The sequence below is a fragment of the Bacillus cereus group sp. Bce019 genome, assembly GCF_051781745.1.
GTDB lineage: Bacteria > Bacillota > Bacilli > Bacillales > Bacillaceae_G > Bacillus_A > Bacillus_A cereus.
In genome coordinates this window covers 57,672-115,342 of the sequence record NZ_JBPWJX010000018.1, presented here as the reverse complement: position 1 = coordinate 115,342, position 57,671 = coordinate 57,672, and the positions used below count along the sequence as shown (strand labels likewise).

The following is a 57,671-nucleotide window of genomic DNA, read 5'->3' as shown; positions in this document are numbered from 1 at the left end:
GCTAATTGACATAAAATAAACGGCTCCTTCTCACTTTGTGCCGCTCTTCGAAAATATTTAATTGCATCTTGCAATTTTTGTCCTTTGTAAGCTCTCATCCCTTTTTTATAAAAGAAGTCCGCTAATTGATTAAAAGAGATAACTTGTCCGTTCTCCTTATATATCCTTTGATTTTTCCCCATATATCCTCCAGTTTTTTGTTTTCTTCGTTCACACATTCTTCTATCTATAAGTATAAACGATTCCGTAAAAAACAAAACAGTATATTATACTCAATTATTTCCTTTTTATTCATAAAAAAAGAGGAGAAATGTTACATTTTCACCATGAACCTTCTCTGGCGGTCATTTGCTCTTTCGTATAAATAATACGCATTGGATTTCCACCTACGAAAGCACCGCTCGGTACATCTCTATGAACAAGTGTGCCAGCTGAGACAGTCGCACCGTCTCCAATTTTCACACCTGGTAATATTGTTACATTCGCTCCAATCATCACTTCATTTCCAATGACGATTTCCCCAAGTCGATATTCACGAATTAAATATTCATGTGCTAAAAGCGTTGTGTTATAGCCAATAATCGAATTCTCTCCCACAGTTATCTTTTCTGGGAACATAATATCCGGCATTACCATAAGCGCAAATGATGTTTTCTTTCCTACTTTCATCCGTAAAAAAGTGCGGTACAACCAATTCTTCACAGATAAAAATGGCGTGTAACGTGCAATTTGGATAATAATAAAGTTTTTCATTACCTTCCAAAAAGACACTGTTTTATACACATTCCATAATGAATTTTCTCCTGAAACAGGATAGCGCGTTGTCCGTCGCACTTAGCTCGCTCCTCTACTAACTTACTTGGACCTTTATGAACGGTTCATATTAGACAAAATCGGTAGCAAATCACTCATTTTATCTAGCATAAAGTCCGGCTTGTAAGCCTCTAAATACGCTCTACCTTTCAACGTCCATGAAACCGCAGCTGTTTTCGTCCCCGCATTTTGACCACCGACAATATCATGATGATTATCCCCAACCATCAATGCTTCTTCTGGTTTTGCATCTAATAATTCAAGCGCTTTTTGAAGTGGCTCTGGATGTGGTTTCACATGCTCTACATCATCAATTGTTACGACAACATCAAAAAATTCATCAAGCTTTGACAACTGTAATCCCATCTCAACGGTTTGTCTCGCTTTCGTTGTAACAATACCCACTTTATAACCTTGCTTCTTCAACTCTCGAACTGTTTCATATACAGTTTCATATTCTTCTACTAATTCATCATGATGATCATGGTTAAATTTGCGATAGCTTGTAATCATCTCTTCAACCTTATTTTCATCAATCTTACTGAAAGTATCATGCAAAGATGGACCGATAAATGGCAACACATCTTCACGCTTATATTGATTTGGATAATATGTATTTAAAGTATGTAAAAAAGAAGAAATAATAAGTTCGTTTGTATTAATTAAAGTTCCATCTAAATCAAATAAAACTGTATTTATTCTCATCGCCTTAGTCCTTTCGCCTTCCTGAATATGAAAGAAGCAGCATCTTATAATAAGATGCTACTTGTCTCTAATTTTCTAAATATCTTTTATCAGCTTGCCCCATTTTTCGTCTCACAATAATGAAAATAATAGAAATAACAACAAGTCCAATTGACATTACTTGTGCGATACGAAGTGGTCCTAGCATTAAACTATCTGTACGTAAGCCTTCTACGAAGAAGCGTCCTACTGAATACCAAATTAAATATGTGAAGAATAACTCCCCGCGACGTAAATTCACTTTTCTTAATGCAAGTAGTAAAATTACGCCTGCAAAATTCCATAATGATTCATATAAAAACGTCGGATGATAGTACACACCCTCAATATACATTTGATTAATAATGAAATCTGGTAAATGAAGACCTTCTAAAAACTGTCTCGTTACTTCATCACCATGCGCCTCTTGGTTCATAAAGTTTCCCCATCGGCCAATTGCTTGTCCTAGTAAAATACTTGGTGCAGCAATATCCGCCAACTTCCAGAATGAAACCCCGCGTCGCTTTGCAAAAAGAATCCCTGTAATAACCGCTCCGATTAAACCACCATGAATCGCCAAGCCACCTTGACGAATATTAATAATTTGACTCGGGTTTTGCGCGTAATATTCCCATTCAAAAATAACATAGTACATTCTCGCAAATAGAATAGCGATCGGTACTGCAATTAATACAAGGTCAACAAATGTATCTTTTGGAATACCTAGCCTTTCTCCCTCGCGAGTTGCTAGCCAAAGACCTAATAACACACCTGTACCGATAATAATCCCGTACCAATAAACAGGAAACGGCCCAAGTTGGACAGCTACGCGGTCAAGCTGCGGTACAGAACCTAACAGCATATGTATGACCTCCCTCTCCAAAGTTTACTCCTGATTTCCTAACTCAATTGCACTCATTAATCGTTCAGAGAACTGCTGTGCTGCATTGACTCCCATACGTTTTAAACGGAAGTTCATCGCTGCTACTTCAATAATAACAGCCAAGTTTCGACCAGGACGAACTGGAAGTGTAATCTTCGTAAGCTCTGTATCAATAATTTTCATCTTCTCTTCATCAAGACCTAAGCGATCGTAATTTTTCTTTTGATCCCAAATTTCAAGATTAATAACAAGTGTAATACGCTTATAATTTCGTACTGCCCCTGCACCGAATAACGTCATAACGTTAATAATACCTAGACCACGAATTTCTAATAAATGCTCGATTAAATCTGGTGAACTTCCGACTAACATGTCTTCATCTTCTTGACGAATTTCTACACTATCATCCGCAACAAGACGGTGACCACGCTTTACAAGCTCAAGAGCTGTCTCACTTTTACCAACACCACTTTGCCCTGTAATTAAAACACCAACACCGTAAATATCTACTAACACACCATGAACAGCAGTTGTTGGTGCTAACTTACCTTCTAAATAGTTTGTTAAACGACTTGATAATCTAGTTGTCGTTTGAGAAGAACGTAATAAAGGCATACCTGATTCACGTGATGCTTGTAATAACTCATCTGGTACATCTTGATTACGAGTTACAATAATACATGGCGTCTCCTCAGTACAAAGCGCTTTCATTCTCTCTTGTTTTTGCTCTGACGTTAACGTGTCAAAGAACGTAAGCTCCGTCTTTCCAAGAAGCTGCACACGATCTGCTGGATAATATGTAAAAAATCCTGCCATTTCAATTCCAGGTCGTGATAAATCACTTGTATCAATCGGACGATGAATGCCTTCTTCACCACTGATTAACTCCAATTGAAATTGTTCAATTAAATCTTTTGTCCTTACTTTCGGCATATGTATAAACCTCCACTCCGCTGCGGGTTCAGTCTCGTTTGATGTAAAATTCCATTCTATCGGATATTGTACCATTTTTTTCTGGAAACAAGAAATACGGTTTCTAATAAATAGAAAAAAACATTTCATACGAATAATGAAATGTTTTTCTTTTTGTCACTTTCTCTTTTTTTCATATAGAGGTTCAACAATTGCCTTTTCAATTATCATATTAAAAATTGAAATACAAATTGCCGCAACAATCGCTACACCAAATCCTGATATATTAAAAGCATCTCCTAATAATGAATCTGCCATTTTTAACGTAATCGCATTAATAACAATTAAGAAGAAGCCGAAAGTTACAACAGTAATTGGTAGCGTAATTAAAATTAAAAACGGCTTTACGAACACATTTAAAACCGCCAATATAATACTAGCAATAATTGCAGTTTGTATATTTGCTACGTAAAATGCATCTGGTGCAATCCCTTTTAAAAGTCCCGATACAGCGATTAACACAACGCTATTTACAAGAAGTGATACAATCCATCTCATTTCGTCACACATCCTTTTAAACATATATATTTCATCATACGCTAATAGATAATAAACGCAAGTATGATACGAACACTTATATCAACTTATTCTATCTTTCATGCTTGTATACCTACTAACATGCTTACCAGTTTTTCCTCGTAAAATAAAAACCGAGCGTCATTTCCACTCGGTTTTCATCAATAAACTTATTGCGATAACTCTACTTCTTTTATTTTCTCTTTCATTCTTGCTTTATCACGATTTAAAATCTCTTTTAAATACTTACCTGTGTATGAGCGTTCTTCTTTCACTACTTGCTCTGGCGTTCCGGAAGCAACGATTTGTCCACCTTTATCTCCGCCCTCTGGTCCAAGGTCAACGATATAATCAGCTGTTTTAATTACATCTAAATTATGTTCAATTACAAGTACCGTCTCACCGCTCTCAACAAGACGTTGCAACACTTCTAGAAGACGTGCAATATCATGCGCATGCAAACCAGTCGTTGGCTCATCTAAAATATATAGTGTACGTCCTGTAGAACGACGGTGTAATTCAGAAGCTAGCTTCACGCGCTGTGCTTCACCACCAGATAACGTTGTTGCTGGTTGACCTAATTTCATATAACCAAGCCCAACATCTACAAGCGTTTGAAGTTTACGCTTAATTTTAGGAATATTGGCGAAGAATTCTACTCCATCTTCAATTGTCATCCCTAACACTTCAGAAATATTCTTATCTTTATATTTCACTTCTAACGTTTCACGATTATATCGTTTACCGTGACAAACTTCACACGGAACATACACATCTGGTAGGAAATGCATTTCAATTTTAATAATTCCATCACCACGGCACGCTTCACAACGGCCACCTTTTACATTAAAGCTGAAACGTCCTTTTTGATATCCGCGCACTTTCGCTTCATTCGTTTGTGCAAACACATCACGAATATCATCGAATACACCTGTGTACGTCGCTGGATTAGAACGTGGTGTACGACCAATTGGTGATTGATCAATATCAATTACTTTATCTAAATGTTCAAGACCTTTAATCTCTTTATGAGTACCTGGCTTCGCTTTCGCTTTATATAACTTTTGAGCTAGCGATTTATATAGTACTTCATTAATCATCGTACTTTTACCAGAGCCAGATACCCCTGTTACCGCTACAAACGTACCGAGTGGGAATGACATTTTCGCATTCTTTAAGTTATTCTCTTTTGCGCCGACAATCTCTACTTTACGTCCATCACCTTTACGTCTTTCAAGTGGAACTGGAATAAACTCTTTACCACTTAAATACTTCCCTGTTAATGAATTCTCATCTTGCATAACTTCAGCCGGCGTCCCCGCTGAAACGACCTGTCCACCGTGAATACCTGCACCAGGCCCTATATCAAGTAAATAGTCAGCAGCCATCATCGTATCTTCATCATGTTCAACAACGATTAACGTATTACCTAAATCGCGCATTTCTTGCAATGTACGAATAAGACGATCGTTATCACGCTGGTGTAAACCAATTGAAGGCTCATCAAGAATATAAAGTACGCCAGTTAGACGAGAACCAATTTGCGTCGCTAAACGAATACGCTGCGCCTCACCACCTGATAAAGTTCCTGCGGCACGACTTAACGTTAAATAATCTAAACCAACGTTCACTAAGAACCCAACGCGCTCCTGAATTTCTCTTAAAATTAAATGAGCTATTTTTTGTTGCTTCTCCGTTAGCTCTACATTCGAGAAGAATTCTTGTACTTCTTGAACTGAATACTTCGTTACGTCAGCAATCGTTTTATTGCCAACAAATACAGCTAAACTCTCAGGCTTTAAGCGTCCACCTTTACACTTTGGACAAGCTTGTTCTGCCATATACTTTTCCATTTGCTCACGAATGTAATCGGAACTCGTTTCGCGATAACGACGTTCAATGTTTGGAATAACACCTTCAAATAAAATCTCATTTTCCTTTACTTGACCAAATTCATTTACATAGCGGAAATAAACTTTCTCTTCCCCGCTTCCGTACAACACTTTATCAAATAAATCTTTCGGTATATCTTTCACAGGCATATCCATATCAACGCCGTAGTGATTACATACAGATTGTAAAAGTTGTGGATAGTATTGTGAACTTGTCGGTTCCCAAGGTGCAATCGCATGTTCATTTAATGATAAATCCCAGTTCGGGATAACAAGCTCTAAATCTACCTCTAGCTTTGAACCAAGTCCATCACAAGAAGGACATGCTCCGAACGGACTATTGAATGAGAACATACGCGGCTCTAATTCTCCAATTGAAAAACCACAATGCGGACAAGCGTGATGTTCACTAAACAGAAGTTCCTCTTCTCCCATAACATCAATTAACACTCGGCCTCCGCCAAGCTTTAATGCACTTTCAAGTGAATCAGCAAGGCGGCTTGCGATTCCTTCTTTTACAACAATACGGTCAATTACAACTTCAATGGAATGCTTCTTATTTTTATCTAACGTAATATCTTCAGATACATCAAGCATTTCACCGTCAACGCGAACACGAACATATCCTTGCTTCTTAATATCTTCAAGTACTTTTACATGCGCACCTTTACGCCCAGAAACGATAGGCGCTAACACTTGTAATTTCGTACGTTCAGGATATTCAAGAACACGGTCTACCATCTGCTCTACTGTTTGTGACGTAATTTCAATGCCATGATTCGGACAAATTGGCGTACCAATTCGTGCAAATAATAAACGTAAGTAATCATAAATCTCCGTTACCGTTCCGACAGTTGAACGTGGATTACGACTCGTCGTTTTTTGATCGATTGAAATGGCTGGTGACAATCCTTCAATCGTGTCCACATCTGGCTTATCCATTTGTCCTAAAAACTGGCGCGCATACGCAGATAATGATTCTACGTATCTGCGCTGCCCTTCTGCATAAATCGTATCAAATGCTAATGATGATTTCCCCGAACCAGACAATCCCGTTACAACGACAAGCTGATTTCTCGGAATGGTTACATCAATATTTTTTAAGTTATGTGCTCTAGCACCTTTTACAACGATAAAATCCTTGCTCTTACTCACTTTTTTCACCCTTCCGCTTTTAATTCTAATAGTAAATCTCTTAGTTCAGCTGCACGCTCGAAGTCTAACGCTTTTGCTGCTTCTTTCATTTCTGCTTCCATCTTCGCAATTGTCTTTTCACGCTCTTTTTTCGTCATCTTCTTAGCTGGCGTTGCTTCATACGTTTCCGTTTCTTCAGCAGCTGTCGTTGCACGAATTACATCACGCACACCTTTTTGAATCGTTTTCGGCGTAATACCATGCTCTTCATTGTAAGCTTCTTGTATACTACGACGACGCTTCGTTTCTTCAATCGCAATTCCCATAGATTTCGTTATACGATCTGCATACATAATAACGCGGCCGTTTTCATTACGCGCGGCACGACCGATTGTTTGAATTAATGAACGTTCTGAACGCAAGAACCCTTCCTTATCAGCATCTAAAATAGCTACAAGTGATACTTCCGGAATATCTAATCCTTCTCGCAATAAGTTAATGCCGACAAGTACATCAAATTTACCGAGGCGAAGATCGCGGATAATTTCAATACGTTCTAACGTTTTAATTTCAGAGTGAAGATAGTTAACTTTAATTCCTACATCTTTTAAGTAATCCGTTAAATCCTCTGACATTTTCTTCGTTAAAGTCGTAATTAATACACGTTCATTTTTTGCAATACGATCTTGAATCTCTCCTAATAAATCGTCAATTTGCCCTTCAATTGGTCGTATATCAATTGGTGGATCTAAAAGCCCTGTTGGACGAATAATTTGTTCTATTACTTCTGGCGACTGCTCTAACTCATACGGTCCTGGCGTTGCTGAAACATAAATAACTTGATTCGTTTTCTCTTCAAACTCATCGAATGTGAGCGGTCTATTATCTAAAGCTGACGGCAGACGGAATCCATGATCCACAAGCACTTGCTTACGCGCTTGGTCCCCGTTATACATCGCTCTTACTTGCGGTACTGATACGTGCGATTCATCCATAACGATTAAGAAATCTTTCGGGAAATAGTCTAATAGCGTATACGGCGTTGCCCCCGCTGGACGAAGTGTTAAATGACGGGAGTAGTTTTCAATACCTGAACAAAATCCCATCTCGCGCATCATTTCTAAATCATAACGTGTACGCTGTTCTATACGCTGCGCTTCTAACAACTTGCCGTTATCATTTAATTCCTTTAAACGCTCTTCTAATTCTTTTTCGATATTTTCAATAGCGACCTTCATCTTTTCTTCACGTGTAACGAAGTGAGATGCTGGGAAGATTGCTACATGATCACGTTCTGCTAATACTTCACCTGTTAACGCATTTACTTCACGAATACGATCGATTTCATCACCGAAAAATTCGATTCGAATACAATGCTCATCAAGTGATGCCGGGAAGATTTCAACTACATCTCCTCGCACACGGAATGTACCACGCTTGAAATCAATATCATTACGTCCATACTGTACATCAACAAGTTCACGAAGCAATTGATTACGGTCTTTTTCCATACCAACTCGAAGCGAAACAACTAGCTCGCGGTATTCTTCTGGAGAACCTAAGCCATATATACACGAAACACTCGCAACAATAATTACATCGTCCCGTTCAAATAATGCAGACGTTGCCGAGTGACGCAATTTATCAATTTCATCATTAATCTGCGCATCTTTTTCAATAAACGTATCTGTTTGTGGTACATACGCTTCTGGCTGATAATAATCGTAGTAACTAACAAAATATTCAACTGCATTATTCGGGAAAAAGTCTTTCAACTCACTATATAACTGCCCTGCTAACGTTTTATTATGAGCCATAACAAGTGTTGGCTTTTGCACTTCTTTAATAACATTTGAAATCGTAAATGTCTTACCCGTTCCTGTTGCTCCAAGCAACACTTGCTTTTTCTTTCCACTATTAATTCCCTCTACAAGCTTCTCTATAGCTACCGGCTGATCACCTTGCGGGGAATACGCTGAGACAATTTCAAATTGACGTTCCAAAAAAATCCGACCTCCTCATAAAAAATCTGTATTATTATTTTACCACGAATGCCCATAAAAAACCTAAAAAAACGAACAGATATTCGGTAAAGTTTTCGACAATATATACATAGAAAAAGGAAGGAGTATATACTTCCTTCCTCTACTAGCTCTATTTTTTAGGTACATATAATACGTCATATCCATTGCGCCCATCTTCATTCGTACAATCTATTAGCCTATAAATGGTTCCTGATTCGCGCTCGTCTTTCACAATACTTTTACAACTATCTTTATATAACCCTTTATTATCACCGGCAAATTGGTCTTTTCTATTATCTGACACATAAAGTATATCGTGCTTACTACGCTCTAACATTTGAAAAATCGGGTCACCTTCATGGGTATATTGTACAATTCTTATTTTATCAACTTTCCCTTGATCAATATTTAAAACGAACTGTTCAAATTTATTTAGATTGGAAATTCCTGTTCCCTTTACAACGACATCAGTCTTCTTATCAATTGCAGTGTTAGATTGTGAGCATGCTACTAAACTAAAGAGAAATATCCATATAAAACTAGTTCTTTTTCCTATTGTCATCCTCTCCTATAAAAATTATTTGTATACCGCAAAAGCTACTTTCCCCTAAGAAAGTAGCTTCTTGTTACCTTTCTCCTTCTTCGGAAAAATCACATATGAAAATGAAATTGCTGTATCAACTAAAAATACAATCGCCCACACTTGGCTCACGCGACTTGCAGCTTTATTTAAAACGATTCCCGATTCTAACCAATTACCCCATTGTTCAAATGGAATAAATCCATACGCGAAGAAAAAGAATATGTGCACACCAACGAATAAAACAAGATGTAATACCCAATTTTTTATTTCCTGCTTTGCATAGGCCATGCCTGTTAATTCTACCTGTTCTTCAATAATAGGCGCCGGTTCATTACGCCATTTCGCAACTGATTTTTGTGCAAGTATATCAAGCTTCTTCAAATCCTTTTTCCCGTAGAAAACTGCATACAATAAAATAATTACAGTAATAATTTGAAAGTTAGAGAACTTTCCTGTTTGATAATAGTCCACTACTCCTAAAGTTAAAATAAACACTTCATTTACGAGGAGTACAATTCCCATAATAAAACTCGCCTTTTTCAAACGGAATCCGTAGCGAAGTAAAAAGAAACCGATAGCTGATAACCAAAATACAATTTCTGCCCCAATTAAAAAATACCAACGATATTCTGCGAGTATGCTCATTTATCCTTCTCCCTTTCATCATAAATACGAAAAGCCTCATCCATATACACTAAAAGTTCTTCTTCAATTGGATACATGCTCATTTTCTGTGAATCTTCCTTCGATTTTCTAACTTCCCATAACTTATCTAAAAACGCTTCATCACCATTGGCCATTTCTAAACACTTCTGCATTAATCTCTTCATTGCCCGTTGTACCTCATCACTAGCAGCTTCTTTACCGTCTTTCATAAAAGTGCGTAATTGCTTTAATAAATCTACCATTCTAAAACATTCGGATCTTCCTTACTCATGTTTGGTAAATTATGAAGCAATTTTTGTTCTTCCTTTGAAAATACTTCATTTTGAAATATTTCACGTATACGAGAAGACCGCTTCGAAAGCTGAATCAGTTCAAACATAACTTTCCAATCGAGTTCTCCCTCCACATCTACCGAATAAACAACTGCTTGTAAAACACTCTCCATTCGATTAAATTTCTTTTGTTCTTCCTGTACAAACCGAAGTTGTTTTTCAAGCGAATTTTTTAAATCCAGCTCACCTTTTACTAACATATTCGCAGTTTCTTTTAATGAAAATCCCATTTCTTTTAAAAATAAAATTTGTTGCAAACGAATAACGTCATTTTCACTATATAACCGATGTCCACCCTCTGTTTTTCCGCTCGGCTTTAATAAATCTATTTGATCATAATAACGTAGTGTACGTACTGTAACCCCTGTTTCTCTCGTCAATTCTTGTATTGAAATCACTACCATCACCTCTTCCCTTTCATTATAAAAGATGACGTTACGTAACTTTCAAGCTTTTTGTAAAAAAAATACAAAAAGCTGTTTATACAAAATGTATAAACAGCTTTTATGGAAATAACCCCTTTTGTATGGCGCGCCCACAAAATAAAATAAGTGCTCCAACAACAACACTCGTTGCCGTTTTATGATAATGGGCTAATAATAATAAATAATACGATAAACCTACAGTACCAATCATAATACAAATACTCGGCACTGGATTACGAGAAAAGTTTTGCATTCCCCAAAGAAGCGAAAATATAGCTGTAGCGACACATAACACCGGTAATCCCATCCCAGTTCCCCTTTTTCTATCTATTATTCCTTGTTGCTAACACACTCGTTGATGCGATACTAATTAATACACCAAAAATAGCAATATATAATAGCTCAGTTACATGTACTGCTTGCCTATCTAAATACTTATTTACACAAAGATACATAATAAACAAGAAAACGAAGCTTGTAATACAAATCATAAAATATGACTTCATCTTGTTCACAACTCGCTCATCAATTGATGGTACTCCCTCTTCTTTCAAACGCTTCTGCTCTTTATATTCCGAAATTCCATATAAAATGACTAGCGCTACATTCGATATAAAAATAGTTCCCCACGAAATACTTAAAATCATTAAACTCGTATTTAAAAGAATTCCTGCTACAAGCAAACTCCCTACGAATCTCATGACCTCTCTCTTACTCATACATGATCAGCCTCTTTTCGATTTCTATATTTCCACTTCGGCCAATAGTTCACAAGAAAATACACCCACTGCCCTAGTACAAATAAAACAAACGGCATACCAGCATTTCCATCAACAATTAAATTATATAAACTCCATATCGCTAAACTAATCGTAAAAAATAACCCTACATATTTAAACGCTTTATCTGACTGAAATCTCTCAAACTCATCCTGCATTTTTTATTCCCCCTATCGCTATGCTCGTTTTCCTACCATTTCTCTCCCCTTACTCCAGCGTAAAGATTTCCTCCACCTTCACCCCAAAATATTTGGCAATTTTTAAAGATAACTCTAGACTCGGATTGTAATGATGATTTTCAATCGCCACTATCGTCTGCCGCGTCACCTGCATCGCCTTTGCCATTTCAACTTGTGTTATATGATTTTGCTTTCTTAACTCTTTTATTTTATTTTTCACACCCATAGGATCCACCTTCAAAAGTAAAGATATCTTTACTTAAATTATAAATATTTTCCAGTTATAAGTAAAGATATCTTTACAAATTTTAGAAAAATGTTTCATTGAACATCTACTCTAACAAAGTACAAGAGTAATTCAATTTATATCAGCGATTTTCTAAATATATCAGCGCAACTTGAAATATATCGGCGATTCCCCAAATATATCAGCGCAACTCCATTTATATCGGCGATTTTCCAAATATATCGACATCCGTAGCGCTACTATAATCATAAGAAAAAGCTGTCCCCAAACACCTTCGGGAACAGCTTTCTCCTCTACTACATAAATCCTAACGCATATACAAGAACGTATCCAAGAACCGATAAGCAAACCGAGCCAATCAGCCCCGCCACGAATGCTTTACTTCCTAATTTACGGAACGTTTTAAACTCTACATTTAAACCGAGCCCTGCCATCGCCATTGCGATAAGCATGTAAGCAAGAACAACAATGTATCCCGCAACAACTTCTGGAATAATCCCGAGGGAATGCACTGCACTCATCGCTAAGAACCCGAAAATGAACCATGGTATTGGAAGTTCGCGCCACGATTTCTTTTCTTTGCTACCTTCACTCTTACCAAACCATAGACCAATTAAAATCGCTACTGGCACAAGCATTGCTACGCGCGTTAACTTCACAATAACTGCGATGTCTACAGCAGTACTTCCTCCTGGCGCCGCAGCTGCGATGACATGAGCGATTTCATGAAGCGTCGCACCTGAGAATACACCATAACCGTACGGAGATAAACCAAGCACTGGATATAATAACGTATAAATAAGCGTAAATATGGTACCTAAAATCGCGATGATTGCTGCCCCAACTGCTGTTTCATCGTCCTTCGCTTTGACTTGCGGTGCAATTGCCACGACCGCGGCTGCGCCGCAAATTGCCGTACCGCATGCTGTTAAAATCCCAAGTTTCTTTTCTACTTTAAATACTTTCGTTAGTCCGTATACAACAAAAATAGTAAATGTAATAACAACCGCCGCGATGACCAATACTTTCGGTCCCGCCTTCGCAATATCAACAAGATTTAATCGCATTCCAAGTAAGATGATCCCAAAGCGCAGCAACTTCTTACTCGCAAAGTTCGTTCCTGCTATCGCATCGTGAGGAACTCCAATTGCAGCGCGCCAAACCATCCCAATTAGAATAGCAATTACTAATTGTCCCATAATATTTAAAAATGGAAGCTCTGCTAAATATTTCGCGGCAATTGCGATTAATAATGTAATCCCAATTCCTTGCGAAAATCCAAAACGCTTCTTCTTTTGTATAACAAGTGTTTGTTCCATTTTGAACCACTCCAATAATCGTATTGGAACATGCATGTTCTTTCTACTTACATTATAAGAGAGTTTCTATAATAAGTTTAATACCAATACCAAATCTCTATCATCAGAAATACTTATGATAAGATGATAGAAAAAGAAAGGAGCCCATTATATGAACGTAGACATTTTAAAAATTTTTGTTACTGTCGTTGAACAGAAACACTTCTCCCGTGCAGCAGAATTATTAAACCTTTCACAGCCTGGAGTAAGTATGCATATACGCAACTTAGAAAACGAATTTGGCACTACACTTATTCAACGCTCCCCGAAGCACGTCCAAGTTACAGAAGCTGGAAACATATTATATATACATGCAAAGCAAATGCTCTCTCTTTACGAAGATGCTAAACAAGAAATTAATGAACTACATAACGTTGTAACAGGAACACTTCGCATTGGTGCTAGTTTTACAATTGGCGAATACTTACTTCCAAAAATACTGGCTAACTATGCGAATGAAAATCCACACGTCGAAGTTCATACTTTCATCTCAAATACAGAAGACGTTTTGCAAAGCCTTCGCTCTAATCAAATTGATATCGGCCTAGTGGAAGGACAAGTCGTATACGCCGACGTAGATGTTGAAACATTCATGCAAGATGAAATGAAGCTCGTCGTCCCGCCAAATCATCCATTACTCCGCACAAATGAAATAAATGAAAGTACACTCCAAGATCAAGTATGGGTATTAAGAGAAAGTGGTTCTGGTACACGCGCTTATAGTGACCGCTTTATTCATCAACACCATTTAAAAATGAAACGATTCTTTACATTCAGTAGTATCCAAAGCGTAAAGGAAGCTGTTAGTGCCGGGCTTGGCATCGCTATCCTTTCTGATTGGACTGTACGGAAAGAGCTATTAGCAAAAGAACTATTCCACGTCGAAGTTCCAAATGAACAACTAATCCGTCCGTTTTCCATCGTACGCGGTAAATATTTCATTCCATCTAAAGCCATTCAAGTGTTCTTAAATCATGTAGATTCTTTTGCGAAAAAACAGAGTTGACCCTCACATTAGTGTGAAGGTTTACAATACATGTAGAAGGAGTGAAACGCATTGCGAATTGGAGAATTATCAAAAGAAACTGGCGTTAGTGAAAGATCACTAAGACATTACGAAGAAAAGGGCTTACTCCCTACTAAGCGCCTTGCAAATGGTTACCGTGATTTTGATGAAAGTGCCATCGAAAAAGTGGAGCTTATTCAAATGTACTTACAAATTGGCTTAAATTTAGAAGAGACGGCAAGGATGCTGTGCTGCCTTGAAATTGAACCGCACCTGTACGACAATCCGTGTAGCAGTATCCTTACGCTTTACGAAGATAAACTCAATGAAGTAACAAAGCAAATCACATTACTTTCCAACATCCAAGCGAATTTGCAAAAACACGTTTCACTCCTAAAACAAGCAAAAGAAAAGGAATGATTACATGTTTGTTATACATGGCAGTTCAAGACAAAACGGAAATACAGAAGCTTTAACACATATGATGATAGAGGACATTGAAACAGAACAAATTTATTTGCGTGATCATACCGTCTATCCTATTACAGACCAACGTCATGATGCAGAAAGATTCCAATCCGTAAATGATGACTATGAGCAGTTAACCAAACGCATGCTAGAGCACGACACGATTATCTTTGCTACACCATTATATTGGTACGGAATGAGTGGACATATGAAAAACTTTGTTGATCGCTGGTCACAAAGCTTGCGCGATACATCTCTTCATTTCAAAGAAAAAATGAAAGGCAAAAAAATGTATGTTGTCATCGTTGGCGGGGATAATCCAAAGCTAAAAGCATTACCGCTTATTGCTCAATTCCAATATATCTTTGATTTTGTTGGTTCTTCATTTGAAGGTTATGTTATTGGAGATGCGAATGGACTGGATGAAATTAAAAACGATGCTGAGGCGCTGGCAAAAGCACAATTGTATAATAATAAATTCAAAAATAGCGAACAGAAATAAGTTTGACAAACCCTTTTGTATGCGCATACAATAAAAGTAATATTATGAAAGGAAGGTACTTTGACCAATGAAGTTCTAATTCTCTTATTTATTTCATCCATCACAAATAGTGAACAAAAATGATGAAAACTAGCAGGGGATTAGTCTGTCCATTTGTCGATACTTTCTTTCGAAACGATCATGTAAAAAATCGTTTATTTATGTACGATTTTTTACATACAAGGGCGACGTTTATCCTCTCTAGTGAAACTAGGGAGGTTTTTTTATGACTATTTTATTCGCACGTAATATTGAAAAGAGCTTTGGTGATCGCACACTATTTACATTACCATCACTGGAAATTCAAGCACAGGATCGCATAGGAATTGTCGGAGTCAACGGAGCTGGTAAATCTACGTTATTGCAAATATTAAGTAAAGAAATAGAAGCTGACAGAGGCATAGTAACTCATCATAGTTCTATCAGCATCATTCCTCAGCTCAGCGAAGAACTACCGGAAACCGCTTCTTCTCTCGCAAAAGGAAAATGGAGTATTTCAAACGTTACCGACGCAATGAGCGGCGGTGAACGAATGCGACTAAAGATTGCGCATGCTCTCGAACAAAATGCAGGCATTTTATTCGCTGATGAACCAACAAGCCACTTAGATATGGTCGGTACAGAGCAATTAGAAAAGGCACTTTCATCTTATAAAGGGGCACTTGTTTTAATATCGCATGACCGTGAATTTCTAGATAATATATGTACCAAAATTATTGAAATTGAAGACGGTATTATTCAAGAGTACAAAGGTAATTATTCAAACTATCGAAAACAAAAAGAACGTGAACGAATACAAAAACAAGCAGAATATGAGCAATATATCCAAGAAAAAAATCGTTTAGAACAGTCCATTCTACAAAGAAAGCAACGTGCTTCTAACATGAAAAAAATCCCAACACGGTTCAGTTCATCTGAATCTAGACTTTATAGGTTAAGTGGGGCTCATGGCCAAGAACAGGTTAGTAAAGCAGCGAAAGCATTAGAGACACGTCTCGAAAAACTAGAAAAGAAGGAAAAGCCAAAGGATCTTTCTCAAGCTCAATTTGACGTGCAATACCATACACCCATTCATAGTAAGGTGGCAGTACAATTCAATAAAGCAACAAAGAAAATAGGCGACCGTATACTATTTAAAAATATGAATGGAACTATTGCCCCTGGTGCAAAGCTTGCCGTTTTAGGGGCAAATGGAAGCGGCAAAACCACTTTGTTCAACATGCTTCTCACAAACGAGCGTGGCATGCAGCTATCGAAAAGTTGTAAAATTGGATACTTCGAACAAACATTATCTATTTTAAAAACAGATAAAACCATTTTAGAAAATGTTCTAGAAGAAACAAACTATACAGAAGCATTCGTTCGCACAATACTGGCACGACTTCTATTCCGCCGTGAGGATGTTCATAAACCCGTGCACATTCTAAGCGGGGGTGAACGAATGAAGGTTGCACTCGCAAAAGTATTTTTAGGAAACTATAATATGCTTCTGCTAGATGAACCGACAAACTATTTAGACTTAGCAACGCAAGAAGAATTAGAAACCATGTTACAAGAATATCCTGGCACAATACTTTTCATTAGCCATGACCGTGCCTTTATTCGCTCTGTTGCAGACCATATTCTACAAGTAGATGAGAGTGAACCTAGAGTATTCCACGGTAATTACGAGCAATACACAAAAAGAACCACCGGAGATTCTGTAAACGTTACTGAGCAAGAGTTGTTACGATTACAAACAAAATTAACAGAAGTCATCGGCCGAATTTCCATACCAAATCATCACAATGATATCTCATCTCTCGAACAAGAATACGAAACATTATTAGTTAAAATCCGGAAATGTAAAGAAGCACTCTAATGTCTTCCCTATATATCGACGGGACCTTCCGCATTTCCCAAGAAATATTGAATCTTCGACATAGAATACAAAAAGCCGTGCATCAGCACGGCTTCTCACTTTAGATACGGACAGCAGTCCCGCTCACAGCAACCATTAGCATCCCTTCGCGAACTACTTCGTAATCCACGTCGATACCAACGATGGCATTCGCATTTTTTTGTCTTGCAAGAGTTTTCATCTCTTCCATTGCGATGTCACGTGCTTCTTTCAATTTGCTTTCGTAAGCGCCTGAGCGACCACCGACAACATCACGGACAGAAGCGAAAAGATCACGAACGATATTTGCACCCATAATCGCTTCTCCATTCACGATATCGACATAATCAATAATCTCTTTCCCTTGAATTGTAGAAGTTGTTGTTACAATCATACTTTATAGCCTCCCATATGAGATTTTTACCTACTTATGATGCACTAATTCAGTACAAATTATATTTACGAACTAAACTGAGCTTCGTATAACCTACTGTATCCTCCGCCTTGCTCAATTAATTCATTATGTGAACCTTGTTCTGCAATACCATCTTTATTTACAACGACGATGCGATCTGCATTTTTAATCGTTGCAAGTCTGTGAGCGATAACTAATGTTGTACGGCCAACAGATAGCTCCGCAAGCGATTTTTGAATCGCAAGTTCTGTCTCTGTATCTAATGCAGAAGTTGCTTCATCCAATATTAAAATTGGAGGGTTTTTCAAGAACATACGAGCAATAGCTAGACGCTGCTTTTGTCCACCTGAAAGTTTCACGCCGCGCTCACCGATAACAGTATCTAAACCGTCCGGCTGTGAGTAAATTAAATCTTCTAATTGCGCACGTTTTACTGCCTGCCAAATTTCAGCTTCTGATGCTTTTAAATTTCCGTAAGCGATATTTTCACGAATTGTTCCTGAGAATAAGAACACATCTTGCTGCACAATTCCAATTTGCTTACGAAGTGAAGATAATGTCATATCTTTCGTATCAATTCCATCAATTTGAATTGATCCAGATGATTGCTCATAAAAACGTGGTAATAGGCTACATAACGTCGTTTTCCCAGCTCCTGATGGTCCAACGAACGCAACTGTTTCACCTGCATGTATTTTCAAACTAATGTCATTTAAAATCGGTTCTTTGTTTTCATATCCAAACGTAATGTTGTTATATTGAATATCACCGTGTACATGCTTCACTTCCATTGCATCTTTAGAGTCTACAATGTCAGGCTCTGTTTCAAGAAGCTCTACATATCTTTTAAAACCGGCGATTCCTTTCGGATAGCTTTCGATTACCGCGTTAATTTTTTCAATTGGGCGGAAGAAAATATTCGTTAATAGAACGAATCCGATAAATCCACCGTACGTTAATTCTCCTTGCAGAACAAACCATGTACCGCATATTAAGACGAAGAGCGTTACGAGACGCATGAGCATATAACTAATCGACGAATTTAACGCCATAATTTTATACGCCATTAATTTCGTTGTACGGAAACGAGCGTTGTTCACAGCAAATTGCTCTTTCTCAAACTTTTCATTTCCGAATGCTTGTACAACGCGAATACCACCAACGTTGTTCTCAATACATGCATTGAAATCAGCAACATCTGAGAATAAACGTCTAAATGTACCTGTCATTTTTTTATTGAAGTACAGCGCTAACCATAATAGGAATGGAATGACGAAGAACGTTAATAACGCTAACTTCCAGTTGATCATCATCATAAATGAGAATGCCCCAACTAAAGTCATTACGGCGATAAATAAATCTTCTGGTCCATGGTGAGCAATTTCCCCAATTTCCATTAAATCGTTTGTAAGGCGTGAAATTAAATGACCTGTTTTATTATTATCAAAAAATCTGAATGATAGCTTTTGAATATGATCAAATAATTTCTGCCTCATATCTGTTTCAATGTTAACACCAAGCATATGTCCCCAATATGTAACGACATATTGTAAGCCTGCATTTAACATATAAACTGCGAGTAAACCGAAACAAGCCCATAAAATAAGCGTCCAGTTTTGCCCTGGCAATAACTTATCAATAAATTGATTTACGATAAGCGGGAAGCCGAGTTCTAATAATCCTGCGACAACCGCACAAGAAAAGTCGAGTATAAATAAACCTTTATACGGTTTATAGTACGAGAAAAATTTACGCAGCATATCTTACCTCCATTTTCCAAAATTAAAAATACTCCCTAAATGATAACCATTATCAAATAATTATTCAAGTTATCCGTCTATGAAACTGAAAATAAGCTTTGCGATAGTTGTCGTTTTTTGCTGGAAAGTCGATATATTCGAATAATCGCCGATATATTTCGAGTTGCGCTGATATATTTAGAAAATCGCCGATATATTTTAAGTTGCGCTGATATATTCGGAAAATCGCCGATATAAATTTCATTTACTAACTACTCTCTCATCCCCCAAAAACAAAAAAGGCACCACCACAAGGTGATACCATTCCTGCTATTACATCGCTTCTGAATCCCACTCATGCTCCTGCTCAACGAATACAATACCTAATTCGTGATGTCCACCAGCATATAATGCAGTTTGTGCAAGACGAAGCTCACCATTTGTATCTAATACTTCTAATTTACAAAATGCTCCTGTCGTCTTCGTTTGAAGCGCATCATAAAATTCCTCGGCGCTTTTTGGAATGACTCCATTTACTTTCGTAATAATTTCTCCAGGCAGTAATTTCAGCTCTGCTCCAATTGTATTTGGAATTGTATCTAGTACAACGAGCCCATCATTGCGTGCAGCAAAATACGCTGGTCTTGTTTCATCGGCAATTTTTTCTTGCATCGAAATTGTGAAACGCCCAAGCATAGCGACTCCCATCGCGATAATTGCAAGTACGTGCCACCAGTAACTTGCGATTCCTAAAACGAGCACAAGTCCTGCTAACCCATAAACACGTCTTCCTGTAAATAATAAAGCTTCCGTCGGCTCATAACTTTTAATATTTCTCATAAATCCAATTAAAAATGGAACGAGGAATAGAGAATATGTATTTGAACCTATTGAAACGACAGGCCACCATGAAATAAACTGCGTTACCGCATCACCCGGTACAAGAATAAAAATAGGAACGATCCATAAACGCTTTGATTCGTGTAAACCAATCTTTAATCCACGCTTCCCCTGCCTAATCCTCGGCGTCGAATATCCTACTGCATTTTTAGAAATCAATAAGCCTTCTACAATAAGCATAATGCCTAGTAAAATAACAAGGGATACAATGGTACTCTCTTCACCTTCTCGAAGCTGTAAAAAGGAAACTGGTAGCTTAGAAGATAATAGAACACATACAATCGCAATGCTAAATGTATAAGCCGCCGATAAACATCGATACATAGCCGTTAATCCAAATAGTAACGTCCAAATTAAAATGGCCCATAAGCTTGCTTTAGAAACAACAAGTCCAAGCCCAATCGTAATAATAGATACTACTAATCCGTATCCAATCCCTGCAAATAGAGAGGTTCGCAGTTCAAACCAAATATCATAAACTTTAAAAGAAAAATCTTTTCGTTCTCTTAACATACGTAAGTATCCAACGAAGATACTACTTATTACAAATATATAGACAGCAGGGTGTAAGAAAAAACGTCCAACTGCCCGCATTATTTCAAAAATCCACGCCTCCACGAACTCATTCACCACCATTTATATCATTCTTTCTTTTTATATTATCATAACTAAACAAACGTTTGTTTAACACAAAAAAATACAGGCAGCAAACTGCCTGTATTTCTTCTTATTTTGCCATTAATTTTAATGCTGACTGTAATTGTAGATCATTTTCTCCAGAACGGATTTTTTCGATAATTTTAGTTTGAATCGCTTCAGCTGTCTTTTTATCAAGCTGTCCTGTCGCTTCCATTTCATTTGCATTTTGGAATGCTTTCAGAGCCGATTCTGTCTCTTTACTAAAGTATCCATCTTCACGACCTGGTACATAACCTAAGCTCTTAAGCATTTCTTGAGCATGTTTTACTTGTACATCATTTGAATTGTATGAAAGTGTTTTTTCAATTTGAATTGGTGTCGCATGATAATAATTTGGTTGCTTCACTTCTACTGTTGGCGCGATTCCTTTTTTATGAATCCAGTTCCCATCCGGTGTTAACCATTTAAACATCGTTAATTTAATGTTGCTGCCGTCTTTAAATGGAACAGCTTGCTGGACAGTACCTTTACCAAATGTCTTTTCACCAATTAAATCATATCCTTCTCCTTCTTTCAGCGCACCCGCTAAAATCTCTGAAGCAGAAGCACTTCCATTATCAATTAATACTGAAATTGGATATGGTTTTCTCTCTTTCAGTTCCGTAGAGAATTTCTTCTTCTCACCATTTCGCTGCTCTACTTGTAGCATCGGCTTTTTATTCGTCATAATTTCCCCTAGTATATCTTCTACACTATTTAAATAGCCACCAGGATTACCACGCACGTCAATAACTAAGCCTTTTATATTTTTCTTCTCTAACTCTTTTAACTGATCCTTAAATTCTTTTGCTGTATTTTCAGCAAAAGAAGTGATTTGCATATAACCGATATCTTTTCCGCTCTCTTGCTTCACAGAACTAAACACTGTAAAGATTGGAATCTTTTCACGCTTAATTTTAAATACAATCGGATCAGTTACTCCCGCACGTTTAATTTCAATTGCGACAGTCGTTCCCTTTTTACCACGAATTTTTAATACTGCTTCTTCACGTGATAAGTCTTTCACACTGTTTCCATCTACAGATAAAATTTGGTCATTCGGTTTAATTCCTATCTTTTCTGCTGGTGAACCTTTAATTGGCGATACGATAATAAGCTTACCGTCCGTCTTGTTCACCTCAGCCCCAATCCCCTCTAATTCGGGATCAAGCGATTCACTAAACTGTTTGGCTGTTTCTTTATCCATATACGTGGAATAAGGGTCCTTCAGCGTAGACAACATACCTTGTATTGCACCTTCAACTAACTTTTCATCTTTCACGTCTTCCACATAACGTGAATCAATTAGTGCATACGCCTCATTAATTTTTGCCAAATTCCCTTGCGCAGTGCTAGCATTCCCACTCGAAATTGTTTGCGTTACTTCTGATGGGTTAACCCCAAATACAGACATGCCTGCAAACATTCCGCCAGCACCAATTAAAAATGCAACAACCATTCCAATAATTGCAACTCTACGTTTCAATGCGGAATTCCCCTTTCCAAAACACACAGGTGGTGTAGCAAAAGGCATCACACAGTGTGTGATGCCTTTACCTATTTCTACTATATGATAAGCTTGTACGAATTATGTTTGCAACTTTTTATACTTTTAAGAAGCGACGAATTGACATTACACTTCCCCACATACCGATTAAAGCACCGATTAACACTAGTAAACCAGCTAATTGGAATACGAATGGACTGTATGGTAGAAGCTCGAAAATTGTTCCGCCAAGTTTTTCATTAAACACACCTTGCAACGAATTATACGTAATTAGAATTAGGCCAATTGGAATAATTGATCCTAATACTCCTAAGAATAATCCCTCTAGCAAGAATGGCCAACGAATAAACCAGTTTGTTGCACCAACAAGTTTCATAATTTCAATTTCTGTACTACGAGCATAAATTGTAATTTTAATTGTATTAGAGATTAAGAACATCGCTGTAAATAAAAGACCAGCAATTAGCGCAATCCCAATGTTACGACCAGTTTTTACAGTATCAAATAATCGTTCAACTTGCCCTTTTCCGTACTGAACATTACTAACAAACTGCATTTTTTCAACCTTCTTCGCGATTGTCGCTGTATCGGTTGGTTCTTTTGCTTTTACAACAAATACGTTTTTAAGTGGGTTATCTTGTTCAAATAACTCAAACGTTTTTCCACTATCACCTAAGCTTTTAATTAAACGTTTTAACTCTTCTTCTTTAGAAGAATATTTAATAGAATCTACTTTTGCAATCTTACTCATATCTTCTTCTAATTTCTTTTGATCAGCTTCTTTTGCAGCTGGATCAATGTGTACACGAATCTCTACATCTTGCTCTACTTTCGTCGCAAAATGGTTCATATTCATAATCGCTGTTAAAAAGACACCTACAAGTAATAATGTAACTGTTACTGCACTAACAGAAGCAAATGTCATCCATCCGTTACGTGATAGATTCTTTACACCTTCTCGCAAATGTCGACTAAGGGTCTTAGTCTTCATATCCGTATCCTCCCTCAATCTCATCTCGAACAATTTTTCCGCCTTCAATCGCGATTACACGATGACGGATTGTATTTACGATATCTGCATTATGCGTCGCCATAACGATCGTTGTGCCGCGCTCATTAATGCGAGTAAAAATATTCATAATATCAAGAGCTGTTTCAATATCTAAGTTACCTGTTGGCTCATCGGCAATTACAACCTTTGGTCTATTTACAATTGCTCTTGCAATAGCCACACGTTGTTGCTCCCCACCTGAAAGCTCACTTGGAAGTGCGTCTGCACGATCTTCAAGGCCTACAAGACCTAGAACCTCTGTTACACGCTCACGAATTGCATCCGGTCCTTCTTCAATTACTTCTAAAGCAAACGAAACATTCTCATATACCGTTAATTTAGGTAGCAATTTAAAATCTTGGAAAATTACGCCTAATTGACGACGAAAATACGGAACGTCTCTTTCTGCCAATGTTTCGATAGTAAGTCCATTTACATTAATAGATCCTGTAGATGGTTTCTCTTCACGATACATCATTTTAATAAATGTAGATTTTCCGGCTCCACTCGGTCCAACTACGTATACGAATTCACCTTGTTTAATGTTAACTGTAAGACCAGCAATGGCTTTCATACCATTCGGGTACTCCTTATAAACATTCGTCATTTTTATCATTATTTATCACCCAATACTTAATGATTTTTTTCGAAATACTTTTCTGTACATCTGAAAACAAAAGACATCCTTCATTTTCATTTAGTCATCCTTGTTGAAGGTAGTTTACTTATGCTTCCTCATAAGCAATACCACTCTATGTAATATATTTCAGCAAAATTCTACAAACCCCATTGTAACATCAAACGGTTTCCAATTTGGATACATTTTTGTTACAGTTATGTTACATACCAGAAAAAAAGGAAAACGAGTTGACTATATTATCAACTCGTCCATTTCACCTTTTTTATTTATGTTCAGCTAACCATTCAGACACTTTTTTCGCATCTTCACCTTGAATAAGTCCTGGTGACATTGAACCGCGGCCTTTTTTAATAATCTCTTCGATATCTGCAGCGTCGTACTTACCGCCTACTTTTCTTAAATCAGGTCCAGTTGCCCCTGATAAATCTGTTGCGTGACATCCCGCACAACTTCTTTGGAAAATTTGTTCTGCGCTGTCTGTGCTTGCAGACTGTTTCGAAGACTTACTCTCTTCTTTATTTCCGCATGCTCCTAAAGCAAAAACAACCGATGTCCCTAGCGCAATAGCCAACAATTTCTTTTTCACTTCTATCGCTCCCCATTGTTGATATTCTTTTTATTCCTAACACACTCATTTTCATTATAAGCATTATCTTTATATAGAAAAACTAAGGTGTATTTCATATTCCTCAAAAATACAGTGAGAACCTTGATAAAATAAAGCTTTCATAAGTTGTTTCAATTCTGTGAACAACTTAAAAAACTCCTATAAAGCATCCTTTTTAAAAGGAAAATTAGAAAGTTCTATATAAATCTTTACCATATTACCGCTCTATTTTACTATTCTCTACTTTTTACAAAACAATATACAGCATTGTAATCTACATATAATCCCATCAAAAAGAGAAGTTGTCGTTTCCAACTTCTCTTCCTCTTTACTTCATCTATAAAAATAAAATCAAATTCTTTATATCCTCTATTGTCCTCAGCATGCGCCAACAATTTCGTTGGCTTTTTTTCGCTTATTAGATGCGAGAACGTAAGTAAGCATCAATAAATGGATCAATCTCTCCATCCATAACAGCTTGTACGTTACCAACCTCCGTATTTGTACGATGGTCTTTTACAAGAGAATACGGGTGGAATACGTAAGAACGGATTTGGCTACCCCATCCGATTTCTTTTTGCTCTCCGCGAATTTCATCTAATTCTGCTTGTTGCTCTTCTAGTTTCTTTTGATATAATTTCGCTTTTAACATTTTCATCGCATGCTCACGGTTTTTAATTTGAGAACGCTCCGACTGACATGTTACAACCGTATTTGTCGGTGTATGTGTAATACGAACTGCTGAATCTGTCGTATTTACGTGCTGTCCACCAGCTCCACTTGCTCGGTACGTATCAATTTTTAAATCTTCTGTACGTACTTCGATTTCAACTTCATCATTGAACTCTGGTACAACTTCACAAGATACGAATGATGTATGACGACGCCCTGAAGAATCGAATGGTGAAATACGTACAAGACGATGTACACCTTTCTCTGCTTTTAAGTAACCGTAAGCGTTATGACCTTTAATTAATAAAGTTACACTCTTAATACCAGCTTCATCACCTGGTAAATAGTCAACCGTTTCTACTTTGAATCCGCGTTTTTCAGCCCAGCGTGTGTACATACGTAATAGCATAGAACCCCAGTCTTGTGACTCAGTTCCACCTGCACCTGGATGTAATTCTAAAATCGCATTATTTTTATCATAAGGATCACTTAATAGTAACTGAAGCTCATACTCATTCATTTCTTGAATTAAGCCTTTTACTTCTGATTCTAATTCCTCATGTAAATCTTCATCATACTCTTCTTTTAAAAGCTCATGCGTGATTTCTAAATTTTCGAACGTCTCATCTAACTGACGGAACTTTCCAACCATATCTTTTAACGCATTCGCTTCATTAATTACAGCTTGTGCGCCTTGTTGGTCATCCCAAAATCCTGCGCCCATCATTTTCTCTTCTAATTCTGCAATTTGTTTCTCCTTAGTAGGGAGGTCAAAGAGACCCCCTAAAAGCCGCTAATCGCTTAGCCATTTTCTCTAATTCCTGTCTAATTTCTACTAATTCCATTTCCTTCACCTCTATGTAATTGCTGTTACTTTCGTATGAAAACAAGGGAAACTCTCTCCACTTATTACGGAGAGAGTTTAATCCTTCTTAATTATACATTTTTGATATAAAAGTTTGCAAAACAGCCAAAGCTACCGTCCTATATTACTGAACGATACCACAGCAGTTTTTATATTTTTTACCACTACCACATTTACATAAATCGTTGCGGCCCACTTGGTCACCTTTTACAACTGGCTTTTTCTTTGCTTCTTCGCCATCGCTAGAAGGATGAACAGCTTCACCTTGAACAACTTCTTGACGTTCTAAGTTTTGTTCAATTTCAGCTTTCATAATGTAACGAGAAATTTCCTCTTCAATAGAAGCAACCATTGACTCGAACATCGCGAACCCTTCCATTTGGTACTCACGAAGTGGATCGATTTGACCGTAAGCACGTAAATGAATACCTTCACGAAGGTGATCCATCGCATCAATATGCTCTGTCCATTTCGTATCTACAACGCGGAATACAACAACCTTCTCAAACTCACGCATTTGCTCTTCTGGCATAAGCTTTTCTTTTTCATTGTATCGCTCAATTAATTTCGCAATAATTGGCTCGCTCATTTCCTCAGGAGCAAGGCGACGTAATTCTTCTTCTTTTACATCTCCGTCTTGAAGAAGGTTTGTATTTAAGTAGTCAACAAGACCTTTAATGTTCCAATCTTCTTCAATTTCCTCTTGTGTATGAAGAGCAACAGCACGTTCTACTGTAGATTTCATCATACCTTCAATAATGCCGCGTAAGTTGTCAGACTCCATTACCTCTTGACGCTGTTTGTAAATAACTTCACGTTGCTGACGAAGTACATCATCATATTGCAGTAACTGCTTACGTGCATCATAGTTATTTCCTTCAACACGTTTTTGTGCAGATTCTACCGCACGAGAAACCATTTTACTTTCAATCGGCTGAGAATCATCCATACCAAGGCGGTCCATCATTGCTTTCATATTATCTGAACCAAATCGGCGCATTAATTCATCTTCCATCGATAAGTAGAACTGCGTAACACCAGGGTCCCCTTGACGACCAGCACGACCACGTAACTGATTATCAATACGACGACTTTCGTGACGCTCTGTACCGATAACTGCTAAACCAACGTTTTTCACATCGTCTCCAAGCTTAATATCTGTACCACGACCTGCCATGTTCGTCGCGATTGTTACAGCACCTTTCATACCAGCCTCTGCAATGATATCTGCTTCACGAGCATGGTTTTTCGCATTTAAGATGTTATGACGTACACCTTTACGCGTTAACATTTTTGAAATAAGCTCTGAAGTTTCAATTGCAACTGTACCTACAAGAACAGGTTGTCCTTTTTTATGACGATTTACAATATCCTCAACAACAGCATTGAACTTACCTTCCATTGATTTAAAGATTAAATCGGCACGATCATCACGAATAATCGGTTTGTTTGTCGGAATTACAATAACGTTCATATTGTAAATGTTACGGAATTCCTCTTCCTCTGTTTTCGCTGTACCAGTCATACCAGATAATTTTTCATACATACGGAAGTAGTTCTGGAATGTAATTGTTGCAAGCGTCATGCTTTCATTTTGAATTTCTACACCTTCTTTTGCTTCAATCGCTTGGTGTAATCCTTCGCTATAACGACGACCTTTCATAAGACGACCAGTGAATTGGTCTACAATTACGATTTCGCCTTCTTGTACAACATAATCTGTATCACGATGCATAACAACGTGTGCACGAAGCCCCTGATTAATATGGTGAAGAAGTGCTACATGTTTTAAATCGAATAAGTTTTCAATATGGAAAGCTTTCTCTGCTTTCGTAATACCATCTTCTGTTAGCATTACATTTTTCGTTTTCACATCAAATGAATAATCTTTTTCATTTTCTAACGTACGAACAAATGCATTTGCAAACATGTATAGCTCTGTTGATTTTTGAGCTTGTCCTGAAATAATAAGCGGCGTACGTGCTTCATCGACTAAAATAGAATCGACTTCATCGATAATAGCAAAGTGAAGTGGACGTTGAACGCACTGCTCTTTATATAAAACCATGTTATCACGTAAGTAATCGAATCCAAGCTCATTATTTGTGCTATACGTAATATCAGCAGCATAAGCCTCTTGTTTCTCTTCGCGTGACATACTATTTAAGTTAATTCCTACCGTTAAGCCAAGGAACTCATGAAGTTGTCCCATTTCGCTCGCATCACGTTGTGCTAAATATTCATTGACTGTAACAACGTGAACACCTTTTCCTGTTAAAGCATTTAAATATACAGGTAATGTAGATGTTAACGTTTTACCTTCACCCGTTTTCATCTCAGAAATATTCCCTTCATGTAAGGCAATACCACCCATTAACTGTACGCCATATGGACGCATTCCAAGAACACGAGTTGCCGCTTCGCGAACAACCGCAAAAGCTTCAGGTAGTAGATCATCTACTGTTTCACCTTTTGTTAGACGTTCTTTAAATTCAAGCGTCTTTCCTTTTAATTGTTCATCAGTTAGTGGCTTAATAGATGACTCTAATGCATCAATTTGCTCAACTGTCTTTTGCATACGTTTAATTTGGCGTTGATTTACATCAAACACCTTTTTTAAAATACCGATCATAGGAAATACGCTCCTCTTTTTATTAAAATAAAACTTCCGATTGTTTTTCTTTTTCTCTATTACAATCAGTCGTTATAAAAATCAAATGTATGTTATGCCAATTTTTCTCCTAATTAAAAAAACTAAAATGTATATACCTAATGATAATTGTAACACTTGTCTTATAACTATGACAACAATCGGCAAGATGTCGGGCCTCATATTCAGAAAAAGTTTTTATTTCATTTGTTACGTTCCTTTTCTCTGTCTCGCTATTTCAATTTCACGTTACAAATTTCGTATTAAATCTAAGTCATATTCTTTCAAGTTTCCTTTTAAAGAATATGACTACCAAAAATTCCTTAATAAAATCTAAATCAACAATTACAAAAAGCCGGAAACTTCGCAAGTGTAGCATCCATAGATACTTACACCTACAAAAAAACTCCGACTTTAAAAGATATTGTTATGTTGCAAGATCTACAAACAACATTAAAATATAGCTGTATCAATCATAAATTTTATTAATTTATCGGTATTTCTAATTCATGATATTTCCCTTCCTTATCTTTTATACACGAAATGAATTTCACTTTAGTTGATTCATTTGAAAAGTTTTTATAATTTTTATAAGGGTCATCTCCTATAAAATAATTTGTCCCTATATACCCTCGTACTGTTTTACCAGCAGGTATTACAGGATCAAACTGATATTTTTTAGGTAATTCCATTGAATAAGGGATTAAATTATAAAACTCACCTATTTTAGAATAAAACATTGTATCGGAAATAGACTTATTACTAAGCAAGTTAATATCTCGATTTGTTGTATTTGTAATATCTAAAGGTAAAACATACGTCACTACTTCACGGTCTTCATAGGGATCATAAACTTTTGTAGGATCAAGAGGATTAAGTGCATGAAACGTAACTCCTTGCCCATCTTCAAAAGTTCTATTAGATAAAAACTCATCTTTTACCACTTTATAAGATTCATTATTAAGATTTAATGTTTTAAATCTTAATAAACTAGCAAATATACATAGCAACAGACACAATCCAATACTTATTAAGATATGTTTTCTCGTCACTCTTAATCTACCAACTTTCCATTATTAACATGTACAATACGATCTACCATTTCATTATCTAGAACATGCACATCATGACTGGCTACAACAATAGTCGTTCCCTTGGCTTTTTCTACTTTCAAAATATCTAAAACATCTTTTATCCCATCACTATCTAAAGCATTAGTTGGCTCGTCTAATAACAGTAATTTTGGTTGTTCCATTAAAGCTTGCGCTATCCCTAAACGTTGTTTCATACCTAAAGAGTATCTTTTATACTTTCTCTTATCTGTTTTATCAAGTCCAACCCTTTGAATAATATTATAAATCTCCTCATCGGAGATTTTATTGTTAATCGATGATAAAAATTTCAAGTTCTGAAAACCAGTATACCTTGGAATAAAACTTGGATATTCAATCAATATTCCCATAGAATCAGGAAATTGCTTTTGTTTTCCAATTATTTCATTATCTATATAAACAACTCCAGAATTCAAACGCATTAACCCTGATATAGCGCGTAAAATCATCGTTTTACCAGAGCCATTATGCCCCTTCAAAACTAAAAATTCGCCTTTTTTTACTGACAAACTAATATTATCTAACACAATATTTCCTTTTAATCTTTTCGTCATACATTCACATTTAATATAATTGTCCATAAATTATTCACCTATCACATCTAGTTTTTTAAAACAAAAACTACCTAATAAAATCATTACAACAACAATTACTACTCCTATTAAAAGTAAATCATTATATTGAATAGATTGATTATTACCTAAAGTCAATTGAATTGAACTGTGATTAACAAAATACCAACGATTTGGCATAACAAAAGAGCCTAAAAAATAAATACTATGAAAGAAAATAGACAAAAATAGGTACAACAACATTAGTACAAAAACAATAGTTATCGGTATATAAAAAGTTAAAAACTCAAAAATCAAAGCTAATAAAAAACTTATAATTATTTGAATTAGCATAGTACCTAATATCTTATAAGGAAATTGACTATATAAATTTAAAAAATTATACTCGCCTAAAGAAAGCAAATAGTAAGCGCTAAACCAAATAAAATACATACCAATCCAAATAATAATTATATAAAAAAACAAAGATAACATTTTCGTTAACCACAGAAAATGCTTCTTCTTAACACGAGGAAATAAATAAACACCATTCTGTTGAATATCTGAAAAAGCAAAATTGCCTACAAGCAACAAAGGAGTGATTTGAAAGAATATCCAATAAAAAGGGATAGAAAATCGCCCCTCCTTATAAAAATAAGATAAATCCACAAAGTCTACTCCATGAAAAAATCGATAAAAGGTAACATCTACTAATACAGATTCTTTGCCATTACTAAGAGGCTGATTGTATAAAAAAGCAATTGCAATAATAGCGTAAATTAAGAATAAAAAAGCCATTATCTTGATGGAATCTCGAAACCTTACATGTAAATCTCTTTTTAACAAATAATATAAGATCATAATGTAAACTAGATCACCTCTGTCTCATCATTCATAGAAATATAACTTTTTTTAGATAAAATCCATACACTTATAAAAAAGATAAAAATACAGACAAATAAGCGTATACATATACCAGTAGCATCTTCAAAGACATTTATATAAAAAGCATTTGTAAATAAAAATCCATGTAATATAAATCTATCTAATAAAACAGCAGTAATCATACATATTATTACAAGTAAACTAGGTAAAAATAATTGCAATAAAGCACTTATCATACATATAAAAACACTCGCAAATAATTGAATGCAAAATAATAATGGATAATTTACATCAACACTAGTTACAGCCATCATATTTGACATCAAAAACAACTGTAAAATCATACTCCCAGCAAAAAAGTAAACAAAAACAAATAGCTTCAAATAATATATGGAAACTAATTTCAATACATTATTCACTCTGTAAACAACATAAATACTAAAAAAATTCGACATAGAATATACAGAAAAAACAATTGTTAAAGGAATAAATATAGTCGACAAATTATAAAACGACATAACCTTATACAAAGTTTCCAATTCGTTCATTTTCTCTTTTACAATGCCCTGTTCAAAATAATTGAACAAGCAACCAATGATACTAACATTAAGTAAAAAGAGAATACTTAACCCAACATATTTCATCCTTATAGTTTCTTTCATTACATTATAAAAGAACATGCTTCCTACTCCCCCGTAAATAAAGAACTGCAGAACAAAACCAAATACATAACAGGACACTAAGAAAAATTTGCAATTCAAAAAAGCCGAAATCTTTAATTAAATAATCTTTAGGATTGAGAATCCCTTTTCCAATACCAAGCCAAAAAATATGTAAAACAAATGGAACTAAATAAATAAAATAAACTCGTTTTATAAAAAACGAAATTGATAAAGCCAAACTCGAAAAAACCGCACCGTATAAACTATTTAAAAATACATACATTAGAAAATATAAAGTAGGATACTCATAATAAACCGTATTAAATTGAGCTGTTGGTGAAACAGTAGCCGCCATATAATTTAATATTGGATGCGGAGCAACTGTCGGATAAGTCATCGCATATAAATAAAAATGAAATAGTAAAGGGACACTTATAATAAAAAAAGATACTATAAAATTAATACAATAAAGTAATCTAAAATAATGACGTGTTCCCATCTTAGAAATGACAGGATAAATAAATCCATAATTTTTATCAATTCTATAAATCCCAGCTACAGCCATTGCAGAAATCATAGGAAATATAAGTAGATAAAATTCACTATAAAATGGTAATCTATTAAAATGTAAAATGTTAGATAAATATGGAGATACCTTTATAATCCCAGCATCGTTAAATCCTTTCGTTGTTACACACATAACAATATATTGAGCAATGACAATTACTAACATAATAAATACAGACAACCAAAACATCCTACCTTTTAAAATCCTTCCTAAAAAGTAACTCATCTACAACTCCTCCATAAACCATTAATGAAATTTAAATCTTTTTTAATATGAACAGTTGATCCGCAACACCATAACATTTATTTTCTTTATTTAACCAAATGTAACGAAAAGAAACATTTGCTCTCTCTCCTTCAAATTTAGGAAACTCAACTTCATACTGATAAACATCATTTGTACCTTTTCTTTTTACACTCTTAACTTCTTGTTTCCACTGAATTATTTTTCCATCAATTTGTTCAATCCGTCCCAAAAGATACGTTGGTTTTTTCTTATTCGTCACACCCGTTAAAAAAACATAATAATTTTCTGGTATAACTCCTGACTTTAATTTTTTATTTGAAAGCTTATCCTCTATTAAGCTATCATTTCTTTCTATTTGACCTTGAAAGAAATCATGACCATTTTCACTTTTTAAAAACACTTGTTCAACAATAGTATTTTTCTTAATTTCTTGTAACTGAATACTTTTCAAATTATCTTTTTCCGTTAAAGTATCTTCAATATTTACAATCGGTTCATCTACTTTCTTTTGACAAGAAACTAAGAAACTAATACTCAATATAAAAAAACAAACTAAAATATATCTTGAGATAAACCTCATTACAACTCCTCCTATTTTAAAAATGAAATAGCAGGAAAAGCCGTATAATCAAGACTCGGAACTATACGACTTTTTCTAGTACTACACAATAAATAATTTCAATTTATAATTTCTAAATCAATATTCAGTGTAAGGTCCACTCGGTCTTACACTATCAGGACTCCAAGCAGTAGGATAAGCATTATTTTCTCTAGAATAACCACCAAATCTCACAGGTACATTTTTTCCATAGTTTTCATATGCGTAATTTTGGAAAAGATACGTTTTACCTGGTTTCACCGTTCCTTCATGCTTACCCGACTCACCTGAAACATTTACCCAATCTCTATTACCTTTACCTTTATTTTTATCAGCTTCTGTCCAAACGTTAAAAGAACCACCGCCCTTCTCACTACTCTTTACACGCATATACATAGAAGTAGGTGTCTCTTTAGGACGTGCATTAGTAAAATCATATGCATTCCAAAGTCTAAAGGTAAATTCTACATGATCATCCTTTGTATCAGCCTTAGCAGGTTCGGTTAAAGCAAAAGTACTAGCTAAAATACCTAACGATAAAACAGATACAAACATAAAACGACTTTTTTTCTTAATGCTCACTAAAAGCACCTCCGATAATTTGTAGCATTATATCGATTTTATTTTTTTACTAAAGAAACAAAGTAAATCTGTATAATGCAATTTTAAGATAACAAAAGCAAAATACACTATCAATTGATTCCAGAAAACTTAATATTTTATTTACAATTATAAAATATTGCTAAATTAAACAAAATTAGTATACTCCTAACAAGTACATACTTATGGAGATAATCACATTCAAAATCTCAATACAAAAAAGCGCAGCCATTTCGGCTACGCTTTCGAATTATTATTTAGTTTCGATTAAACCGTATTTCCCATCTTTACGGCCATATACAACATTAGTTTCGTTTGTATCAGCATTTGTGAAGACGAAGAAATTATGTCCTAGCATATCCATTTGTAGGATTGCCTCTTCAACGTCCATCGGTTTTAAATCGAATCGTTTTGTACGTACAAGTTCTAATTCATCTTCTTCTACCTCATCCAAAACAGCTACTGCTTCTGGAAGGATAAAGTTCGTTTTTATAGAACCTTTCTCACGTAACTTACGATTTACTTTTGTTTTATGTTTACGAATTTGTCGCTCAATTTTATCAACTACTAAATCGATAGCAGCGTACATATCGCTATTAGTTTCTTCTGCACGAAGTAATAAATCAGTAAATGGAATTGTTACCTCGACACGTTGCTTGTCAGAGTATACTTTTAAATTAACTTTAATCTCTGGGAATGTATCAAAATAACGCTCTAACTTACTTAGTTTTTTCTCTACATATTCCTTTAATGCTGGAGTTACTTCAATATTTTCACCACGAATGTTGAATTTCATAGATGAATTCCTCCTTTCAAGCCTATGTACTATAATTTCGACATTGGCTTAAAAACTCCTTCTAACTTTTTTAAAAAAATTAGTGGAATTGCGATTTTTTTATCGTTTTTTGTTGAAATGAAAAGATGCATCGTTTCTATCTTTATTTTATCCTATTAACATCGTGAATAACGAATATTTCTGTGGACAATTCGTTACAGAAAAGAAACAACTTTTTGACAACTTACCCTATAACAAAAACCCCTTGCGAAAAACAAGAGGTTCTACTACATATATATAACGTTGCCACAAACGCAGCTTTCTCTTCCCAAAACAATATACCCTACAGTTTCACAACATTAGCTGCTTGTGGTCCACGTGCTCCATCTACAATGTCAAACTCTACTTGTTGCCCTTCTTCCAATGACTTATACCCATCTTGTTGAATAGCAGAAAAATGGACAAATACATCGTCACCATCTTCACGCTCAATAAACCCAAATCCCTTTTCTGCATTGAACCATTTCACTCTTCCTTGCATGTTCATTCCATTCCCTTCACTCTAAAAATCAGGGCATTCGCCCCATATTTTGACTATAACGAATGACAACATATGAAGTCAAAGAAGACTTATCGCCTTTTTATTATCCCTTTCGACACTGCCGTATTAACTTCTACAAAGTGTCAAACTAGATACTTCCCTTGCCCCTCTTTCATATAACAAACTTCCGATTTGCCTAACTGTAATCCCTGTCGTATACACGTCATCGACGAGTAAAATATGTTGCCCAGAAAACATTTCTTCTCCCTGAAAATAAAAAGGATTGCTTCCTGACACCCTTTCTTTACGTGTCTTCTTACTTTGCTTTTCTGTTTCCCTTCTTCTTAATGATGGATAAGAAATTTTGACAGGCAAACAAGTTGCTAATAACTCAGCTTGATTAAAACCACGTTCAATTTCCCTTTCCTTACTAAGCGGAACAGCGATAACAGTTGAAACATTGGCAAAACACTTTTGAAATAAACTTCGAAAAGGACGATAAAAAATGTGCACTAACTCTGCATCCCCCCGAAACTTAAACTGCGCTACTATTTCTTTCATCTCATCATCATACATATACAACGAACGGTTTTTAAAAGAACGATACTTCTCCTCTTTCATCCACCTTATACAATCTATACAAATACCGTCTTCTTGAAATGAGGCAGGAACAAATTCTAAAGGTCGCCCGCACTCCATGCAAATTTCTCCTATAATATAGGAAAGTTTCTGCTCACATCTATCACATATATATTTTCTATGACACTTTACAAAAAAAGTGTACCAACTAACCTTTTCTACAAAACACTCATCACAAAGTAAACAATGCATTAATCGATCAATCCTTGTTCTTTCGCATTTTTATTCATACCTTGAATATGTTTTTTCGCGCGCACCATCGCCTCTGTCTTGCCATAGTGAAAATAAATGACCTCTCCATATGGTGCTTCAAAGCTCCGCCCTGCTCGGCCCGCAATTTGTACGAGCGCACTTTCTGAAAATATTTCTTCTTCCGCCCCTAAAACTGCAACTTGCAAATTTTTCACCGTTACGCCTCGCTCTAAAATTGTCGTTGTAACTAATAATGGGATTTCTCCCTTTCTGAACGCTGCGACTTTCTCTTTTCTCATCGGATCTTCTGCATGTACACCTTCAACTTTATTATGCAATGATTTCAATAACGAGCTTATTTCTTCTATATATCGTACATGGGGAACGAATAAAAAAACAGGATACTTTTTGTTTAAGTACATCTTTAACCATTGTAGTAAAACTCGAGGAATTCTTTCACGGTTGAGGCTTTTCTTCCAATTTCCGCACCAGCAAAATAGAGGAACTGGCAACGGATGACGGTGATATCGTCCAGAAACAATAACACCTTTTTGTTCACCTCTTCTAAATTTTCGCTTCCACGTTTCATCTGGAGTCGCAGTTAAATAAATACGCGCCGCTCTTTCTTTCATCGCTTGTTTTACCGCGTACTGTAACATTTGATCTGCACAATATGGAAAAGCATCTATCTCATCTACAACCATGACATGAAACGCCCTATAATAACGCAATAATTGATGCGTGGTTGCAACGACTAGTACTGCATCTTTTTCTTTATCCACACTCCCTCCATATAAAGCCGCTACCTTTATATATGGAAATACTTCTTGTAATCTCGGTGCTAATTCCAGAACAACATCCGTTCTCGGCGTTGCGATACAAACTCTTTCTCCTTTTTGAAGCGCTTCGTTAATACCGTAAAACAACATCTCTGTTTTCCCAGCCCCGCATACAGCCCAAATAAAAAATGATTCTTTTCGCTTAATAGCCTCTATAACTCCTTGCGCCGCCAAATTCTGACCAGTAGACAACGTTCCGCTCCACCGTAACAAGTTTAAATTCTTTTCTCTCTTTCTTTCAGCAATCCCGCGAACAAGTAAAGTACATTCACTTACCCTCCCCATCGTTATACACTTCCGGCAATATGTGCACACTTTACTGCATCTTTTACATAAAAACGACGCAAATAGCCGCTGTTCTATATTTCCACAGCGCTGACATACATATTTAGAAGCCTTCTTTTTTACACCTTGTACACAGACGACCTCTCCCTTCTTTTTCAAATCATTTAATTCCCTCTGTAAACCTGAAGAAATTTCTTCTAATAGCAACTGTTTCCCCGCTAGCATCAACAATCACCTCCAGCACTACTATAAACCCTTCTTCAAATCCCGTAAAAACTCAAAAAAGTCGATAACCTACTTATAAAATAGTAAGCTATCGACTTTATACACGTTTTTTATTCTTTTATAAATCCTAGAATCGACCGTATCCTAAGAAATGTTTTTTGTTATACGAACTGTTAATATCACCGTACGCAATTCCTTTATCACTAGCATGGATCATTTGGCCATTACCAACATAAATACCAATGTGAGATGGACCTGCTTTATAAGTACCTTGGAAGAATACTAAGTCTCCCGGTTGCGGGCTACTTACTTTTGAAACAGAATTCCAGTAACCATTAACGTCTTGACGACCTACACCAAAAATGTAAGAAATGAATCCACTACAGTCAAAACCACCGTTTGATGGAGATGCACTTCCCCAAACATATGGCTTACCTAAATATTGCTTAGCTTTACCAATTACGCCAGTATCCGGTGGAGTTGGTGCTGAGTTTTGCTCTGGTGTTTTCTTTTCTGCTTTAGGTGCCTCTTTTTTAGGCTCTTCCTTTTTAGGTTCTTCTTTTTTAGGCTCTTCTTTTTGAGATTGTCCACCATTGTTTGCTGGTGCAGCTTGCTCTGCAGGTGCTTGTGCTGGCTGAGCTTGTGCAGCTTTAGCAGCTTGCTCTGCTTGTTTTTGAGCAGCAGCTTCTTGTGCAGCTTTTGCTTGTGCTTCTTCTTCTGCAATGCGTTGTAATTGCAGTGCTTGTTTCTCAAGCTCTTTCAATTGACCTTCCGTACTTGTCATTGAAGTTACAACTGTATCCATTTTACCGCTTAAATCGTTTACCGCTGCTGCTTTTTTCTCTTTTTCAGCGTCAAGTTCTTTCTTAGCAGTTTCAATTTGAGCTTGTGCTTCTTTTAATTCTTTTTGTTTCTCTTTTACCGTTGCAACATCTTTTTTCACACTAGCTTGATCTTCTTGTTGTGTTTTCATGATATCTTCATCAGACTCAAGAATTTTAGAAACAGAAGTTAAACGATCAACTAAATCTGCAACGTTTTTAGAGTTTACAAGAACTTCTGTTACAACGTTCGTATTTGGTTGTTCTTGAAGTGCAACTAAACGCTTTCTTAATAGCTCTTCACGTTTTGCAATCTTTGTTTGTAATTCTGCAATATCTTTATTTTTCTTTTCAATTAATTGCTCAGTATCAGAAACTTTTTTCGTTGTTTCATCAAGCTTTGCAGCATTCTCTTGAACAGATTTATCTAAACCTTGAATTGTTTTGTTTAAGTCATTCATTTGTTTTTGTAATTCATCACGTTCTTGTTGTTGTTTATGTAAAGTGTCATTTTGTGTATTAATTTGTGATTTCACGTCAGAAATTTTATCTTCTGCAAATACATTTGGTGTTAGCCCAGAAAACATTAACCCTGCAACTAATGCGCAAGATGTCATTTTTAGCTTTTTCATTTTATTTTTTACACCGCTTTCTTTTTTCTTTTTCCGTATATAACCTATAAAATTTATACCATAATTCGGGATTTTTTTTGCTAATGTTACGTTTTTGTAAAACAAATGTAATATTATATGTATCTCTAACGCAGAATTCGTATATTTTTGTATATATGTGTAGAAATTTATATACTTTTCTCACTTCTATAAAAAAAGAAAAAACGTAAGGAATCCCTTACGTTTTATTAAATATACAAATACAAATGAAATGCTACTTCATCCATTTCTCAGCCCAATTTTGGACCTCATCCATAACACTTTCTAACGCTTTTCCCTTGTCAGTTAAGCCATACTCGATTCGAACTGGTACTTCTGGATAGACATTACGAACTACAATGCCCTCGCTTTCCAATTCCTTCAAACGCTCTGACAACATACGATCGCTCATATTTGGGATAATATCTGCGATTTCTCTAAAACGTTTCGACTCTTCAAGCAAAGATTTAATAATTAAGCCAGTCCACTTCTTACTAAGCAGAGTAAAAGCTGACTCAAACTTTGGACATAAACAAGAATTATGCTCCATATGTTTCACCTCTCTTCTATTATAATATAGTTTCTTGTAAAAAGTAAGTTATAAAACTTTCCTCATTATTTTATTTTACGTACATTTTACCATTTCCAAATATTAACTTGTCAACTAAACGTAACATACCCGTAAAAAAACCCTCTTAAAAAGAGAGCTTTTTATATCTTTATTACTTCGTATACCATCCAAGACCTAATGCACCTTCACCTAAGTGCGTACCAATTACAGCTCCAAAATAACCTGTACGAATTGTGACGTGAGGATATTTTGCTTCTAATTCTTTCTTCCATTCATTCGCTTCTTCTTCACGTTGCGCATGAATGATAACTGCTTCCATAGGTACACCTTTACTTGCTTGCTCATCAAAAATTTCAATGATACGTTTTAATGCTTTTTTGCGTGTACGAATCTTTTCAAACGGAATAATGATTTTATCTCTAAAATATAAAACTGGCTTCACTTGTAACAGACTGCCGATGAAAGCTTGCGCGCTATTCAATCGACCACCACGCTGTAAATGATGTAAATCATCAACTACAAAATAGGCGTCCATCGTTTTCTTCATTTCATCAAAACGAGCGATAATCTCTTTTGGGTTCTTTCCTTCACTTACTAACTTTGCACCTTCACGCACATAAAATCCTTGTACTTCACAACTAATTTCAGAGTCATACGTGTATACATCAATACCCTCTACCATCTGTCCAGCTGTCGTTGATGTTTGATATGTACCACTAATTCCACTTGATAGGTGAATACTAATAACTGCATCATAATCTTTAGCTAGTTCTTCATATAGCTCAACAAACTTTCCGATTGCTGGCTGAGAAGTTTTTGGAAGTTCCTCTTGTTCACGTACTTTCACATAAAAATCATCTGCTGAAATTTCAGCTTCTTCTTGATAAGATTCTGTTCCAAACACAACGTTTAATGGAATCATATATATATTGAGTTCATCACGAATTTGCTTCGGTATATATGCCGTACTATCAGTAACAATAGCTATTTTCATTTTCGTACCTGCCTTATAAAAAGTTTTATTTCCTAATTTTACACGAAAACTACAAATGGTGCATCCATACATGAAAATGCCGGTTGAAATTATACCACCATCTCGACAAATTACAACAAAAAGATAAAATACTCACCAAAAACTTCAGTGTATTTAGAAAAAATGTTTGAATATAAAAAGGCTCGCTTTTAAAATGGAAAGTACTAGTCATTTTGATAGATAGGGGCGTACACAAGTGCTATTACAATATTTAACAATCAAAGGCTACGGCGAACACGAAATTGTCATTCAAAAGTCAAGATTTATTTGTTATATTAGCCGAGCAACGACTGAGGAAGAGGCTCAAGAATTTATACAAAAAATAAAAAAACAACATTGGAATGCAACACATAATTGTTCCGCTTATTTAATTGGCGAACAAGATCATATTCAAAAAGCAAACGATGACGGCGAGCCTAGCGGTACAGCTGGCGTACCAATGCTGGAAGTACTTAAAAAACGTGGACTAAAAGATACCGTTGTTGTCGTGACACGCTATTTTGGTGGCATTAAACTTGGCGCAGGTGGATTAATTCGTGCATATGGAAAGTGTACAAGCGAAGGCATTAATCATGTCGGTGTTGTCCAGCGAAAACTAATGCGTGTGATGCAAACCGAGATTGATTACACATTACTTGGCAAAGTGGAAAATGAATTACGTAATTCAAAATATGCCATTAAAGATATACATTATCTAGAAAATGTCACATTTGATACGTATGTAGAAGAAGACGGCAAACAAGCATTTACAGATTGGATGATTGAATTAACAAACGGGAAATGTACAATTATAGAAGGAGATATGTTGTACTTAGAACAAGATGTTATCTAAGCATAACCCTATTTATCACCTTCAAAGATTAATGTAGTGAATTACTTCCCTACAAATGAACTAACGAACTAAGGAGATTATATATGGAAGAACGTTATTATCATCTCCAAAATAGCAGAATAAAAAAGAAGCGAAGAAGGAAACTTTTCTTCTTCCTTATTTTCGCATTTTTATTTGGCAGTATAGGAGTTTATGTGTTAAATTCTTACTCTTCTCTTATGGGGATATATAGTGGTTTTACTCGTGAAAAATCAGATTTAAGAGACAAAGATGTAGAAATTACAAAAGAACCTTTTACAATTCTCATTATGGGTATAGAAGATTATGCGACAGACGGTCAAAATGGTCGTACAGACTCATTAATGTTTGCAACAGTCAATCCAAAAACGCAAAAGATTTCACTTATGAGTATTCCTCGTGATTCTCGAGTTAAAATTGTTGGCAAAAATAAGGAAGACAAAATTAACGCTGCCCATGCTTACGGCGGAGAAGAAATGGCAATCAAAACTGTCGAAGGCTTTCTAAAAGTTCCTGTAGACCATTATCTGAAAATTGATTTCCAAGGCTTTAAAGGTATCGTTGATGCTGTTGGCGGCGTTACCGTTGACGTACCCTTCGATTTCTGGGAGCGCTCTGACGTGGATTACTACAAAAAAATTCAATTTAAGCAAGGACAGCAAAACTTAAACGGTGAAGAAGCACTTGCTTACGTCCGTATGCGAAAGCAAGATCCAAATGGCGATTATGGTCGAGCTGCTAGACAAAGACAATTACTAGCCGCTGTTGCTCATAAACTAAACTCCACCTCTACTGTATTTAAAATTAAAGATTTAACAGCTGTCGTTGGAAAATATATAAAAACCGACATTCCTATTTCAGACGGACTCGCTCTTTACAATAAAATTTCTGGATTTGATCCTTCTACAATGCAAACGTTAAAGCTTGAGGGCGAAGACAAAAAAATAGGCGGTATTTATTACTTCCTTCCAGATCCAATCAGTGTAGAAACGGTGCGTAACGAAATTGAAAAAGAATTAGGAGAAAAAACAAAAAATCCAGCTACAAAAAACAACTCAAATCCTGATTCAAATTCAGGTTCTAACTCTAACGAACAAACAAAAAAAGAAACAAACCAAAATAAAACACCAACTGATCCGCCACCTTCTACAAATGCTCATGCAGAGTGGATTATGCGCAATCAGCCGTAACAAAAAGGCCCAATCTATCCGATTGGGCCCTTTTTATTTACTTATTAAAGTGTTGTAAAATTGCTTCTACAATGCGCTCTGATGCACGACCATCACCGTAAGGGTTAGATGCTTTCGCCATCTTATCATGAGCTTCTTTATCTGATAACAACTCATCAGCAAGGCCAAAGATTGTCTCTTCGTCTGTTCCTGCTAATTTCAGCGTACCTGCTTCAATACCTTCAGGGCGCTCTGTTGTATCACGAAGAACAAGAACTGGTACACCAAGTGATGGAGCTTCTTCTTGTACACCACCAGAATCCGTTAACATTAAGTATGAACGAGCTGCAACATTGTGGAAATCAATTACATCTAGCGGCTCAATTAAATGAATACGGTTATGTTCACCTAAAATTTCATTTGCTATTTCACGAACAACAGGGTTCATATGAACAGGGTACACAACTTGTACATCTTCATGCTTATCTACAAGACGCTTAATTGCACGGAACATATTACGCATCGGTTCACCTAAGTTTTCACGACGGTGAGCTGTCATAAGTACAAGACGATCATTTCCAAGTTTCTCTAGTACAGGATGACTATATGTTTCTTTTACAGTCGTTTGTAGCGCGTCAATCGCTGTATTTCCTGTAATGAAAATACGTGACTCATCTTTATTTTCCTTCTGTAAGTTCGTTGCTGATTTTGCTGTTGGTGAGAAATGAAGATCCGCCATTACACCTGTTAATTGACGATTCATCTCTTCTGGGTATGGAGAATACTTATCCCACGTACGAAGGCCCGCCTCAACATGACCTACTGGAATTTGATTATAAAAAGCAGCTAAGCTTGCAATAAATGTTGTTGTTGTATCACCATGTACAAGTACAATATCCGGCTTCGCTTCTTTCATTACTTTATCCAAACCTTCTAAACCACGCGTTGTAACATCAATTAAAGTTTGGCGGTCTTTCATGATATTTAAATCGAAATCTGGCGTAATTCCAAAGATACTTAATACTTGATCTAACATTTGGCGATGTTGTGCTGTTACAGTCACAATTGATTCAATTTTTTCTGGGTGTTTTTGCAACTCTAATACAAGAGGTGCCATTTTAATTGCTTCTGGACGTGTCCCGAAAATTGTCATTACTTTTAAACGTTCAGTCATGTGATTGCCTCTTTTCTTTCACTAATTACAGCTTCTATTATGACATATAAAAATATGCATGAGTACTTCCCTTTTTAACGCATAACAGAAACTTTTCTATTACAAATACTTTTTCTTCCCACCGAGTAATAATCTATCTTTTGTTTCTTAACATCTTCATCAGTATAACAATTTCTCCCATCAAATAAAATAGGCTCCCTCATAAGTTGTACGTACTTTTCTAACGGATATGTTTGAATATCTTTCCATTCTGTTACGATAAAAGCCGCACTCGCATCTCTAAGCGATTCATCTATACATCTACTATATTGTATAGCATCTCCAAATATATTTTTCACATATTGAATTGCTTTTGGGTCGTAAAGAACAATATCTGCACCTATATTAAGTAATGCTTCTATTATAATAAGAGATGATGCTTCTCTAATATCATCCGTATTCGGTTTAAAGGATGCGCCAAGAACTGCAATCCGCTTTTTATTCATATTCATAACTTTTTTGGCTTTTTCAATCAATAGCAGCTGTTGCTTATTATTTACTTCAATAACCGCTTTTAACAAACGAAAATCATGAGCAACATTTCCCGCAATTTGTACCAGTGCTTTCGTATCTTTCGGAAAACACGATCCTCCGTAGCCAATGCCTGCATTTAAAAAAGATGCGCCGATTCTCTTATCCATTCCCATCCCTTTGGCAACATCTAATACATTCGCGCCTACCTTCTCACATATATTTGAAATTTCATTAATGAAACTAATCTTTGTAGCTAAAAAGGCATTCGACGCGTATTTAATCATCTCCGCACTTTTAATATCTGTAACATACGTTTCTAAGCATAATTCACTATACAAACTCTCTACTCTTCTTGCTACTTCCTCACTATCCGCTCCAATTACAATACGATCTCCATGAAAGAAATCATAAATACCTGAACCTTCACGCAAAAACTCTGGATTCGATACGATATGTACTGTATGCCTCCCTTTTAACTTCTCCTCAATCCATCCCTTCATTACATCATTTGTACCTACTGGAACTGTACTTTTCGTAACAACAATAATATCGTTCGTCGCATATAATCCAATATCGTTACAAGCACTCTGAATATACGTTAAATCTGCCGTCCCATCTAATAAAGGTGGGGTTCCAACTGCAATAAATATAAACTCTACATCATCAAATGCCTCTTCTTTATTTGATGTAAAAGTTAAACCATTATTCTCATATGCATAATTTATTAATTCATGTAATCTGGCCTCATAAATAGGTAAATCCCCTTGTTTTATCCGTTCAATTTTTTCATTATCTATATCAAAACATATAACTGAATGCCCCAATTTTGCCAATCCTACTCCTGTAATCAACCCAACATATCCAGTACCTACTATCGTAATTTTCATTTCTTTTTCGCACAGGAATTTACAATAGAAAAGATATGAAAATTAGAATTCTCCCTGCGCTTCCCCCTCTCACATTAAAAATGAGAAAACCCTTTTTCTTTTTCATTATATGAATTACTTCTCTTATTTTTTTTAAAGTTTTTGTAAAATTAAATGCACTATAAAGTAAAACTTAATCAGTAAGAATGAGGCTGCCAGTTCACGTGTAATAAATTCCCACATTTTAACACGAGACTTACTCATTTCTACGTGCAACACTTATAATACTGAAATAAAAGTATTCACTATCGAAGAAAAAGAGAAAATGTCACATTCCGAAGTCCAGTACGATTAACCTTCTTATATGATTCAACATTCTATATACAATTGTCATATATTCTATTCGCTTCCATTAACCGTAAAAAGAAAAAAAGATTGAATTCTAATCTTTTTGTGATACCATATGTTATGAGCCTGTAAACAAACATCATAATTTTCAGATAAATATATTTTCAAAAAAAAATTACGTTAAACTATAAAGGGTGGGGTATTAATGGACTCACAAGTGATTTATGCCATTTTGGCATCTTTCATCACTGTACTTGTCGTTACTCCTTTAGTTATTAAATTAGCTTTTAAAATAGGAGCGACAGATAAACCAAACGCACGTAAAGTGCACCAAAAGATTATGCCACGTCTTGGCGGGTTAGCAATATTTATTGGTGTAGCTGTAGGATTTGTTGTCGGTGGCTTATATGAGCAAAGAATGTTATCGATAACGCTAGGTGCAATTATCATTGTAATCATCGGAATTTTAGATGATATGTACGAGTTATCTGCGAGAGTAAAATTCGGTGGACAACTGTTAGTTGCCATTATGATTGTAAAAAGTGGATTATTAGTGCAAGTATTATATATCCCATTCATTGGGGATACTGAACTTGGATGGCTTGCTTATCCAATTACAGTATTTTGGCTTGTAGGTATTACGAATGCAATCAACTTAATTGACGGCTTAGATGGATTATCTGCTGGGATTTCATCTATCGTACTTGCAACGCTAGCATATATGGCCTTCACTAGCCCATGGGGTACTGGAACAGCTATTATCTTGCCACTTGCATTAATTATATTAGCAAGTACAATTGGATTTTTATTCTACAACTTCCATCCAGCAAAAATTTTCATGGGAGATACAGGAGCACTATTTTTAGGATACTGTATTTCTGTTATATCGTTACTTGGATTATACAAAAGTGTAACGTTATTCAGTTTTATCGTTCCAATTATCATTTTAGGTGTACCTATATTTGATACGATATTTGCAATCATCCGTCGTATCGTAAATAAAAAACCTATTTCAGCACCAGATAAATCGCATTTACATCACCGCTTACTTGCAATGGGATTCTCTCATCGCAAAACGGTACTAATTATATACGCATTCGGTATTTTCTTTAGTGTAAATGCCATTATTTTCACTACTGCAACGTTATGGTTATCCATTATTCTTCTTTTCGCTTTGATTTTCTTCACAGAAATCATCGCTGAAATAATCGGGCTTGTACATGAACGCTACAAACCAATCATTTCCTTTTATAAAAAAGTGAAAAAACGCGAAGACTAATTGTAGTATAGCCTTTTCAATTATGAAATATTCAAATAGCATCCTCTTTCTTATAAGAGGATGCTATTTTTTATTCCCTATTTTATATTTCCAAAATATAGATTGTTTGAGAGTTTCTCTATTGGAGAAAGATATACATAATAAGAAAAGTATCAAGTTTTCTTTTTTACATCTTGATTGTCAAACTGAGGGTGAATGTTATGATCAAGCGAGTATTTCAATGTATTATTTTATTTTTAACGATTACTATGTACGTATCATCTAATACTGAAGCAACAACTGTTATTCCTGCTGAATATCATCCAAATACTGAAACAACTTCTCCTACACAAAAAATTGCGTACTTAACATTTGATGACGGGCCAAACAAATATACTACACAAATTTTAAACATCTTAAAAGAAAAGAACGGCAAAGCAACTTTCTTTGTTATTGGCGGAAAAGTGCCGCATTACACAAAAACGATGCAACGATTAATTAAAGAAGGACATTATATCGGGCTCCACAGTATGTCACATGATGTAAAACGCCTTTACACTGGTGACCCCTCCACTCTAATTGCAGAAATGGAGCAAACAAAAAGCATTGTCCAGCAAGTTACGAAATTAAATACACATCTCGTTCGCGTTCCATATGGTAGTATGCCTTACTTAAAAAAGAATTACCGTGACGCACTTGTATCGGCCCAGTATAAAATGTGGGATTGGACGATCGATACATACGATTGGAAAAGCTATGACAATCCTTCTGCCATACTCGAAAGAGTACGTAATCAAAGTGATGAACAAGTCGAAGTCATTTTAATGCATGATTCGAGTGTAACCGTACAAATACTGCCAAAAGTAATTGATTATTTACAGTCACAAGGATACAAACTTCTTCCCTATAATCCTTCTTCTCATCTCAAGGTGAATTTTTGGAAAGACACAAGATTGTAACAGCTTTAGTGCCTATGTGCTAAAGCTGTTTTATTTTTCTCTTCCCACCCTTCCCATTTTTGTGTAAAATTTTAAATAGTGATGAAGTTTCGAGGTGAATAGAAATGAAACGAATAGATCTCATTTTTAACGCAATACAAAAAGGCAATTATACAGAAGGTGTAACCGCATCAGAACTCGCTACATTTCTGCAACTAGATCGCGCCAATGTAAGTAGCGATTTAAACAAACTTGTAAAAGATAAACGTTTATTAAAAACAAATACGCGACCTGTTCGTTTTTACATAGAAACGAACACTTCGTTGGAAACGCATTCAAAAGAAGTAACTTCATTAGATACATTTGCAATTGAAAATACGAGCCTTAAAATTGCAATTGAAAAAGCGAAAGCTTCTATTCTCTATCCTCCAAACGGTATGCATACTTTACTACTGGGAGAAACAGGGGTTGGAAAGTCTATGTTTGCTTCTTTAATGCACGAATATGCAATTGAAGTTGAACAGCTTCCTAAAAATGCACCATTTATCGTCTTTAACTGTGCTGATTACGCAAATAATCCACAGCTACTACTCGGGCAATTATTTGGGATTAAAAAAGGAGCTTATACAGGAGCAAGTGATCAAAAAGGGTTAATTGAAAAAGCACATGAAGGAATTCTTTTCTTAGATGAAGTACATCGCCTGCCTCCAGAGGGACAAGAAATGCTTTTCACCTTTATTGACCGCGGAGTATACCGCCGCCTTGGAGAAACAGAGAACGAACGTAAAGCACAAGTATTAATCATTACTGCAACAACAGAAGAACCAAATTCATTTTTATTAAAAACATTTACAAGACGTATACCGATGACTGTTACGCTGCCACCACTTCGTGAGCGTACACATAAAGAGCGCTTTGCTTTACTACAGCTATTTTTCACAAATGAAGCAATTCGTCTGCGAAAAGACATTCACGTTAGCCCAAATGCAATGCGTGCTTTCGTCTTTTACAATTGTCCCAATAACATTGGTCAATTAAAAACAGATGTTCAAATTGCATGTGCGAAAGCCTATTCTGATTTGGTCACAAAGAAACGTGATTCTGTCTATGTTTCAAGTACAGATTTACCTTGGTATATGAAAGAAGGGTTGTTCATTGAAAGAAAGAGCCGTCACTTATACCAAATACCAAATGAAACATTTGTATTTACAGGTGAGGAAGGTTGGAGTAATCATAAAACAGAAGATGAAAAACGCTCTTCTATTTACGATTATATTGATTATAAATACGAAGAACTTCAAGCACGTGGTATTGAAGAGGAAGAATTAGAATTACTAATAGAAAATGATGTTCAAAGCTTTTTCGTACAATATTTTAACCAAATATCCAAAAAAACAAGCCATGAAAATGTTTTTAAAATTGTGGATCGTAATATCGTTTCCGTATGTGAAAAAATAGCAGAACTTGCTGAAAAACATTTATCTAAGACGTTTGATGAAAAAGTATTTCTCGCTTTAAGTTTACATGTACAGACAACTCTACAACGTTTACAAAGCGGAAAACAAATACATCACCCACAATTAAATCAAATTCGTACGAAATATAAAGAAGCTTTTTCCGTAGCTATGCAATGTATTCAACTACTGGAGGAAGAATTACAAATAACAATGCCTATTGATGAAGCTGGCTTTTTAACAATGTTCTTCGTTGTTGATCCAATTCCTGCCTCACAAACAGAAGTAAAAGTATTAATATTAGCACACGGTAATGGCATCGCAACTGAAATGGCAAACGTTGCAAACGAACTTCTCGGCATTGAGGAAGTAACCGGTATTGATATGCCGTTACACGAATCACCGAAAGATTTCTTAGAACGTGTGAAAGTGTATATGAAAACACTACAAAATGTAAATGGGCTTCTCTTACTCGTTGATATGGGGTCACTTGCTTATATCGGTGACATATTAGAAACGGAGTTCAAAATCCCTGTACGTGTTCTCTCGATGACGAGCACACCACACGCACTAGAAGCAGCTCGAAAAGCCCAGCTCGGTTATTCATTAGATGCGCTATATGAAACAGTAAAAAATTTAACACCGTTTTACTTAAACGTACAAGAAGAAAAGAAAAAACCTCTCTCTCCAATGAAATCTGTTATTTTAACAGCTTGTTTAACTGGTGAAGGAAGTGCTTTAGCTATTCAAAAAATGTTAGAGAACTATTTACGATTTGATAAAGACTTAATTGAAATTATTCCGATTAGTATCGTCCATGAAAAAGATTTGACGAAAATGATCGAGAACATAAAAAAAGAGCGTAACATCATTTGTATCGTCACGAATTTCGATGTGCAAGTGCCGTGCTTAACATATCATTTCCAAGACATCGTAAACTACACAGCGATTCAGCCGATTCAAGAATTAATTACGTATGAAGAAACATATGCAAAAATGGCGGATATTCTTGAACAACAAATGCAGCGTAACGATGGAGCATTACTTATCAAAACAATTCGTTACGCATTAAATACAATTCAAGAATTAATTTCCTTACAGCTAACTCCTGATAGCTTAATGGGTGTTATTCTGCATATGAGCTGTATGGTTGACCGTCTTCAAAAAGGAGAAAACCTTCTTCCTCACCCTGATAAAGAGAAAAGAAGACAAGATGAATACTGGATGTATATGAAAGTAAAAAAAGCATTGCAACCAATTGAAAATACATTTGAAATACAAATACCCGATGACGAAGTATTTTACGTTATGGACTTCTTTATTAAAAATCAGCCTGTTAAAAATTAATTGAGGTCGTTGTTAAAAATATCGACCGTAACGCAAGTTATATCAGCGATTATTGAAATATATCGGCGCAACGCGAGTTATATCAGCGATTTTCAAAATATATCGGCGTAACTCAGATTATATCAGCGATTTTCAAAATATATCGATTTACCGACAATAATCGCTAAAACTAGCACCTTATATAATGAGAAAAGGCTGTTCCAACATATGGACAGCCTTTTCCTCTACTTCTTTACTTTTCTAACTCGCCCTCTTATTTCTCCTCTTTTTTGTGATTTCGTATGGACATTAACATATACATTTGCTTGAATAATTTCTTGAAGTAAATGTACAAATGATTTCCCTTGTAAAGGTCCCTCAAAATCCTCTACATTCACTACACCAGTAATACTTCCCTCGTTCAAGCTAATCCCTTGCTCCAGTGGACCATACAAATATAAAACAACAGGACCAATTTGAGTAGACTTCCCTAAATGGATTTGACATGATGTAACCTTTTCTATATTTTTTAGTATTACTCTGTAATGCAATTTCGTTAAATCATCACTAAAAATAAACTCTGCTACCCCAAAAGCTTCTGTATTTACAGGAGGCACTTCCCTCTTACCTGTTAACCTGGCAAAGAAATGTGTTGTCATAAGGCATTCTCCTTATATAAATTTCCCAGCACTACTTCTACTACTTTATGGTTTAGACATAATCATTTATGACTTTTTCAATTTTAATTACAAAGAAAAGATTCACAAAATCTTTACATTAGAATCGTTCCTTTTGCTTTACCACTTCTTGTATAATGCACATAGAAAAACATTATAGGAGGTTATTTTGAAAAAAAACAAACACATCTTTCACACATTATTAGAGATTTTTCTCGTCTCATTTAAATTAGGACTTACTTCATTCGGCGGTCCTGTCGCTCATCTCGGCTATTTTCACCACGAATACGTGCAAAAAAGAAAATGGATGGATGAACGAAGCTATGGAGATTTAGTAGCGCTATGTCAATTCCTTCCTGGTCCTGCCAGCAGTCAAGTCGGTATGGGGGTTGGATTATTAAGAGGCGGACTATTAGGAGCTATTATTTCATGGATTGGATTCACTTTACCGTCTGTACTTGTTTTGGTTTTCTTCGCCTCATTCCTTAATCAGTTCGATCTTGGAAGTGCTGGCTGGATTCATGGACTCAAACTTGTAGCAGTAGCTATTGTCGCTCATGCCATATGGGGAATGGCCCGAAAGTTAACTCCAGATCGCAACCGTGCGACGATTGCGATTGTAACTGCCGCAATTGCCTTATTATGGTCAAGTAGTTGGACACAAGTCATCCTTATTATAATATGTGGCTTTATCGGCTGGTTTTTATATCGCAACCAACCAATTAGCCAATCTCAAAATATAAAAGTACCTATTTCAAAAAAGATAGCAGTTTCTTGTCTCGTCTTATTCTTTGGACTATTACTACTGCTACCAATATTAAGACCGTTTTCTTATTACATCGCTTTATTTGATAGTTTCTATCGCTCTGGCGCACTTGTATTTGGAGGAGGACACGTCGTGCTGCCCCTTCTTGAAGGTGAGTTCGTACAAAACGGAATGATGACGAAAGAACAGTTCCTAGCTGGATACGGATTAACACAAGCAGTACCAGGACCACTATTTACATTCGCCTCTTATATAGGAGCAGTGTTAAACGGGACGCTTGGGGCAATACTCGCAACAATTGCGATTTTCCTCCCTGCTTTCTTACTCGTTATTGGTGTTTTACCATTTTGGAACAGTGTGAGAAAAATATCATTCATACAAGGCGCACTACTTGGTGTTAACGCCGCAGTTGTTGGTATTTTAATTGCCGCTTTTTACGATCCCATTTGGACGAGTACAATTATAAATACTTCAGATTTCGTTTTCGCTTCGCTTCTTTTTTGCTTACTAGCTTTTTGGAAAACACCACCTTGGGTTATCGTTATACTGGGAGCCTTTGGCGGATATATTCTGTCCATTTTATAAATAAAAAACGACGGCATGATGTAGCCGTCGTTTTTTCTATTAAAACTTCACAAGCTCTATTCCTTCTGGCAACTCACTCTCTGTTAAAATACGCAATTCCTTCACACGATCCATTACGTAAGAAGAACGCTTCACAAGCTCTGGATCAATATAAGCTGGATGAACCATAATTTCTACCGTTTGTTCACCTTGTACTCTTTCTTTTAACTTCACAAAGTAATCTTCCGTCACACCATCCGCATAAAAGTCACTGTAAAACACATCAGAAAATGGATGCACCGCTCTATCTTCCTCACAACGACGAATCGGAACATTATATTTAGCCGCTAATCTCTCAAGAACATCATGTAAAATCGGTAAACCATGCACATGATGATGACTATCTAAATGAGTTGGTGTTAATCCGTAAGATAAAAACTTCTCAATTTGAGCAGTCCATTCTCTCTCAACTTCTTCTGGATTTATATTCCCTTCCCTTACAACACTTTGTTTATGAAACGACCCGTTTGCCCCTACGAGTGACGGTACATCCTTTAACAGTGGTTCTCCTGCCGTTAATACGAGATGTACGCCTACTCCGAGTAGGTTATACTCTTTCGCTAAGCGTACCGCATGCTCTGTTCCTGGCATATTCATCATCATCGTCGTTGAATTTACAAGTCCATTTATATGCCCATCAATAATGCCGTAATTTGTACCTTCTGTAAGACCGAAATCATCTGCATTTACAATTAACTTAATCATCATAATACCTCCTAATAGAATAAAAAAAGCGGGCTAAATAGCGCCGCTTTTACTTCTCTACCTTTTTAAAGAACTGCGGAAGATACTCTTTATGTGCTTCCAACATTTCATCTAAAATTTGTTTTGCAACTTTATCTGATGGTACAAGTGGATTGATTGTCATAGCAAGCAGCGCCTTATGATAATCCCCTGTAACAGCAGCTTCAATTGTTGTGCGCTCGAATGATTTAATTTGTTGTACTAAGCCGCGAACTGGTACTGGAAGATCTCCGACCGCAATTGGTTTTGGACCTTCTTTCGTAATAATACAGTTCACTTCAACAGCAGAATCATGTGGTAAGCTTGCAATTGTTCCGTTGTTTCGTGTATTAACAGGCTGGATATCACCTTTATTATTGTAAATAGACGTAATTAAGCTACATGCTGCATCACTATAATAAGCTCCGCCACGTTTTTCTAATTGTGGTGGTTTAATATCTAAGTTCGGGTCTTTATATAACTCAAATAAATCATTTTCTAATTGTTTTACTACTTCTGCACGTGTACCTTTTTCAACAGAAGCTTCTTTCTCTTCTTCTAACATTTCACGTGTTTTGTAGTAATAACGATGGTATGGACATGGAATCGCACGAAGTCCTCGAATAAAGTCTGGCTCCCAGTTAAGCGCTGCGATATTTTCCATCGTAATTTGCTTTTCTGGATCTGTTACAAGCTCTAACACACGGTCCATTACACTTACACCATCTAAGTATACATCTAATCCGTATACCATATGATTTAAACCTGCGAAATCAACGTGAACACGACTCGCATCTACTTCAAGTAATCTTGCAAGACCCATGCGAATTCCGATTGGAACGTTACATAGACCAACTACTCTTTGAATATTTGTATAACGAAGGACAGCCTCTGTTACCATACCAGCTGGATTTGCAAAGTTAATTAACCATGCATTCGGACAAAGCTCCTCCATATCCTTACAAATATCTAAAATAACAGGAATCGTTCTCAACGCTTTGAATAAACCACCAGGACCATTCGTTTCCTGACCGATTACATCATATTTTAATGGGATTGCTTCATCTTTTGCACGTGCTTCTAATAAACCAACGCGAAGTTGTGTTGTTACGAAGTCAGCATCTTTTAATGCCTCACGGCGATCAAGTGTTAAATGTACCTCGATTGGTAAGCCTGATTTTTTCACCATACGTTTCGCTAAGTTACCAACGATTTCTAACTTCTCTTTTCCTGCCTCAATATCTACTAACCAAATTTCACGAACAGGAAGCTCATCATAACGCTTAATAAATCCTTCAATTAACTCTGGTGTATAACTAGATCCACCGCCGATTGTAGCAATTTTAATTCCAGTCATGCTTTATTCCCCTTTCGCTTCAAGCTTTTTATAAAGATCGATAAACTCTGCTGCTAATTCTTTCACTGTAATCGCATTCATTAAATGATCTTGTGCGTGAATTAAAAGAACACTAACCTCTGTTTTTTCTCCTCTTGCTTCTGATTGTATGAGCTCTGTTTGGAAATGATGCGCTTCATTAATCGCTTCTTTTGCCTTTACCATCGCTTCATCTGCTTCTGCCATTTTCCCCTGTTTGGCAAATTGAAGTGCCTCCATCGCAAAGCTTCGTGCGTTACCACTATTTAAAATCAATTGGAATGGAATTTGTTCTGCTGTAGTCATCATAATTACCGCCCTCTCTATAAAGTTCAACCGATTTAAATACCCCTTCAGTTTGAACATTTCTATTACATTATTATTTTATGAATGATAGTTTGGTGTTCTTGTAGATGAGTTTCATCTACAAGAACATGATATAAAGGTAATTGTCCTCACAGATCATGTTATCTGTGAGAACAATTATTATGTTACATAGGTACAGAGTTGTTATTTCCTTGTGCTGCTGCTTTTTCAGTACGAACAACAGAACGATCGCACAATACAACGAATGGATAGTAGATTACCATCGCAATTACAAAGTTGAATAACTGTAGAATTGCACCTGAAAGATGTCCACCTGTTACAAGATAACCACTAATAATTGGTGGTGTTGCCCATGGAATCATCACAACTGTTTTTGGTACCCAGCCAATCGATATAGCTGTATAAGAAGTAATTACTAATACAATTGGTGTTAGGATAAACGGTAAGAATAAAATTGGATTTAAAATAATTGGTGTACCAAAGATTACTGGTTCGTTAATGTTGAACGCACCTGGACCAATTGATAAACGAGATACACCGCGTAATTGTGCACTTTTTGCTACAAGTAATACCACTACTAAGAACGCTAATGTCGCACCAGAACCACCAAGATATACGAAAGTATCAAAGAACGGTTTTGTAACAATGTTTGGAACATCAAATGCAGATGTGCCACCTTTGAATAACTGCATATTTTTCTCTAATGCTGGTAAGTATAACGGCTCAATAATACCACCAACGATATTTGGACCATGTAAACCGAAGAACCAAAGAAGATGAACAAGGAGTACAATAACAATTGCACTTGGTAATGTCCCTGCTAAACTTTGCAGTGGCGATTGAATCGTATTAAAGATAAATTCATGAACACTTGTACCGGCTAATTTCACTGCTAATTGAATACCTGCAACTACTGTTAAAATAACAAATGCTGGAACTATAGCTGCGAAAGATCTTAAAACTGCTGGTGGTACTCCATCAGGCATTTTAAAAGTAATGTTTCTTTGTACGAAGAAACGGAATACCTCAGTAACAAGGAGTGCTACAATAATTGCTACGAATAACCCTTGTGCACCTGTCCAAGCTAAGTTCAATCCGCCTTCTTTCGGTGTTGTTGGCGTAAGAATAATTAACGCACCAAATGAAATAATACCTGCTGACAAACCATCAACGCCGTAAGATTTTGCTAAGTTATAACTTGTTGTAAATGCTATGATTAGTGCTAGAATCGCGAAAGAACCAGTCCACATTCCACCGCCAACTTGTTTCCACGTTTCACCAAACAAACCTTTCATGAAATCTTGGAAAGCCTCAGACGGAAAACCATTAATTAGTGATGCCAGTGCACCAACTAAAATAAGTGGCATAACTGCAATAAATCCGTCACGGATCGCAGCTAAATGACGTTGCGACCCGATTTTACCAGCGACAGGAACAATATATTTCTCCATAAATGCAATAAACTTTTGCATTTCGCTTCCCCCCTAATTATTTTTTAAGTGTTAATGCATGATCTAAAACTGCTTCTCCATTCATCATGCCGTAGTGCATTGGATTGATAACGTCGATTCCAACGTTTTTCTCATCAGCAAGCGTTTTCATTGAAGAAAGCATGTAACGAACTTGTGGTCCTAATAATAATACATCTGCTTGATCGATATTTGTTTTTACTGCGTCCCCAGATACAGCCCAAATCTTTCCTTCTAGACCGCGAGCTTTTGCAGCCGCTTCCATTTTTGTAACTAGTAAACTTGTAGACATCCCTGCTGAGCAACATAATAAAATATTCATTTGAAAATCCCCCTTGTGTAGTATAAAAAATTTATGTTTTATTTATTTTTCTTTACGCTATTTATTAATGCAATTAGCGTGCCAACTTTTTAAAAGCACTAAAATCAGTGCTTTTTCGACTGTTTTCTTTGTGTGTTAACGCTTTCAATTAGTGTGTCGTTCAAAAAACACACAGTGTGTTATAAAACAACACGCTTTTAACACATAACTGTATGAAAATAGATTAGTGTTTAGTTGTCTAGTTGTATTTAAAACAAAAAAACACTAAAAAAATTTTTTTAGCGTGAAAATCTATTAAAAAAACTCTTCTATCTATTGTCCAAGCAAACTCTACTAAATTACATAGAATAGAATAAAATAACAAAATTCGAAAGGGGATTCCTATGCCGAAACATAGAAAACAAAGCAAAATAAAGATTTATAGAATAACAAGCTATAAAAAAGACAAGCGCTCTGAATTAGACTCTAACAAATTTGAACTAGAACAGCAGGAGGTAGAAAATAAGCAGGACAAGCAGGGCAAACAAGATAATCAAGTACAATCCGAAAATGTAG

At 36.0% G+C, this 57,671-nt stretch carries 57 protein-coding genes and 1 pseudogene (2 of these 58 cut by a window edge); 11 read left to right on the top strand and 47 right to left on the bottom strand.

Annotated elements, in window-relative coordinates:
* The 16 genes and pseudogenes from ACS2QP_RS21340 to ACS2QP_RS21265 form a co-directional block, all read right to left on the bottom strand.
* A protein-coding gene (locus ACS2QP_RS21340) for a tetratricopeptide repeat protein (RefSeq protein WP_000517720.1) crosses the window boundary here: on the bottom strand, positions 1-182 show its beginning. It extends 1,330 nt beyond the left edge of the window; 182 of the gene's 1,512 nt are visible here — the first part of the coding sequence; it begins with the start codon at positions 180-182; its stop codon lies beyond the left edge, outside the window.
* A 139-nt stretch (positions 183-321) separates the two neighbouring features.
* Positions 322-834 carry an acyltransferase gene (locus ACS2QP_RS21335; protein ID WP_001255070.1) on the bottom strand — a complete coding sequence of 171 codons (513 nt, stop codon included), beginning with the start codon at positions 832-834 and terminating at the stop codon, positions 322-324.
* A 33-nt stretch (positions 835-867) separates the two neighbouring features.
* Complete coding sequence (ppaX, locus tag ACS2QP_RS21330) at positions 868-1,518, bottom strand: pyrophosphatase PpaX (RefSeq protein ID WP_001222402.1); 651 nt, start codon at positions 1,516-1,518, stop codon at positions 868-870.
* Positions 1,519-1,585: 67 nt separating this feature from the next.
* Positions 1,586-2,398 carry a prolipoprotein diacylglyceryl transferase gene (gene lgt, locus ACS2QP_RS21325; protein ID WP_326263306.1) on the bottom strand — a complete coding sequence of 271 codons (813 nt, stop codon included), beginning with the start codon at positions 2,396-2,398 and terminating at the stop codon, positions 1,586-1,588.
* A 24-nt stretch (positions 2,399-2,422) separates the two neighbouring features.
* Positions 2,423-3,352 (bottom strand): HPr(Ser) kinase/phosphatase, encoded by a 930-nt coding sequence (gene hprK, locus ACS2QP_RS21320; RefSeq protein ID WP_001127250.1) that lies wholly within the window; start codon positions 3,350-3,352, stop codon positions 2,423-2,425.
* A 156-nt stretch (positions 3,353-3,508) separates the two neighbouring features.
* Positions 3,509-3,889, bottom strand: coding sequence for a phage holin family protein (locus tag ACS2QP_RS21315; RefSeq protein ID WP_001267313.1), 381 nt, complete (start codon positions 3,887-3,889; stop codon positions 3,509-3,511).
* Positions 3,890-4,077: 188 nt separating this feature from the next.
* Positions 4,078-6,954: an excinuclease ABC subunit UvrA gene (uvrA, locus tag ACS2QP_RS21310; protein ID WP_119684125.1), complete on the bottom strand. Its 2,877-nt coding sequence runs from the start codon at positions 6,952-6,954 to the stop codon at positions 4,078-4,080.
* Between the two features lie 5 nt (positions 6,955-6,959).
* Positions 6,960-8,936 carry an excinuclease ABC subunit B gene (gene uvrB / locus ACS2QP_RS21305; protein WP_000441059.1) on the bottom strand — a complete coding sequence of 659 codons (1,977 nt, stop codon included), beginning with the start codon at positions 8,934-8,936 and terminating at the stop codon, positions 6,960-6,962.
* Positions 8,937-9,087: 151 nt separating this feature from the next.
* On the bottom strand, positions 9,088-9,519 hold the full coding sequence (locus tag ACS2QP_RS21300; protein WP_242259332.1) for a DUF4362 domain-containing protein: 432 nt from the start codon (positions 9,517-9,519) through the stop codon (positions 9,088-9,090).
* A gap of 45 nt (positions 9,520-9,564) precedes the next feature.
* Positions 9,565-10,185, bottom strand: coding sequence for a hypothetical protein (locus ACS2QP_RS21295; RefSeq protein WP_438882805.1), 621 nt, complete (start codon positions 10,183-10,185; stop codon positions 9,565-9,567).
* Positions 10,182-10,942, bottom strand: a pseudogene (locus tag ACS2QP_RS21290) (MerR family transcriptional regulator). The gene ACS2QP_RS21295 and the pseudogene ACS2QP_RS21290 overlap by 4 nt, the downstream one beginning before the upstream one ends.
* A gap of 100 nt (positions 10,943-11,042) precedes the next feature.
* Positions 11,043-11,270, bottom strand: a complete 228-nt coding sequence (locus ACS2QP_RS21285) for a hypothetical protein (protein ID WP_000524139.1) — start codon at positions 11,268-11,270, stop codon at positions 11,043-11,045.
* 16 nt (positions 11,271-11,286) lie between these two features.
* Complete coding sequence (locus ACS2QP_RS21280) at positions 11,287-11,682, bottom strand: hypothetical protein (protein ID WP_000043992.1); 396 nt, start codon at positions 11,680-11,682, stop codon at positions 11,287-11,289.
* On the bottom strand, positions 11,679-11,900 hold the full coding sequence (locus tag ACS2QP_RS21275) for a hypothetical protein (protein ID WP_001150199.1): 222 nt from the start codon (positions 11,898-11,900) through the stop codon (positions 11,679-11,681). The genes ACS2QP_RS21280 and ACS2QP_RS21275 overlap by 4 nt, the downstream gene beginning before the upstream one ends.
* Before the next feature lie 49 nt (positions 11,901-11,949).
* Positions 11,950-12,147, bottom strand: a complete 198-nt coding sequence (locus ACS2QP_RS21270; RefSeq protein ID WP_000538364.1) for a helix-turn-helix transcriptional regulator — start codon at positions 12,145-12,147, stop codon at positions 11,950-11,952.
* Between the two features lie 317 nt (positions 12,148-12,464).
* Positions 12,465-13,487, bottom strand: coding sequence for a YeiH family protein (locus tag ACS2QP_RS21265; protein WP_000438432.1), 1,023 nt, complete (start codon positions 13,485-13,487; stop codon positions 12,465-12,467).
* A gap of 151 nt (positions 13,488-13,638) precedes the next feature.
* Here ACS2QP_RS21265 and ACS2QP_RS21260 point away from each other — a divergent pair, with 151 nt between their 5' ends.
* The 4 genes from ACS2QP_RS21260 (at position 13,639) to abc-f (ending at position 17,402) form a co-directional block, all read left to right on the top strand.
* On the top strand, positions 13,639-14,532 hold the full coding sequence (locus tag ACS2QP_RS21260; protein WP_001099987.1) for a LysR family transcriptional regulator: 894 nt from the start codon (positions 13,639-13,641) through the stop codon (positions 14,530-14,532).
* Positions 14,533-14,583: 51 nt separating this feature from the next.
* On the top strand, positions 14,584-14,952 hold the full coding sequence (locus ACS2QP_RS21255; protein WP_410988084.1) for a MerR family transcriptional regulator: 369 nt from the start codon (positions 14,584-14,586) through the stop codon (positions 14,950-14,952).
* Between the two features lie 4 nt (positions 14,953-14,956).
* The gene (locus tag ACS2QP_RS21250; protein ID WP_438882804.1) at positions 14,957-15,502 is read left to right on the top strand and encodes a flavodoxin family protein; all 546 of its coding nucleotides are present in this window, start codon (positions 14,957-14,959) and stop codon (positions 15,500-15,502) included.
* Positions 15,503-15,767: 265 nt separating this feature from the next.
* Positions 15,768-17,402, top strand: coding sequence for a ribosomal protection-like ABC-F family protein (gene abc-f / locus ACS2QP_RS21245; RefSeq protein WP_438882803.1), 1,635 nt, complete (start codon positions 15,768-15,770; stop codon positions 17,400-17,402).
* 100 nt (positions 17,403-17,502) lie between these two features.
* On the opposite strand, the gene ACS2QP_RS21240 is transcribed toward abc-f, so the two are convergent.
* The 23 genes from ACS2QP_RS21240 to ACS2QP_RS21130 form a co-directional block, all read right to left on the bottom strand.
* Complete coding sequence (locus ACS2QP_RS21240) at positions 17,503-17,814, bottom strand: YbjQ family protein (RefSeq protein WP_000637521.1); 312 nt, start codon at positions 17,812-17,814, stop codon at positions 17,503-17,505.
* 65 nt (positions 17,815-17,879) lie between these two features.
* Positions 17,880-19,595 carry an ABC transporter ATP-binding protein gene (locus tag ACS2QP_RS21235; RefSeq protein ID WP_000944620.1) on the bottom strand — a complete coding sequence of 572 codons (1,716 nt, stop codon included), beginning with the start codon at positions 19,593-19,595 and terminating at the stop codon, positions 17,880-17,882.
* Between the two features lie 312 nt (positions 19,596-19,907).
* Positions 19,908-21,110: a PDZ domain-containing protein gene (locus ACS2QP_RS21230; RefSeq protein ID WP_332284092.1), complete on the bottom strand. Its 1,203-nt coding sequence runs from the start codon at positions 21,108-21,110 to the stop codon at positions 19,908-19,910.
* Positions 21,111-21,201: 91 nt separating this feature from the next.
* Positions 21,202-22,638 carry a S41 family peptidase gene (locus tag ACS2QP_RS21225; protein ID WP_000830313.1) on the bottom strand — a complete coding sequence of 479 codons (1,437 nt, stop codon included), beginning with the start codon at positions 22,636-22,638 and terminating at the stop codon, positions 21,202-21,204.
* 118 nt (positions 22,639-22,756) lie between these two features.
* Positions 22,757-23,650, bottom strand: coding sequence for a permease-like cell division protein FtsX (gene ftsX / locus ACS2QP_RS21220; protein ID WP_153581085.1), 894 nt, complete (start codon positions 23,648-23,650; stop codon positions 22,757-22,759).
* Positions 23,640-24,326: a cell division ATP-binding protein FtsE gene (gene ftsE, locus ACS2QP_RS21215; RefSeq protein ID WP_438882802.1), complete on the bottom strand. Its 687-nt coding sequence runs from the start codon at positions 24,324-24,326 to the stop codon at positions 23,640-23,642. Before ftsE ends, ftsX begins: the two co-directional genes overlap by 11 nt.
* 286 nt (positions 24,327-24,612) lie before the next feature.
* Positions 24,613-24,936, bottom strand: coding sequence for a cytochrome c551 (cccB, locus tag ACS2QP_RS21210; RefSeq protein ID WP_000727971.1), 324 nt, complete (start codon positions 24,934-24,936; stop codon positions 24,613-24,615).
* 439 nt (positions 24,937-25,375) lie between these two features.
* A protein-coding gene (prfB, locus tag ACS2QP_RS21205; RefSeq protein ID WP_096001716.1) for a peptide chain release factor 2 occupies positions 25,376-26,474 on the bottom strand; the annotation gives its coding sequence in 2 pieces (ribosomal slippage) (positions 25,376-26,401 and positions 26,403-26,474; 1,098 coding nt in all).
* Positions 26,475-26,618: 144 nt separating this feature from the next.
* Positions 26,619-29,126, bottom strand: a complete 2,508-nt coding sequence (gene secA / locus ACS2QP_RS21200; RefSeq protein WP_000579387.1) for a preprotein translocase subunit SecA — start codon at positions 29,124-29,126, stop codon at positions 26,619-26,621.
* Between the two features lie 503 nt (positions 29,127-29,629).
* A complete protein-coding gene (locus ACS2QP_RS21195) occupies positions 29,630-30,157 on the bottom strand; it encodes a hypothetical protein (protein WP_033671094.1) in 528 nt (175 codons plus the stop codon).
* 41 nt (positions 30,158-30,198) lie between these two features.
* Positions 30,199-30,837, bottom strand: a complete 639-nt coding sequence (locus ACS2QP_RS21190; protein WP_332284093.1) for an ATP-binding cassette domain-containing protein — start codon at positions 30,835-30,837, stop codon at positions 30,199-30,201.
* A gap of 3 nt (positions 30,838-30,840) precedes the next feature.
* Positions 30,841-31,605, bottom strand: coding sequence for a hypothetical protein (locus ACS2QP_RS21185; RefSeq protein WP_153581143.1), 765 nt, complete (start codon positions 31,603-31,605; stop codon positions 30,841-30,843).
* Between the two features lie 71 nt (positions 31,606-31,676).
* Complete coding sequence (locus ACS2QP_RS21180; protein WP_153581089.1) at positions 31,677-32,372, bottom strand: hypothetical protein; 696 nt, start codon at positions 32,370-32,372, stop codon at positions 31,677-31,679.
* Positions 32,359-33,147: a hypothetical protein gene (locus tag ACS2QP_RS21175; RefSeq protein ID WP_332284095.1), complete on the bottom strand. Its 789-nt coding sequence runs from the start codon at positions 33,145-33,147 to the stop codon at positions 32,359-32,361. Before ACS2QP_RS21175 ends, ACS2QP_RS21180 begins: the two co-directional genes overlap by 14 nt.
* Before the next feature lie 31 nt (positions 33,148-33,178).
* Positions 33,179-33,748 (bottom strand): hypothetical protein, encoded by a 570-nt coding sequence (locus ACS2QP_RS21170; RefSeq protein WP_001211060.1) that lies wholly within the window; start codon positions 33,746-33,748, stop codon positions 33,179-33,181.
* 117 nt (positions 33,749-33,865) lie between these two features.
* Positions 33,866-34,348 (bottom strand): hypothetical protein, encoded by a 483-nt coding sequence (locus tag ACS2QP_RS21165; RefSeq protein WP_438882801.1) that lies wholly within the window; start codon positions 34,346-34,348, stop codon positions 33,866-33,868.
* 271 nt (positions 34,349-34,619) lie between these two features.
* Positions 34,620-35,162 (bottom strand): ribosome hibernation-promoting factor, HPF/YfiA family, encoded by a 543-nt coding sequence (hpf, locus tag ACS2QP_RS21160; protein ID WP_000671185.1) that lies wholly within the window; start codon positions 35,160-35,162, stop codon positions 34,620-34,622.
* Positions 35,163-35,484: 322 nt separating this feature from the next.
* Positions 35,485-35,682 (bottom strand): cold shock protein CspC, encoded by a 198-nt coding sequence (gene cspC, locus ACS2QP_RS21155; RefSeq protein WP_001990088.1) that lies wholly within the window; start codon positions 35,680-35,682, stop codon positions 35,485-35,487.
* Between the two features lie 126 nt (positions 35,683-35,808).
* Positions 35,809-36,513 (bottom strand): ComF family protein, encoded by a 705-nt coding sequence (locus ACS2QP_RS21150; protein ID WP_013142274.1) that lies wholly within the window; start codon positions 36,511-36,513, stop codon positions 35,809-35,811.
* Positions 36,513-37,862 carry an ATP-dependent helicase ComFA gene (gene comFA, locus ACS2QP_RS21145; RefSeq protein ID WP_332284096.1) on the bottom strand — a complete coding sequence of 450 codons (1,350 nt, stop codon included), beginning with the start codon at positions 37,860-37,862 and terminating at the stop codon, positions 36,513-36,515. The genes ACS2QP_RS21150 and comFA overlap by 1 nt, the downstream gene beginning before the upstream one ends.
* Before the next feature lie 127 nt (positions 37,863-37,989).
* Positions 37,990-39,420, bottom strand: coding sequence for a C40 family peptidase (locus ACS2QP_RS21140; protein ID WP_438882800.1), 1,431 nt, complete (start codon positions 39,418-39,420; stop codon positions 37,990-37,992).
* 148 nt (positions 39,421-39,568) lie between these two features.
* Positions 39,569-39,883 (bottom strand): winged helix-turn-helix transcriptional regulator, encoded by a 315-nt coding sequence (locus ACS2QP_RS21135; protein WP_000400857.1) that lies wholly within the window; start codon positions 39,881-39,883, stop codon positions 39,569-39,571.
* A 172-nt stretch (positions 39,884-40,055) separates the two neighbouring features.
* The gene (locus ACS2QP_RS21130; RefSeq protein ID WP_025921785.1) at positions 40,056-40,898 is read right to left on the bottom strand and encodes a DegV family protein; all 843 of its coding nucleotides are present in this window, start codon (positions 40,896-40,898) and stop codon (positions 40,056-40,058) included.
* A 235-nt stretch (positions 40,899-41,133) separates the two neighbouring features.
* On the opposite strand from ACS2QP_RS21130, the gene ACS2QP_RS21125 reads away from it, so the two are divergent.
* Positions 41,134-41,769, top strand: coding sequence for a YigZ family protein (locus ACS2QP_RS21125; protein ID WP_063538078.1), 636 nt, complete (start codon positions 41,134-41,136; stop codon positions 41,767-41,769).
* 83 nt (positions 41,770-41,852) lie between these two features.
* The gene (locus ACS2QP_RS21120) at positions 41,853-42,977 is read left to right on the top strand and encodes an LCP family protein (RefSeq protein ID WP_332284097.1); all 1,125 of its coding nucleotides are present in this window, start codon (positions 41,853-41,855) and stop codon (positions 42,975-42,977) included.
* A gap of 37 nt (positions 42,978-43,014) precedes the next feature.
* Here ACS2QP_RS21120 and wecB read toward each other — a convergent pair whose 3' ends face one another.
* Positions 43,015-44,130 (bottom strand): non-hydrolyzing UDP-N-acetylglucosamine 2-epimerase, encoded by a 1,116-nt coding sequence (gene wecB, locus ACS2QP_RS21115; protein ID WP_000140145.1) that lies wholly within the window; start codon positions 44,128-44,130, stop codon positions 43,015-43,017.
* Between the two features lie 74 nt (positions 44,131-44,204).
* Positions 44,205-45,530: a UDP-glucose dehydrogenase family protein gene (locus ACS2QP_RS21110; RefSeq protein WP_332284098.1), complete on the bottom strand. Its 1,326-nt coding sequence runs from the start codon at positions 45,528-45,530 to the stop codon at positions 44,205-44,207.
* 532 nt (positions 45,531-46,062) lie between these two features.
* Between ACS2QP_RS21110 and ACS2QP_RS21105 the strand changes: the two genes are divergently transcribed.
* From ACS2QP_RS21105 to ACS2QP_RS21095, 3 genes are all read left to right on the top strand, one after another.
* Complete coding sequence (locus tag ACS2QP_RS21105; protein ID WP_000378318.1) at positions 46,063-47,136, top strand: glycosyltransferase family 4 protein; 1,074 nt, start codon at positions 46,063-46,065, stop codon at positions 47,134-47,136.
* Positions 47,137-47,336: 200 nt separating this feature from the next.
* The gene (locus ACS2QP_RS21100) at positions 47,337-48,074 is read left to right on the top strand and encodes a polysaccharide deacetylase family protein (RefSeq protein WP_332284099.1); all 738 of its coding nucleotides are present in this window, start codon (positions 47,337-47,339) and stop codon (positions 48,072-48,074) included.
* Between the two features lie 104 nt (positions 48,075-48,178).
* On the top strand, positions 48,179-50,854 hold the full coding sequence (locus tag ACS2QP_RS21095; protein WP_438882799.1) for a PRD domain-containing protein: 2,676 nt from the start codon (positions 48,179-48,181) through the stop codon (positions 50,852-50,854).
* Between the two features lie 224 nt (positions 50,855-51,078).
* Here the strand turns inward: ACS2QP_RS21095 and exsM are convergent, their stop codons facing one another.
* A complete protein-coding gene (gene exsM / locus ACS2QP_RS21090) occupies positions 51,079-51,492 on the bottom strand; it encodes an exosporium regulatory protein ExsM (protein ID WP_000207046.1) in 414 nt (137 codons plus the stop codon).
* Between the two features lie 187 nt (positions 51,493-51,679).
* Between exsM and ACS2QP_RS21085 the strand changes: the two genes are divergently transcribed.
* Positions 51,680-52,861 carry a chromate transporter gene (locus ACS2QP_RS21085; protein ID WP_332284101.1) on the top strand — a complete coding sequence of 394 codons (1,182 nt, stop codon included), beginning with the start codon at positions 51,680-51,682 and terminating at the stop codon, positions 52,859-52,861.
* A 39-nt stretch (positions 52,862-52,900) separates the two neighbouring features.
* Here the strand turns inward: ACS2QP_RS21085 and chbG are convergent, their stop codons facing one another.
* From chbG to ACS2QP_RS21060, 5 genes are all read right to left on the bottom strand, one after another.
* Positions 52,901-53,605, bottom strand: a complete 705-nt coding sequence (gene chbG, locus ACS2QP_RS21080) for a chitin disaccharide deacetylase (RefSeq protein ID WP_000593495.1) — start codon at positions 53,603-53,605, stop codon at positions 52,901-52,903.
* A gap of 49 nt (positions 53,606-53,654) precedes the next feature.
* Positions 53,655-54,980, bottom strand: a complete 1,326-nt coding sequence (celF, locus tag ACS2QP_RS21075; RefSeq protein WP_000145762.1) for a 6-phospho-beta-glucosidase — start codon at positions 54,978-54,980, stop codon at positions 53,655-53,657.
* Between the two features lie 3 nt (positions 54,981-54,983).
* Positions 54,984-55,307 carry a PTS lactose/cellobiose transporter subunit IIA gene (locus tag ACS2QP_RS21070; protein WP_000989055.1) on the bottom strand — a complete coding sequence of 108 codons (324 nt, stop codon included), beginning with the start codon at positions 55,305-55,307 and terminating at the stop codon, positions 54,984-54,986.
* A 182-nt stretch (positions 55,308-55,489) separates the two neighbouring features.
* The gene (gene celB, locus ACS2QP_RS21065) at positions 55,490-56,797 is read right to left on the bottom strand and encodes a PTS cellobiose transporter subunit IIC (protein ID WP_001168825.1); all 1,308 of its coding nucleotides are present in this window, start codon (positions 56,795-56,797) and stop codon (positions 55,490-55,492) included.
* A 16-nt stretch (positions 56,798-56,813) separates the two neighbouring features.
* Positions 56,814-57,116: a PTS sugar transporter subunit IIB gene (locus ACS2QP_RS21060; RefSeq protein WP_001023567.1), complete on the bottom strand. Its 303-nt coding sequence runs from the start codon at positions 57,114-57,116 to the stop codon at positions 56,814-56,816.
* 383 nt (positions 57,117-57,499) lie between these two features.
* On the opposite strand from ACS2QP_RS21060, the gene ACS2QP_RS21055 reads away from it, so the two are divergent.
* Positions 57,500-57,671: the beginning of a polyamine aminopropyltransferase gene (locus ACS2QP_RS21055; protein WP_438882798.1), read on the top strand. The gene runs 911 nt beyond the window's last position; the window shows 172 of its 1,083 coding nt (coding positions 1-172); its start codon is at positions 57,500-57,502; the stop codon falls past the right edge of the window.

Excerpts from the sequence above, each read along its gene's own strand:
- ppaX (WP_001222402.1), bottom strand. The coding sequence starts at position 1,518 with ATGAGAATAAATACAGTTTTATTTGATTTAGATGGAACTTTAATTAAT.
- lgt (WP_326263306.1), bottom strand. The coding sequence starts at position 2,398 with ATGCTGTTAGGTTCTGTACCGCAGCTTGACCGCGTAGCTGTCCAACTT.
- hprK (WP_001127250.1), bottom strand. The coding sequence starts at position 3,352 with ATGCCGAAAGTAAGGACAAAAGATTTAATTGAACAATTTCAATTGGAG.
- ACS2QP_RS21315 (WP_001267313.1), bottom strand. The coding sequence starts at position 3,889 with ATGAGATGGATTGTATCACTTCTTGTAAATAGCGTTGTGTTAATCGCT.
- ACS2QP_RS21300 (WP_242259332.1), bottom strand. The coding sequence starts at position 9,519 with ATGACAATAGGAAAAAGAACTAGTTTTATATGGATATTTCTCTTTAGT.
- ACS2QP_RS21295 (WP_438882805.1), bottom strand. The coding sequence starts at position 10,185 with ATGAGCATACTCGCAGAATATCGTTGGTATTTTTTAATTGGGGCAGAA.
- ACS2QP_RS21285 (WP_000524139.1), bottom strand. The coding sequence starts at position 11,270 with ATGGGATTACCGGTGTTATGTGTCGCTACAGCTATATTTTCGCTTCTT.
- ACS2QP_RS21280 (WP_000043992.1), bottom strand. The coding sequence starts at position 11,682 with ATGAGTAAGAGAGAGGTCATGAGATTCGTAGGGAGTTTGCTTGTAGCA.
- ACS2QP_RS21275 (WP_001150199.1), bottom strand. The coding sequence starts at position 11,900 with ATGCAGGATGAGTTTGAGAGATTTCAGTCAGATAAAGCGTTTAAATAT.
- ACS2QP_RS21270 (WP_000538364.1), bottom strand. The coding sequence starts at position 12,147 with ATGGGTGTGAAAAATAAAATAAAAGAGTTAAGAAAGCAAAATCATATA.
- ACS2QP_RS21265 (WP_000438432.1), bottom strand. The coding sequence starts at position 13,487 with ATGGAACAAACACTTGTTATACAAAAGAAGAAGCGTTTTGGATTTTCG.
- ACS2QP_RS21260 (WP_001099987.1), top strand. The coding sequence starts at position 13,639 with ATGAACGTAGACATTTTAAAAATTTTTGTTACTGTCGTTGAACAGAAA.
- ACS2QP_RS21250 (WP_438882804.1), top strand. The coding sequence starts at position 14,957 with ATGTTTGTTATACATGGCAGTTCAAGACAAAACGGAAATACAGAAGCT.
- abc-f (WP_438882803.1), top strand. The coding sequence starts at position 15,768 with ATGACTATTTTATTCGCACGTAATATTGAAAAGAGCTTTGGTGATCGC.
- ACS2QP_RS21240 (WP_000637521.1), bottom strand. The coding sequence starts at position 17,814 with ATGATTGTAACAACAACTTCTACAATTCAAGGGAAAGAGATTATTGAT.
- ACS2QP_RS21235 (WP_000944620.1), bottom strand. The coding sequence starts at position 19,595 with ATGCTGCGTAAATTTTTCTCGTACTATAAACCGTATAAAGGTTTATTT.
- ACS2QP_RS21230 (WP_332284092.1), bottom strand. The coding sequence starts at position 21,110 with ATGGTGGTGAATGAGTTCGTGGAGGCGTGGATTTTTGAAATAATGCGG.
- ftsX (WP_153581085.1), bottom strand. The coding sequence starts at position 23,650 with ATGAAGACTAAGACCCTTAGTCGACATTTGCGAGAAGGTGTAAAGAAT.
- ftsE (WP_438882802.1), bottom strand. The coding sequence starts at position 24,326 with ATGATAAAAATGACGAATGTTTATAAGGAGTACCCGAATGGTATGAAA.
- secA (WP_000579387.1), bottom strand. The coding sequence starts at position 29,126 with ATGATCGGTATTTTAAAAAAGGTGTTTGATGTAAATCAACGCCAAATT.
- ACS2QP_RS21190 (WP_332284093.1), bottom strand. The coding sequence starts at position 30,837 with ATGGACAATTATATTAAATGTGAATGTATGACGAAAAGATTAAAAGGA.
- ACS2QP_RS21185 (WP_153581143.1), bottom strand. The coding sequence starts at position 31,605 with ATGGCTTTTTTATTCTTAATTTACGCTATTATTGCAATTGCTTTTTTA.
- ACS2QP_RS21180 (WP_153581089.1), bottom strand. The coding sequence starts at position 32,372 with ATGTTCTTTTATAATGTAATGAAAGAAACTATAAGGATGAAATATGTT.
- ACS2QP_RS21175 (WP_332284095.1), bottom strand. The coding sequence starts at position 33,147 with ATGAGTTACTTTTTAGGAAGGATTTTAAAAGGTAGGATGTTTTGGTTG.
- ACS2QP_RS21170 (WP_001211060.1), bottom strand. The coding sequence starts at position 33,748 with ATGAGGTTTATCTCAAGATATATTTTAGTTTGTTTTTTTATATTGAGT.
- hpf (WP_000671185.1), bottom strand. The coding sequence starts at position 35,162 with ATGAAATTCAACATTCGTGGTGAAAATATTGAAGTAACTCCAGCATTA.
- cspC (WP_001990088.1), bottom strand. The coding sequence starts at position 35,682 with ATGCAAGGAAGAGTGAAATGGTTCAATGCAGAAAAGGGATTTGGGTTT.
- ACS2QP_RS21150 (WP_013142274.1), bottom strand. The coding sequence starts at position 36,513 with ATGCATTGTTTACTTTGTGATGAGTGTTTTGTAGAAAAGGTTAGTTGG.
- comFA (WP_332284096.1), bottom strand. The coding sequence starts at position 37,862 with ATGCTAGCGGGGAAACAGTTGCTATTAGAAGAAATTTCTTCAGGTTTA.
- ACS2QP_RS21135 (WP_000400857.1), bottom strand. The coding sequence starts at position 39,883 with ATGGAGCATAATTCTTGTTTATGTCCAAAGTTTGAGTCAGCTTTTACT.
- ACS2QP_RS21130 (WP_025921785.1), bottom strand. The coding sequence starts at position 40,898 with ATGAAAATAGCTATTGTTACTGATAGTACGGCATATATACCGAAGCAA.
- ACS2QP_RS21120 (WP_332284097.1), top strand. The coding sequence starts at position 41,853 with ATGGAAGAACGTTATTATCATCTCCAAAATAGCAGAATAAAAAAGAAG.
- wecB (WP_000140145.1), bottom strand. The coding sequence starts at position 44,130 with ATGACTGAACGTTTAAAAGTAATGACAATTTTCGGGACACGTCCAGAA.
- ACS2QP_RS21110 (WP_332284098.1), bottom strand. The coding sequence starts at position 45,530 with ATGAAAATTACGATAGTAGGTACTGGATATGTTGGGTTGATTACAGGA.
- ACS2QP_RS21105 (WP_000378318.1), top strand. The coding sequence starts at position 46,063 with ATGGACTCACAAGTGATTTATGCCATTTTGGCATCTTTCATCACTGTA.
- ACS2QP_RS21100 (WP_332284099.1), top strand. The coding sequence starts at position 47,337 with ATGATCAAGCGAGTATTTCAATGTATTATTTTATTTTTAACGATTACT.
- ACS2QP_RS21095 (WP_438882799.1), top strand. The coding sequence starts at position 48,179 with ATGAAACGAATAGATCTCATTTTTAACGCAATACAAAAAGGCAATTAT.
- exsM (WP_000207046.1), bottom strand. The coding sequence starts at position 51,492 with ATGACAACACATTTCTTTGCCAGGTTAACAGGTAAGAGGGAAGTGCCT.
- chbG (WP_000593495.1), bottom strand. The coding sequence starts at position 53,605 with ATGATTAAGTTAATTGTAAATGCAGATGATTTCGGTCTTACAGAAGGT.
- celF (WP_000145762.1), bottom strand. The coding sequence starts at position 54,980 with ATGACTGGAATTAAAATTGCTACAATCGGCGGTGGATCTAGTTATACA.
- ACS2QP_RS21070 (WP_000989055.1), bottom strand. The coding sequence starts at position 55,307 with ATGATGACTACAGCAGAACAAATTCCATTCCAATTGATTTTAAATAGT.
- celB (WP_001168825.1), bottom strand. The coding sequence starts at position 56,797 with ATGCAAAAGTTTATTGCATTTATGGAGAAATATATTGTTCCTGTCGCT.
- ACS2QP_RS21060 (WP_001023567.1), bottom strand. The coding sequence starts at position 57,116 with ATGAATATTTTATTATGTTGCTCAGCAGGGATGTCTACAAGTTTACTA.